Origin of the sequence: Roseivirga spongicola (assembly GCF_001592965.1) — a bacterium.
GTDB lineage: Bacteria > Bacteroidota > Bacteroidia > Cytophagales > Cyclobacteriaceae > Roseivirga > Roseivirga spongicola.
Window position 1 is genome coordinate 1 of the sequence record NZ_LRPC01000012.1, and the last position, 57671, is coordinate 57671.

At 40.7% G+C, this 57671-nt stretch carries 59 protein-coding genes (1 of these 59 running past the window's edge); 25 read left to right on the forward strand and 34 right to left on the reverse strand.

Annotation, left to right across the window (positions count from 1 at the left end):
* The first annotated feature begins 13 nt into the window (after positions 1-13).
* The 3 genes from AWW68_RS20440 (at position 14) to AWW68_RS07785 (ending at position 2458) form a co-directional block, all read left to right on the forward strand.
* Positions 14-169 (forward strand): hypothetical protein, encoded by a 156-nt coding sequence (locus tag AWW68_RS20440; RefSeq protein WP_157717721.1) that lies wholly within the window; start codon positions 14-16, stop codon positions 167-169.
* An 82-nt stretch (positions 170-251) separates the two neighbouring features.
* Positions 252-686: a hypothetical protein gene (locus AWW68_RS07780; RefSeq protein ID WP_068219026.1), complete on the forward strand. Its 435-nt coding sequence runs from the start codon at positions 252-254 to the stop codon at positions 684-686.
* A gap of 203 nt (positions 687-889) precedes the next feature.
* The gene (locus AWW68_RS07785) at positions 890-2458 is read left to right on the forward strand and encodes a 7TM diverse intracellular signaling domain-containing protein (RefSeq protein ID WP_068219029.1); all 1569 of its coding nucleotides are present in this window, start codon (positions 890-892) and stop codon (positions 2456-2458) included.
* A 2-nt stretch (positions 2459-2460) separates the two neighbouring features.
* Here AWW68_RS07785 and AWW68_RS07790 read toward each other — a convergent pair whose 3' ends face one another.
* From AWW68_RS07790 to AWW68_RS07800, 3 genes are read right to left on the reverse strand one after another with little or no spacing between them, the layout of a single operon-like run.
* Positions 2461-3108 carry a response regulator gene (locus tag AWW68_RS07790; protein WP_068219032.1) on the reverse strand — a complete coding sequence of 216 codons (648 nt, stop codon included), beginning with the start codon at positions 3106-3108 and terminating at the stop codon, positions 2461-2463.
* On the reverse strand, positions 3101-4858 hold the full coding sequence (locus AWW68_RS07795) for an ATP-binding protein (protein ID WP_068219035.1): 1758 nt from the start codon (positions 4856-4858) through the stop codon (positions 3101-3103). The genes AWW68_RS07790 and AWW68_RS07795 overlap by 8 nt, the downstream gene beginning before the upstream one ends.
* Before the next feature lie 2 nt (positions 4859-4860).
* On the reverse strand, positions 4861-5340 hold the full coding sequence (locus tag AWW68_RS07800; RefSeq protein WP_068219038.1) for a hypothetical protein: 480 nt from the start codon (positions 5338-5340) through the stop codon (positions 4861-4863).
* Positions 5341-5551: 211 nt separating this feature from the next.
* Here AWW68_RS07800 and AWW68_RS07805 point away from each other — a divergent pair, with 211 nt between their 5' ends.
* A complete protein-coding gene (locus AWW68_RS07805; RefSeq protein WP_068219041.1) occupies positions 5552-5764 on the forward strand; it encodes a response regulator transcription factor in 213 nt (70 codons plus the stop codon).
* A gap of 166 nt (positions 5765-5930) precedes the next feature.
* On the opposite strand, the gene AWW68_RS07810 is transcribed toward AWW68_RS07805, so the two are convergent.
* From AWW68_RS07810 to queA, 7 genes are all read right to left on the reverse strand, one after another.
* The gene (locus AWW68_RS07810) at positions 5931-6662 is read right to left on the reverse strand and encodes a 3-keto-disaccharide hydrolase (RefSeq protein WP_068219044.1); all 732 of its coding nucleotides are present in this window, start codon (positions 6660-6662) and stop codon (positions 5931-5933) included.
* A 5-nt stretch (positions 6663-6667) separates the two neighbouring features.
* Positions 6668-7720: a sugar phosphate isomerase/epimerase family protein gene (locus AWW68_RS07815; RefSeq protein ID WP_068219047.1), complete on the reverse strand. Its 1053-nt coding sequence runs from the start codon at positions 7718-7720 to the stop codon at positions 6668-6670.
* Position 7721: 1 nt separating this feature from the next.
* The gene (locus AWW68_RS07820) at positions 7722-8867 is read right to left on the reverse strand and encodes a Gfo/Idh/MocA family protein (protein ID WP_068219050.1); all 1146 of its coding nucleotides are present in this window, start codon (positions 8865-8867) and stop codon (positions 7722-7724) included.
* 33 nt (positions 8868-8900) lie between these two features.
* Positions 8901-10133, reverse strand: coding sequence for a nucleoside permease (locus AWW68_RS07825; protein ID WP_068219053.1), 1233 nt, complete (start codon positions 10131-10133; stop codon positions 8901-8903).
* 34 nt (positions 10134-10167) lie between these two features.
* Positions 10168-10956, reverse strand: a complete 789-nt coding sequence (locus tag AWW68_RS07830) for a 3-keto-disaccharide hydrolase (protein ID WP_068219055.1) — start codon at positions 10954-10956, stop codon at positions 10168-10170.
* A 54-nt stretch (positions 10957-11010) separates the two neighbouring features.
* Positions 11011-11673 (reverse strand): 2-C-methyl-D-erythritol 4-phosphate cytidylyltransferase, encoded by a 663-nt coding sequence (locus tag AWW68_RS07835; RefSeq protein WP_068219059.1) that lies wholly within the window; start codon positions 11671-11673, stop codon positions 11011-11013.
* 67 nt (positions 11674-11740) lie between these two features.
* Positions 11741-12787 carry a tRNA preQ1(34) S-adenosylmethionine ribosyltransferase-isomerase QueA gene (gene queA, locus AWW68_RS07840; RefSeq protein WP_068220752.1) on the reverse strand — a complete coding sequence of 349 codons (1047 nt, stop codon included), beginning with the start codon at positions 12785-12787 and terminating at the stop codon, positions 11741-11743.
* Positions 12788-13066: 279 nt separating this feature from the next.
* Between queA and AWW68_RS07845 the strand changes: the two genes are divergently transcribed.
* Positions 13067-14302 (forward strand): ABC transporter permease, encoded by a 1236-nt coding sequence (locus AWW68_RS07845; RefSeq protein WP_245660223.1) that lies wholly within the window; start codon positions 13067-13069, stop codon positions 14300-14302.
* 70 nt (positions 14303-14372) lie between these two features.
* Here AWW68_RS07845 and recA read toward each other — a convergent pair whose 3' ends face one another.
* A complete protein-coding gene (gene recA / locus AWW68_RS07850; protein ID WP_068219065.1) occupies positions 14373-15392 on the reverse strand; it encodes a recombinase RecA in 1020 nt (339 codons plus the stop codon).
* Between the two features lie 99 nt (positions 15393-15491).
* Here recA and AWW68_RS07855 point away from each other — a divergent pair, with 99 nt between their 5' ends.
* The 9 genes from AWW68_RS07855 to tsf all read left to right on the forward strand — a co-directional run bounded on the left by AWW68_RS07855 (position 15492) and on the right by tsf (position 22652).
* A complete protein-coding gene (locus tag AWW68_RS07855) occupies positions 15492-16532 on the forward strand; it encodes an aminopeptidase (protein WP_068219067.1) in 1041 nt (346 codons plus the stop codon).
* Positions 16533-16576: 44 nt separating this feature from the next.
* Positions 16577-17380, forward strand: a complete 804-nt coding sequence (locus AWW68_RS07860) for a DUF3108 domain-containing protein (protein ID WP_068219070.1) — start codon at positions 16577-16579, stop codon at positions 17378-17380.
* A 67-nt stretch (positions 17381-17447) separates the two neighbouring features.
* Positions 17448-18134 carry a response regulator transcription factor gene (locus AWW68_RS07865; protein ID WP_068219073.1) on the forward strand — a complete coding sequence of 229 codons (687 nt, stop codon included), beginning with the start codon at positions 17448-17450 and terminating at the stop codon, positions 18132-18134.
* Entirely contained in the window at positions 18135-19241 is a 1107-nt protein-coding gene (locus tag AWW68_RS07870; protein ID WP_068219075.1) for a sensor histidine kinase, read from the forward strand.
* The gene (locus tag AWW68_RS07875; RefSeq protein ID WP_317038751.1) at positions 19241-19951 is read left to right on the forward strand and encodes an RluA family pseudouridine synthase; all 711 of its coding nucleotides are present in this window, start codon (positions 19241-19243) and stop codon (positions 19949-19951) included. Before AWW68_RS07870 ends, AWW68_RS07875 begins: the two co-directional genes overlap by 1 nt.
* Positions 19952-20086: 135 nt before the next feature.
* Entirely contained in the window at positions 20087-20530 is a 444-nt protein-coding gene (rplM, locus tag AWW68_RS07880) for a 50S ribosomal protein L13 (RefSeq protein WP_068219081.1), read from the forward strand.
* Between the two features lie 10 nt (positions 20531-20540).
* Positions 20541-20927 carry a 30S ribosomal protein S9 gene (gene rpsI / locus AWW68_RS07885; RefSeq protein ID WP_068219084.1) on the forward strand — a complete coding sequence of 129 codons (387 nt, stop codon included), beginning with the start codon at positions 20541-20543 and terminating at the stop codon, positions 20925-20927.
* Positions 20928-20951: 24 nt separating this feature from the next.
* Positions 20952-21722 (forward strand): 30S ribosomal protein S2, encoded by a 771-nt coding sequence (gene rpsB, locus AWW68_RS07890; RefSeq protein ID WP_068219088.1) that lies wholly within the window; start codon positions 20952-20954, stop codon positions 21720-21722.
* A gap of 96 nt (positions 21723-21818) precedes the next feature.
* The gene (gene tsf / locus AWW68_RS07895) at positions 21819-22652 is read left to right on the forward strand and encodes a translation elongation factor Ts (protein ID WP_068219091.1); all 834 of its coding nucleotides are present in this window, start codon (positions 21819-21821) and stop codon (positions 22650-22652) included.
* Between the two features lie 125 nt (positions 22653-22777).
* Here tsf and AWW68_RS07900 read toward each other — a convergent pair whose 3' ends face one another.
* From AWW68_RS07900 to AWW68_RS20230, 5 genes are all read right to left on the reverse strand, one after another.
* A complete protein-coding gene (locus AWW68_RS07900; protein WP_068219095.1) occupies positions 22778-23257 on the reverse strand; it encodes a hypothetical protein in 480 nt (159 codons plus the stop codon).
* Entirely contained in the window at positions 23244-24389 is a 1146-nt protein-coding gene (locus tag AWW68_RS07905; protein WP_068219098.1) for a DUF4221 family protein, read from the reverse strand. The genes AWW68_RS07900 and AWW68_RS07905 overlap by 14 nt, the downstream gene beginning before the upstream one ends.
* 64 nt (positions 24390-24453) lie before the next feature.
* Entirely contained in the window at positions 24454-24660 is a 207-nt protein-coding gene (locus AWW68_RS20070) for a hypothetical protein (protein WP_157717570.1), read from the reverse strand.
* Positions 24661-25216: 556 nt separating this feature from the next.
* Positions 25217-26152, reverse strand: coding sequence for an MBL fold metallo-hydrolase (locus AWW68_RS07910; protein WP_068220755.1), 936 nt, complete (start codon positions 26150-26152; stop codon positions 25217-25219).
* A gap of 43 nt (positions 26153-26195) precedes the next feature.
* A complete protein-coding gene (locus AWW68_RS20230) occupies positions 26196-26369 on the reverse strand; it encodes a hypothetical protein (protein ID WP_185101236.1) in 174 nt (57 codons plus the stop codon).
* A 580-nt stretch (positions 26370-26949) separates the two neighbouring features.
* On the opposite strand from AWW68_RS20230, the gene AWW68_RS07915 reads away from it, so the two are divergent.
* The 5 genes from AWW68_RS07915 (at position 26950) to AWW68_RS07935 (ending at position 30975) form a co-directional block, all read left to right on the forward strand.
* Positions 26950-27489, forward strand: a complete 540-nt coding sequence (locus AWW68_RS07915; RefSeq protein ID WP_068219102.1) for an RNA polymerase sigma factor — start codon at positions 26950-26952, stop codon at positions 27487-27489.
* Between the two features lie 4 nt (positions 27490-27493).
* Positions 27494-28366 carry a DUF4097 family beta strand repeat-containing protein gene (locus AWW68_RS07920; RefSeq protein ID WP_068219105.1) on the forward strand — a complete coding sequence of 291 codons (873 nt, stop codon included), beginning with the start codon at positions 27494-27496 and terminating at the stop codon, positions 28364-28366.
* A 5-nt stretch (positions 28367-28371) separates the two neighbouring features.
* On the forward strand, positions 28372-29166 hold the full coding sequence (locus AWW68_RS07925; RefSeq protein WP_157717571.1) for a HEAT repeat domain-containing protein: 795 nt from the start codon (positions 28372-28374) through the stop codon (positions 29164-29166).
* A gap of 17 nt (positions 29167-29183) precedes the next feature.
* Entirely contained in the window at positions 29184-30218 is a 1035-nt protein-coding gene (locus tag AWW68_RS07930; RefSeq protein WP_157717572.1) for a DUF4097 family beta strand repeat-containing protein, read from the forward strand.
* Positions 30219-30357: 139 nt separating this feature from the next.
* On the forward strand, positions 30358-30975 hold the full coding sequence (locus AWW68_RS07935; RefSeq protein ID WP_068219114.1) for a LolA family protein: 618 nt from the start codon (positions 30358-30360) through the stop codon (positions 30973-30975).
* A gap of 59 nt (positions 30976-31034) precedes the next feature.
* Here AWW68_RS07935 and AWW68_RS07940 read toward each other — a convergent pair whose 3' ends face one another.
* The 15 genes from AWW68_RS07940 to AWW68_RS08010 all read right to left on the reverse strand — a co-directional run bounded on the left by AWW68_RS07940 (position 31035) and on the right by AWW68_RS08010 (position 49822).
* Complete coding sequence (locus tag AWW68_RS07940) at positions 31035-31970, reverse strand: carbon-nitrogen hydrolase family protein (RefSeq protein WP_068219117.1); 936 nt, start codon at positions 31968-31970, stop codon at positions 31035-31037.
* A gap of 4 nt (positions 31971-31974) precedes the next feature.
* Positions 31975-32742 (reverse strand): DUF6503 family protein, encoded by a 768-nt coding sequence (locus AWW68_RS07945; protein WP_084375623.1) that lies wholly within the window; start codon positions 32740-32742, stop codon positions 31975-31977.
* A gap of 322 nt (positions 32743-33064) precedes the next feature.
* Entirely contained in the window at positions 33065-33784 is a 720-nt protein-coding gene (locus tag AWW68_RS07950; protein ID WP_068219119.1) for a heavy-metal-associated domain-containing protein, read from the reverse strand.
* Between the two features lie 483 nt (positions 33785-34267).
* Entirely contained in the window at positions 34268-34831 is a 564-nt protein-coding gene (locus tag AWW68_RS07955; protein ID WP_068220762.1) for an AraC family transcriptional regulator, read from the reverse strand.
* Positions 34832-34897: 66 nt separating this feature from the next.
* Positions 34898-35359: a DUF3347 domain-containing protein gene (locus AWW68_RS07960; RefSeq protein ID WP_068219125.1), complete on the reverse strand. Its 462-nt coding sequence runs from the start codon at positions 35357-35359 to the stop codon at positions 34898-34900.
* A 19-nt stretch (positions 35360-35378) separates the two neighbouring features.
* Positions 35379-37139 (reverse strand): efflux RND transporter periplasmic adaptor subunit, encoded by a 1761-nt coding sequence (locus tag AWW68_RS07965; RefSeq protein ID WP_068219128.1) that lies wholly within the window; start codon positions 37137-37139, stop codon positions 35379-35381.
* Between the two features lie 2 nt (positions 37140-37141).
* On the reverse strand, positions 37142-38350 hold the full coding sequence (locus AWW68_RS07970; protein ID WP_068219131.1) for a hypothetical protein: 1209 nt from the start codon (positions 38348-38350) through the stop codon (positions 37142-37144).
* The gene (locus AWW68_RS07975) at positions 38347-39582 is read right to left on the reverse strand and encodes a TolC family protein (protein WP_068219134.1); all 1236 of its coding nucleotides are present in this window, start codon (positions 39580-39582) and stop codon (positions 38347-38349) included. The genes AWW68_RS07970 and AWW68_RS07975 overlap by 4 nt, the downstream gene beginning before the upstream one ends.
* A complete protein-coding gene (locus AWW68_RS07980; protein WP_084375624.1) occupies positions 39579-40310 on the reverse strand; it encodes an acetolactate decarboxylase in 732 nt (243 codons plus the stop codon). Before AWW68_RS07980 ends, AWW68_RS07975 begins: the two co-directional genes overlap by 4 nt.
* Positions 40307-44044: an efflux RND transporter permease subunit gene (locus AWW68_RS07985; RefSeq protein ID WP_068219141.1), complete on the reverse strand. Its 3738-nt coding sequence runs from the start codon at positions 44042-44044 to the stop codon at positions 40307-40309. The genes AWW68_RS07980 and AWW68_RS07985 overlap by 4 nt, the downstream gene beginning before the upstream one ends.
* Before the next feature lie 196 nt (positions 44045-44240).
* A complete protein-coding gene (locus tag AWW68_RS07990; protein WP_157717573.1) occupies positions 44241-44651 on the reverse strand; it encodes an HYC_CC_PP family protein in 411 nt (136 codons plus the stop codon).
* A gap of 143 nt (positions 44652-44794) precedes the next feature.
* A complete protein-coding gene (locus AWW68_RS07995) occupies positions 44795-46336 on the reverse strand; it encodes an IS1182 family transposase (protein WP_068219147.1) in 1542 nt (513 codons plus the stop codon).
* Between the two features lie 166 nt (positions 46337-46502).
* A complete protein-coding gene (locus AWW68_RS08000; RefSeq protein ID WP_157717574.1) occupies positions 46503-47612 on the reverse strand; it encodes a hypothetical protein in 1110 nt (369 codons plus the stop codon).
* Positions 47613-47634: 22 nt separating this feature from the next.
* Complete coding sequence (locus tag AWW68_RS08005; RefSeq protein ID WP_068219154.1) at positions 47635-48126, reverse strand: Cif family virulence factor; 492 nt, start codon at positions 48124-48126, stop codon at positions 47635-47637.
* Between the two features lie 46 nt (positions 48127-48172).
* Positions 48173-49822, reverse strand: coding sequence for a S41 family peptidase (locus AWW68_RS08010; RefSeq protein WP_068219159.1), 1650 nt, complete (start codon positions 49820-49822; stop codon positions 48173-48175).
* Positions 49823-49984: 162 nt separating this feature from the next.
* Between AWW68_RS08010 and AWW68_RS08015 the strand changes: the two genes are divergently transcribed.
* From AWW68_RS08015 to AWW68_RS08040, 6 genes are all read left to right on the forward strand, one after another.
* Positions 49985-50737, forward strand: a complete 753-nt coding sequence (locus AWW68_RS08015; protein WP_068219163.1) for a hemerythrin domain-containing protein — start codon at positions 49985-49987, stop codon at positions 50735-50737.
* Positions 50737-51153, forward strand: a complete 417-nt coding sequence (ruvX, locus tag AWW68_RS08020) for a Holliday junction resolvase RuvX (RefSeq protein WP_068219166.1) — start codon at positions 50737-50739, stop codon at positions 51151-51153. Before AWW68_RS08015 ends, ruvX begins: the two co-directional genes overlap by 1 nt.
* A complete protein-coding gene (gene def / locus AWW68_RS08025) occupies positions 51150-51710 on the forward strand; it encodes a peptide deformylase (protein ID WP_068219169.1) in 561 nt (186 codons plus the stop codon). Before ruvX ends, def begins: the two co-directional genes overlap by 4 nt.
* 35 nt (positions 51711-51745) lie before the next feature.
* On the forward strand, positions 51746-52129 hold the full coding sequence (locus AWW68_RS08030) for a Dabb family protein (protein WP_068219172.1): 384 nt from the start codon (positions 51746-51748) through the stop codon (positions 52127-52129).
* An 83-nt stretch (positions 52130-52212) separates the two neighbouring features.
* Complete coding sequence (locus AWW68_RS08035) at positions 52213-52755, forward strand: transposase (RefSeq protein ID WP_068219176.1); 543 nt, start codon at positions 52213-52215, stop codon at positions 52753-52755.
* 122 nt (positions 52756-52877) lie between these two features.
* Entirely contained in the window at positions 52878-54560 is a 1683-nt protein-coding gene (locus tag AWW68_RS08040) for an alanine/glycine:cation symporter family protein (RefSeq protein ID WP_068219179.1), read from the forward strand.
* Positions 54561-54592: 32 nt separating this feature from the next.
* Here AWW68_RS08040 and AWW68_RS08045 read toward each other — a convergent pair whose 3' ends face one another.
* The 3 genes from AWW68_RS08045 to AWW68_RS08055 form a co-directional block, all read right to left on the reverse strand.
* Complete coding sequence (locus tag AWW68_RS08045) at positions 54593-54874, reverse strand: DUF427 domain-containing protein (protein WP_221405980.1); 282 nt, start codon at positions 54872-54874, stop codon at positions 54593-54595.
* Between the two features lie 70 nt (positions 54875-54944).
* Positions 54945-56168: an NAD(P)-dependent malic enzyme gene (locus AWW68_RS08050; RefSeq protein WP_068219184.1), complete on the reverse strand. Its 1224-nt coding sequence runs from the start codon at positions 56166-56168 to the stop codon at positions 54945-54947.
* Between the two features lie 5 nt (positions 56169-56173).
* Positions 56174-57671: the 3' portion of a glutamate synthase-related protein gene (locus AWW68_RS08055; protein WP_068219187.1), read on the reverse strand. 116 nt of this gene lie beyond the right edge of the window; only the last 1498 of its 1614 coding nucleotides appear in the window; its start codon lies off the right edge, out of view — the gene reads right to left on this strand; it ends in the stop codon at positions 56174-56176.

Genomic DNA, 57671 nt, shown 5'->3' on the forward strand with positions numbered 1-57671 from the left:
GTTGAACATCCAGATGATCAGCCCAACGGGAGTGAGCAGACTAGAGAAAGAAGGTTATGACAAGTCGGAGCTGACTATCGATGTAACCAACTTTGAAAGTGGTCTGTACATTATCCAGTTCAGCAATGAGAGATCACTTGTGAGAAAGAAAGTACTCATTAGAAAGTAGTAACAGAAGTAAGTAGAATATACCAACCCCACGTCCTCCCAACTTTTGGGAGGGCAGGGTGAGGATAAAACATACAACCAAGATGAAAATAAAGAGCATATACACCCTCACACTAATAGCAGTAATGGCTTTGTTGTCGTTAGGCTGCGAGCAGAAAGATGACGGTACGGGGCCAAGCATTCAAGACCTTGCTTACGAGAAGCTGGCTGGTCAGTGGACGCTAGGTGAGTTTGGGAGCATCAAGCTAGAAGGAGCAGATGTTAGCCCCAACTATCCAGGCTTTGCCCTGTCTTTTGCAGATGGCACATACACCACCACCAATGCTGGCGACCTGTTCAGTGCCAGTGGCACATGGGAATGGGCTGATGAGTCAGCCGCAGTGGTAAACCTAGACGATGGCAAAGTTTTGAACATCCAACAGCTCACCTTTAGCAAGTTTGTGTTCAGCTTTACCAAGTCCGATGGGCCGGTAAGAGCTGGCATGGCCGGTAACTACGTGATCAGGGTAGAAAAATAAATTGTTGATCATATTTATGTTGTTGTTTGGGCCTGCAATAGAAATATTGCAGGCTCTTTTAATATTAAAGCATCCAAAAAAATGAATGAGGAGATTTGCCTTTGATTTGGCTTCAGAAAGTGCATATTAGTAACCTATAACTGTACTTGCCTGTGCTAAAAAATCGAGTTAGCGTCTCTTTCTGCCTGCTCTTGCTCTGTGTCATGTCCCTCAATGCCTTTCAGGTTAATGAGCAGATAGTGCAGTTTTCTGATATGGATAGAGCTTATAAAGTCAACGATTTTGTGAGCGTTTATCAAACTCCCGACACCATTTCGGCACAAGAAGCATGGCGAAGAATTCAAGCGGGCATCTTGGAAGAGGTTCCGTACCAAGGGAATCCGGGAATGACTAATTCAGATGTAGCCTATTGGTTGGTGTTTCAAGTCTATAATAGCCTAACGGACAACGCTCAATTTTACTTAGAGCTTTCATATCCGCAGTTAGATGCTGTGAGCCTCTCGGAAATTCATGGTGAAAGTGCTAAGCTGCTTTTTGCTACAGGAGATAAGTTCAAATTCAGTCAGAGGTCCGTAGACAATAGAAACTTTGTGTTTCCGATCAGCATTTCTTCTAAAGAGCAAAAGACCTTTCTATTAAATGCGGATAAGCGCAATTCTGCTGTTAGGTTTCCGCTACGATTATACAGTCAATCTCATTTTTTAGAAACAGCCAATAGAGAGCAGATTTACCTTTCTGTATACTATATATTCTTGGCTGTTTTGGTTATTTCTTCATTGATGGTAGGGCTTGGGCTTAGCAATAAGGTGTTTGTTTGGTATGCCGTTAGTGTGTTTTGTTATGGGTTGTGGCTGTTTACTTGGCAGGGATTCTCCTATCAATACATTACCTCTAATTGGCCTGAGTTCAACAGACATTTTCTTCCATTTTGTTCTCAGATAGCGATAATGTCTCTATTGATATTTGTGCAGAGCTTTTTTGAAACGAAAAATACGTTGCCTGCTTTCAATAGAATAATGAATGGTGTATTGCTGCTCTTTGTTTTAGGAACAGTTGTCTGGGTAATTATTCCTAATACTTATGTAGCCTTTGCGCCTAGGCTCTTTGCTTTGAGATACTTTTGCGTAGGGCTCATCTTAGTGTTTTCAGTTACTGCTGCCATAAAATACCGAAAGCAGGGAATGAATAGGTCGGTGATATTCGCCATTTCCTACGCTCTCTTTTTCATTACCATTGTTGGTAAAATACTCGATGAGTATGGTTTAATTACTGAGTTCAATTTTGTAGTAGATCCTATTCTCATAGGGAATTTAATGCAGGTTACAGGGCTTTCCGTTGCTATGATGATAATGCTCATAAAGGTGTTGAGAGAAAAGGAGCTACTTAAAACCACTAATATGGAGTTAGCTAGGTCTTTAGAGCAGACTAAGCGCGAAGCTTCAGAAGAGCCATTGGTACCTAAGTTTGAATACTTAACCTTAAAAAGTAAAGCCGTCATTAACTTGGCCGATATAGAATACATCTCATCAGATGGTGGCTATTGCGAGTTCCACATAAGAAATAAAGAGCATCCAGAAATTGATCGTAGATCGCTTACGTCATTAGAAGCAGATTTGCCTGAGTATTTTGTTAGAATCCACAGATCTACCATTATCAATTTAAACCATGCTCGACAGGTCAAGTCTAGTGCGGTGGTACTTACCTCTGGAGTTAAATTGGTGGTTTCCAGAACCTACAAAGAGGCGCTTTTAGAGGCGGCAGGGAAGAGCTAAACCTAAAGGTTGATCACTTCATTTTGAATAGCCCATTTGACTAAGCCGACCGAATTTTTTAGCTCGAGCTTTAACAGAATGTTTGACCTATGACTTTCTACGGTGTGTACGCTTATGGATAGTTCTTCGGCTATTTCTCCTGTGGTTTTTTCATCACAAATCAGCTGAATGATTTCCAGTTCGCGCTTGGTGAGCAAGTCTTTTTTAGCGAAGGAGCTAGAAGATTTCTGGTTGTCAAAGTCTAGGAAGTTCTGCATTAGCAACGGATCGAAGTAATTTCTGCCTTGCATTACATCTCTTATCGCTTCAAGTATTTTCTCTTTGTTGGAGTTTTTAAGCAAGAAACCGAAAGCCCCATTTTTAATCATCCGCTTGGCCAAGCGCGGGTTATCGTGCATACTCAAAGCGATTACCCTAATCTGTGGATAATGCTTGTTGAGATAGGTTGTACATTCCAAACCATCCATTTCTGGCATATTAATATCCATTAGCACTAGGTCTATGGTTTTAGTTTCAACAGCCTCAATAACTTGATTGCCATTGAGTGCTCCGCCCGCAAACGATAGATCGGAAACACCATTAATAATGGCTTCCATTCCATCTATTATTACCTGATGGTCGTCTGCTACCAGAATATTCGTTTTATTCATCGATAGGTATGTTTATGTTAAATTCTGCCCCATTGCCAGGAGCGCTCTGAATTTGGAGTTTTCCTCTTAGAATGTCTACCCTAGAGGCAATACTCTTCAGGCCTAAGCCTTCCTTAATTTCAGTTTTATCAAAGCCTTTTCCATCATCTTTATATTGAATGGATAGTGTAGAGTTGCTTAGTTTCACTGACAAGGCTATGGTTTGAGCATGAGCATATTTCATGCTATTGTTAATGAGCTCCTGAATAATGCGATAGATCAGCACTTCTTTTTCTTCATCAATAATGCCTTCTTCTACTGCAATTTCTTCTTTAACCTTTAGTTGGGTTGAAGCCTTTACATTGTCTAGCAGGTCTAAGATGGCTTCTGCTAGCCCAAGCTTTGTTAAGCTGGCTGGTACCATGTTGTGCGAAATTCGTCTCACTTCGGTACATGCGTTGTCAATTTGCTCCAATGATTTTCGATAGCCTTCTCGATCTTCTACTTTATCTTCAAAATTACTGAGCCTCAACTTTACACTTGTCAATAACACCCCGATACCATCATGAAGGTCTTTTGCTACACGCTTGCGTTCTTGTTCTTCGCCCATAACCATGGCCTGTAGGTTTTCTAGTTTCTTTTTTTGCAAGGTTTGAATAAAGATGAGGTAAGAAATGAGCAAGGCTATGACCAAGATTATCAGTCCGATACTAAACAGGCGAGCCTTTCGGCTAGCAAAGAACGCGGTTTGTTCAGCTTGGTCAAGCTGTTTATCTGTTCTGTAATCTTCGGTTATTTGAGCTACTCTGGTTCGTTCCTTTTCCATCAGAATTCCAATAACTTCAGAATATCTTTGATTACTGTAGGTTAATGCCTTTCTAAAATCTCCCACCAGTTCATAAGCCCTAGAAAGGCGGGTAAATGTGGTGGCGTAAACCTCATGTTCCATTTTATGTCCTCGACTTTTTTCTAGTCTATCAATTAACTCTACAGACTCTAGCAGAACGGCAATAGCAGCTGGGCCATTTTCTTGCTGAGTGTAAATACTACCGAGCAATGAATTTACTTGAATGGTGCCTAACGTGTCGCCTGCATTAGTATATAGGTGTTTAGAGGCTTTTGCATGATATACTGCGGAGTCTAAATAAGTGTCTAGGTTGCCGGGTACTTCGTCTATTAAAAAATTGTAGGCCGATCCGAGCCAAAAATGACACTTAGCTATATCTGTTGCTGACCTATTTCCTTCAAGTAGCGTCAATGCCTTTCTGTTGAAGTCTATGCAATCAGCTAGCTTTCCGAACCTGTAGCTATTAATGCCTAAGTTGATGTAAGATTTATATAGCTCTTCTTTTAGGTTGTACTCAATTCTGAGATTATAGGCGCTCTGAAAATAGATTTTCGAAGATTCCTTTTGGCGCATCAGGTCATACACCTCACCTATTTTGTCATTAAGTTCGGCCATTATCAGTGCATTCTCTTCTGTTGCTTTCAATAGCTTGAGGGCTTCGATTAAGAAGTTAATGGCGCGTTCTCGATTGTTTGAAGTATTGCTCTTTAAATGGGCATCACTGATTAGGCTGAGGTATTTTACTCTTTGGTAAGTACTTGTGCTGGATGTGTCTATTTTTTGAATGATAATGAAAGTACTATCAGTATCACCATTTGCCAATTGTTGGTTTGCAGCGAAAAATAGTGAGTCGAAAGTATATTCTTGAGAAGAGGCATTCTTCATTAAGAAGAACGCCAGTAAGATCATAAAGAGTTGCCTCATTCTTATTGAACAGGGGGAATATCGGTTTCACAATATTTATCGTCCCAAACAACCAAAGCAGACTCCGCATCTTTTTTGTTTGACTTTTCAAACACCTGCATAAGTAGCTTTTTTCCACTCAGGTTTTCATGGAAGAATATGGTATGCTTTACCATGAGCAGCTTTACCTTTCCAGACTGATTGTCAAAATCTCGCTTTATGAATTCTAAGTATACATTTCCATCGGCATCTGCATTGTTTATGGAGTATACCTCATGGTTTTTGGGTGAAAGTAAATGGTGTTCCATGTCCCATTTATTATGGAAGGCCATAAAGGTTGCTTTTACATATTTGCCAGGAATCGCTGCAACATCTTTAGGTAGTTCAGAACTGTCGAGTATTCCATTTATTCCAGTATGAAAATGGATATACGCTTTACTATTTACCAAGTCATTGACCTGGGCTAAGTCTTCAGCTTTCTTAATTGGTTTGCCAAGTTTCATGGTTACGTTATTTGTTGATGGTTGATTATACTTTAAAGATAGAAGTTTGTAAAAGATTTAAAATCAGCAGCTTCTGTGATGTGGGTAAATGGCAGAAAACCACTACCCGAATTAGGGTAGTGGAAAACTACTAATTCTTTCTTTCGGAACTTTCATTGAAAGAACTGATCTATAAAATGGCTCACTTTGGTTCTACTAAACCGATAGTATTATGAATGCCGTGCAGATTAATGAACAGTTTACTGACAGAGAATTCGAAATTATTAGCCTTATGGCTGAAGGGGCTAGCGCTAAAGAAATTGCAAATCACTTATTTGTTTCCATCAATACGGTTACTACCCACCGCAAAAATATTTTGGGCAAAACAACAGCGCCAAATACCACGGCCTTGGTGGCTAAGTGTATTCGGCTTGGATGGATATAACTGGAGTAGCATTAACGGAGACTCAAAGTCTGATAGAAGAGCATAAAAAAAGCTGTTTCAAAAGAGTGCATCCTCGTCATTCCCCATTTTGCGAAAACCACAATTCAGGGTTATGAATAACGGGTAACCTCTTGAAACAGCCTTTTTAGTTATTGTTAAGGCTTGTTTAGAGCTCTCTTATCCAGATATTTCTATACCTCACTGGGTTGCCATGGTCTTGTAGAGCAATTGGGCCAGGGCCGTGAGCAGGATTTTGTGGAAGACCAATGTATGGAGTAGTGCCAGATAATATGTGATGATTCTGTACTACCACACCGTTGTGTAAAACAGTAACTGTTCCACTGGCTACTTTAATGCCATCTTCATTGAAGCGAGGCGCCTTGTAAATAATGTCGTAAACGTTCCACTCGCCAGGGGCAACAGTGGCATTTACCAAAGGCATAGCCTGCTTATAAATGGCTGCAGCTTGACCATTGGAGTAAGTTTTAGACTCGTAGCTATCTAATACTTGCACTTCATAAATTCCCTGAAGAAATACGCCAGAATTACCTCGCCCTTGGCCTTCGCCCACAATTACAGTTGGTGCAGACCATTCAATATGTAGCTGGAAATCTTCAAACTCTTGTTTGGTTTGAATGTCTCCAGTGCGAGCTACAACTTCCATATAGCCGTTTTCTACTTTCCAAGCAGCGGGCTTTCCTTCATTTTTAGATTCCCAAGCATTTAGATTCTTACCATCGAAAAGAACAATGGCATCTGAAGGGGCAGCTCCATTTTTGCCAGGGGTAATTTTTCTAGGAACGGGGTCCCATACTTCGGTGGCTTTTGGGTCGGTAATTTGAGCCATCAACCCTGCTCCAAAGCAAATTAAAGTAAGTGTCAACGCAATCTTTTTCATATCAATCAATTATCTATTCCTAATAGTTTTTTGAATTCATCATCTGAAATACCAGCATCGGCAAAATCATCGAAGTTTTTCTGAGTTGCCTCTATAATGAACTGGCTAATATATTCTGCACCCTCTCTGGCTCCTTGCTCAGGAGATTTAATGCAGCATTCCCATTCTAAAACAGCCCAACCGTCATATCCATACTGTGTTAGTTTTGAGAAGATGCCCTGAAAATCTACTTGCCCATCGCCAATAGATCTGAACCTTCCCGGACGGTCTATCCAGTCCTGATAGCCACCGTATACACCCGATTTGCCATTCATGTTGAATTCGGCATCCTTTACATGGAACATGCGAATGAACTCATGGTAATGATCTATATAGGCCAGGTAGTCTAACTGCTGAAGTACAAAGTGAGATGGATCATAAAGTAGCTTTACTCTATTGTGTTTACCAGTAGCTTCATAGAACATCTCAAAAGTAGTTCCATCATGAAGGTCTTCACCAGCATGAACTTCGTAACAAACATCTACACCTTGTTCATCAAAATGATTAAGAATAGGTTGCCATCTATTCGCTAGCTCGGCAAACCCTTTTTCAATTAGGCCGGCTGGTCGCTGTGGCCAATTGTAGAAATATGGCCAAACTAATGCGCCAGAGAATGTAGCGTGTACATCTATACCCAAGTTTTTAGAAGCTACGGCAGCCTTTTTTACCTGATCTATAGCCCACTCATTTCTTTGTTTGGCATTCATTCCTTTTGGTGCAAAGCCTTTGAAAAGCTCTTCGTAAGCAGGGTGAACAGCTATGAGTTGCCCTTGTAAATGGGTGGATAGTTCACTTACCTCCAAGCCATACTCGGCTAATGTGCCCTTAAGCTCATCGCAGTAAGTTTTACTTTCTGCCGCTTTGTCTAAATCTATAAGGCGAGCATCCCAAGTTGGTATTTGCACTGCCTTATAGCCTAAATCGCTTGCCCATTTAGCAATATTAGGTAAGCTGTTGAACGGTGCCTGGTCATCTGCAAACTGTGCTAAGAATACAGCTGGTCCTTTTATTGTTTTCATCTTAATCTTCTATTTCTGTCCACACATTACCGTTTTTAGACGATGCTAAAACGGCTTCAATAAACTTCATTCCTCTCACCCCTTCGTGTACTGTAGGGAAAGCACCTTCTAAATACTCTTCGCCCCGAATGGCTTTGGCTGCTCCAGAATAAATATTTCCCATAGAGTCGAAAATGCCCTCTGGGTGCCCTGGAGCTATTTTGGTACTTATAGCGGAAAGTTCGCTGTTGTATTCATGCCCTGGCTTGAGCACCTGAACTGGCTTTCCTTCTTCCATAAAATAGAGGTAGTTAGGGTTTTCTTGTTCCCACTTTATACCTGCTTTGGTACCATAAACCGCTATGCAGAGATTATTTTCTTCGCTGGTGGCAATTTGGCTAGCTCTTACTAGGCCTTTCGCGCCATTATCGAACTGACACATAGCAGTTCCATCAATATCTAATGGATTGTCTTCGTAAAGTGTATTTAGGTCTGCTAATACTTTGGTGGTTTTTAGCCCAGTGGTGTACTCTACCATGTTAAAGGCATGAACGCCAATATCTCCCATACAACAGCTTTGCCCTGCTTTTTCTGGGTTTAACCGCCAAACGCCAGCTCTTTTTTCCTTGTCGTGAATAACAGGGTTAATCCAGCCTTGGTAGTATTGAGCATCAACCTTCTGAATTTTACCAAGTACCCCTTCGGCTATCATACTTTTCATTTGGCGTACCATTGGGTAGCCAGTGTAGGTGTGGGTTAGGGCAAAAGAAACACCATGCTTCTTGGTTAGAGATTCTAGCTCCATAGCTTCTGCAGCGGTATTGGTAATTGGTTTTTCACAGATTACGTGGAAACCGTTTTCAATTAGCTGTTTGGCCATTGGGTAGTGAAGAAAGTTTGGTGTTACCACCACTACTACTTCAATCCTTTCTTCGGCTGGTAAAGCCAGTTCTTTTTCTACAAAAGTATCTATATCAGCATATGTTCTGCTTAGGTCTAGCTCTAGCTTTTTTGCAAACTTCTGACCGTTTTCAAAGTTGGAATCGAATACTCCTCCAACTAAAGTATACTCTTCGCCAATATATGAGGCTATTCTATGAACAATACCGATGAAGGAGTTGAGTCCTCCACCCATCATGCCCATTCTAATTTTCCTTTGTGTAGACATAAATTTTGAAGTTTTATAATTTGGGTTCTACTCTTAGTCTTGTTTGTAAGCTACTTTCTCGTTTTTGAAGAAAATAGAGAAGAGGATGAATACTAACACAGAGAAGCCTGCAGGTAATAACCAAATGTTCTCCCAAGTGTGAGTTCCGTCTGCATTGGTGTACATTCCTGAAATTTGGCCAGCAGCCCAGAAACCGATTAACATACCCACACCGTAGGTAGCAAGAGTGATAAGCCCTTGGGCGGCACTTTGGAATTTGGCTCCAGCTTTAGAGTCAGTATATATCTGACCAGATACAAAGAAGAAGTCATAGCATATTCCATGAAGTGCAATACCTAATAGTAGCATCCAGGTGCCAGAATCTGCATTTCCGTAGGCAAATAGTACGTATCTAATTGCCCAAGCTAGCATTCCGAATAGTAAAGTCTTTTTTATGCCATAACGAGTTAAAAAGACCGGTAGTAATAGCATAAAGGCTATTTCTGATATTTGACCGATAGCTTGCTTTCCTGTGGCGTTAGTCATGCCAATCTCTAAAAGGAAAGGGTTGGTCATTTGATAGTAAAATGCTAGCGGAATACAGATAAGAACCGATGAAAAGAAGAATACAGCAAAGTTCTTATTGGCCAAAAGCTTAAGTGCGTCTAGTCCAAGAATATCAGAAACCTTAATTTTTTCACCCTTGTCAACTTGCGGTGGAGTTTTAGGTAGGGTAAAGCTGAATATACCAAGAACGGCAGAAGCTGCTGCTACCATTAAGAAGGTGTTTTTTAACATACCCGCCTGAGCTGCTTCTTGAGAGTCCCAAGAGAGCGCACTGATTACAAACCCAGCGATAACCCAACCAATGGTTCCGAATACTCTAATTTTAGAGAACTGTTTAGAAGGGTCAGTTAACTGTCTGAATGAAACAGAATTTACAAGGGCCAAAGTAGGCATGTAAAGAATCATGTATGCTAATACGTATGGGTAAAAGCTGGCAAAATCTGTGGCCTGATACATCATGTACATCAGTACTGCACCAGCAAGGTGTAATACGCCAAGAATACGTTCGGCATTAAAAAACCTATCGGCAATAAGGCCAATAATAAAAGGTGCTATAATGGCTCCCCAAGATTGTGTTGAAAAAGCCATGCTGGCTTGAGCATCGGTAGTTTGGAGGTTGTTGCCCAAATAAGAGCCTAGTGTTACAAACCAGCCACCCCAAATAAAAAATTGGAGAAACATCATAACGCTAAGTCTGATAGAGATTCCCGTTTGGTTCATAGTTATCAAGTTTATGTATTTGTCTGTAGTTGAATTAGTCTTTTAATTGTTTGATCATCACCTTTCTGAATTGCACAGGATGACTCTCACTTTGAAGTGCAAAATAACCGCCATTGAGCGGTTTGCCATCTTCCATAATATTGTCTTTTAGGTTACTTACCATTCCAATGCCCATTACAGGATTGCTATATTTCATTACGGTATCGCCTTCCACCACATGAGCGATTTCGCCATTGGCTCTCGCCACTATATCCATGGTAATCCATTGGTCTCCATCATAAGTTTTGGCAGTTGAGGTAATACAATGGTCAGTGATCTGAACTCCATCAATATCTACGTGGGTTCCAGGAGTACAAAGGCCGCCAGTAGGCCTAGGGTTGCCATCGCTTAGGCCTCCTAAAAACTGAGCTTCTAAAGAAATGGGGAAGTCTTGTTGTTCTCCCATGGTTTCTGGTGCCTGTGAGTGAAACATCACTCCACTATTTCTAGTGGCCCATGCGGCTCCACCTTCTACTTGTTCTCCAATAAATCGGTACTCTACTCTTAGAACATAATTAGAGAATGGCTTTTCATAAAAAAGATGTCCAAAACGGTTGTCGAACCTGTAGTACTTGTCATAAGAAACGGTAAGAAGACCGTCTTCTACTCTGAAAGTCTCCCCATAATTTTCACCAGCCGGATAGCCAGTTATTTTAGGTGTCCATCCTTCTAAGTCCTTGCCATTGAACAGGTTCTCCCATTCGTTTTTGTTTTGAGGGGTACAGCCTAAGACTAATAAGAGTACTGCCACACCAAGAAGGGTGGTTAATTTTGCGCGTTCCATAGTAAAATTTAGGAGCAATAAGTTAGCTAAAATCTTATTCTTAGCAAGCCTAGTTTATGCCTTCAGTAGAGTTTCGGCAACAAGTAAATCTTCTGGAGTAGTTATTTTTATGTTTTTATAGTCGCCCTCTATTAAGTTAATACTGTGGCCTGCTTGTTCTAAAACTGAAGCATCGTCTGTAAAGCTGGGAGTGTATTCTTGTTCAAACGCCCTTTTAATGAGTTGAATTTTAAAGGCTTGAGGGGTTTGAATTAGCCTGAAGTTAGTCCTGTCTTCTTGTCGGTTAGCGTGTGGAGTAATGGATCTAATAGAATCTTTGAGTTGAATTGACGCAATGGCGTTCCCTGCCCGTTCCGCTTGTTCAAAAGACTCAGAAATTATTTGACGTTTTATTAATGGTCTAACACCATCATGAATGGCTACTAATCCATCGTCTGCCTTTATACTAGAAAGACCATTTTTTACAGAATGAAAGCGCTGTTCGCCACCAGCTATAATGTTATGAGGAATTTTGAATTGATGTTCATCAACTAACTCCTTCCAGTAAGGAATCTGACTCTCTGGAAGCACGAGGATAATTTGAATATCATCAAAATGGAATGCCTCAAGCGTGTGCATAAGAATAGGCTTCCCTGCCAGCTTTATAAACTGCTTCGGTAGTTCGCTTTTCATGCGGGTTCCGCTTCCTCCTGCTACTACGATGGCGTATTTCTGCATAGCACAATATTAAACAAAAAAGCCTTCCTGAATCAGGAAGGCTTTTCTTTAGCACTGCTTTATTATCTTAGATAATTAGCATGGCATCACCATAGCTGAAGAATCTATATTTCTCTTTGATAGCCTCTTTGTAGGCTTTCATTACATTCTCGTAACCACCAAAAGCGGCTGCCTGCATCAATAATGTAGACTCAGGTAAGTGGAAGTTAGTCACTAAGGCATTACAGATTTTGAACTCGTAAGGAGGGAAGATAAACTTATCTGTCCATGCTGAGTTCGCTTTTAACCTGCCTCCCGCTGAAACCGAAGATTCTAATGCTCTCATTGAAGTTGTTCCAATAGAAACCACTCTTTTCTTCTCATCTAGCGCTCTGTTTACTAGCTGAGCAGTTGGTTCTCCAATGCTGTAGTTTTCAGAGTCCATTTTGTGCTTAGTTAGGTCTTCAACATCTACCGGACGGAAGGTGCCTAAGCCAATATGAAGCGTAATTGGAGTAACATCAATGCCTTTAATTTCCAATCTCTTTAAAACCTGCATGGTAAAATGGAGGCCAGCTACTGGTGCAGCCACTGCTCCTACATGCTTAGCATAAATTGTTTGGAAACGCTCTCTATCCTCTGGCTCTGTGTCTCTTGGGATAGTTCTTGGGAGCGGAGTCTCGCCTAAAGTATCGATGGTTTTGTAGAATTCTTCATCGGTACCATCGAACAGGAATCTGATGGTTCTACCTCTAGATGTAGTGTTGTCGATAACCTCAGCTACCAACTCACCTTCTCCGAAGTAGAGCTTATTACCTACACGGATTTTTCTAGCAGGATCTACCAACACATCCCAAAGGTGCATTTCCTGGTTGAGTTCTCTCAAAAGGAATACCTCAATTTGGGCGCCTGTCTTCTCTTTTTGGCCATAAAGCCTAGCAGGGAAAACTTTAGTGTCGTTGTTAACCATCACATCACCTTCATCGAAATAGTCCACAATGTCTTTAAAGACCTTGTGTTCAATTTCTCCAGTGTCGCGGTGCAACACCAACATTCTTGACTCGTCTCTGTTTTCGGCTGGATATTTGGCAATTCGGTCTTGAGGTAACTCAAACTTGAATGCCGATAATTTCATTTTCTCGATACTCAATTCTCCTGTCTTTTGAAATAGCTGGCAAAGATAAAAAATAAATAATGAGCGACATAAGGTAAGTTGAGCAAATGAATAATTCAAGTAAAGAATTAAAGAAGTAGTGCTTCTCCACTCAACCACCTTAACTTCCTTTCGCTCCATGAATTCACTTTTTTAACCATTAAAGGTTTGAGCATGTTTACTTTTTCCGATTCTTTACGTTGCAATAGTAACCACTAAAAGCTAGGTCGATTTATGCGCTTTGGTATCTTTTTGAAATTAATGGGCGAAAGTATTCGCTTTGCAATTCAGGTCTTAACTACAAACCTCCTCAGAACAACGCTCTCTTTGTTAGGTGTAACCATTGGTATTATGCTGATTATTTCGGTATTCACCATGGTGGATTCATTGGAGAAAAATATTCGCGATAGCCTCGATTTTCTTGGCTCAAACGTGGTTACTGTAGATAAATTCCCGTTCGGAACAGGGCCAGACCCTAATTATCCGTGGTGGAAATACTTCAGAAGACCCAATAATAGCTACTCTGAATTTGAGTTTTTGCAGGCTAATTTAAAGAATGCTGCCGCTATTACTATTGTAGGGCAAGCTTCTACAACCGCCAGATATGGTAGTAGTAGTTTGGGAGGAACAGACCTTTGGGGAATGACCTACCAGTATAAAGATGTATATGAGGTAGATATTGCTCAAGGTAGATATTTCACTCAGCAAGAAATAGAAGGGGGGAGAAATGTGGCGATCATCGGTGATGAAATTGCCCAAACACTTTTTCCTAATGAAAGTGCTATAGGGAAAGATATTAAGGTTCGGGGCTTTAAGGTTCGGGTAATTGGAATAATGACCAAAGAAGGCGAGAGCTTTATAGGTACACCAAGTAGTGACGACCGAATATATATTCCTTATAAGATGTTTAACAAAATGTACTACATCGGTTCAAGATGGGGTATAAACCCTTCTCTAGCTGTGAAAGGCTTTGAAGACGATATAGGAATGGTGGAACTTCAAAATGAGATGGAAGGGCTGCTTAGAAAAGTTCGTGGACTTCGTCCTAAAGAAGAATCTAATTTTGCGCTAAACAGGCCAGAAGCTATTGCTGAAGCATTGGGTGGTATTTTTGATGTGCTAGGTCTTGCTGGTTGGGTAATCGGAGGTTTTGCCATTTTGGTAGGAGGCTTCGGAATTATGAACATCATGTTTGTGTCTGTACAAGAAAGAACCAAGCTTATAGGAATTCAAAAGTCGCTTGGGGCTAAAAATTATTTCATTCTATTCCAATTCTTGTTCGAATCTGTTTTTCTATGCTTGTTCGGAGGAGCCATTGGGGTATTCATTGTCTTCCTACTTACATTCATTCCGTTCGGCACCTTAGAAGTTACATTGAGTGTTAAGAATATTTTATTGGGTGTAGTGGTGTCTAGTATAATTGGGGTGGTTTCTGGAATTATCCCTTCTGCAAAAGCAGCTAGACTAGACCCGGTAGAAGCTATGAGAGCTGGTTAAGAATTTGATTGTTTAAAATAAGAAAGGCTACTCATCGAGTAGCCTTTTCTGTTTCTATTTTAGAGTAATATTATTCCTCTCCTTCGGCAGGAACTTCGCCACTGATGTGAGCCTTAATTTTACCCTCAAGCTCTTCTGATAATTCAGGGTTGTCTTCAATGAGCGATTTTACTGCATCGCGCCCTTGGCCAAGCTTTTCGTTGCCATAAGAGAACCATGAACCAGCTTTCTTAATAATGCCTAATTCAACCCCAATGTCTAGAATTTCACCTGACTTTGAGATTCCCTGACCATACATAATGTCAAACTCAACCACTTTGAATGGAGGCGCTACTTTGTTTTTCACAACCTTTACTCTAGTGCGGTTACCCATAATGTTGTCTGCACTCTCTTTAATCTGACCGATTCGTCTAATATCTAAACGAACAGAAGCATAGAATTTAAGGGCGTTACCACCAGTTGTGGTTTCTGGGTTTCCAAACATTACGCCAATCTTCTCTCTTAACTGGTTAATGAAAATACACGCACAACCCGTCTTATTAATGGTACCTGTTAGTTTTCTTAATGCTTGTGACATTAAGCGAGCTTGAAGCCCCATTTTGCTGTCGCCCATTTCTCCTTCAAGTTCACCTTTAGGAACCAAGGCGGCTACTGAGTCAATAACAATAATGTCTAATGCACCAGAACGAATTAAGTGTTCTGCAATTTCTAAGGCTTGTTCTCCATTGTCTGGCTGAGAGATCAATAGGTTTTCAGTATCTATTCCTAATTTCTCTGCATATGTTTTGTCAAAGGCATGCTCTGCATCAATAAAAGCGGCTAAGCCTCCTTTTTTCTGTGCTTCGGCAATGCAATGCATGGTTAGTGTGGTTTTACCAGAAGATTCTGGCCCGTAGATTTCAATCACTCTTCCGCGAGGAATACCACCAATGCCCAAGGCAATGTCTAGCCCTAGTGAACCGGTTGGTATAGAAGGGAGGTCAACAACTTTTTCATCACTTAGCTTCATTACAGTGCCCTTGCCGTAAGATTTTTCCAACTTGTCTATAGTGAGCTGAAGTGCTTTTAGTTTTTCTTTATTATCACTCATGTTAATTGGGTAAGACTTGAAAGATGTGCGTTTAGAGTGTGAAGATAGCAGTAAAGCCTGCAATACACAACCATATAATCTTTGTAATTTCGCTGCCCTATGAAGGTCAAGAAAATCTTAAAATGGGTAGGCTTAAGTCTATTGCTGATAATCATAGTTTTAGGAGTTTGGCAGCGAGAACTTGTTGCTTATGGGTGGCTTCAACTCAAAGGGCAGCTTAACGTAGTGAATAATGCTATTCCATTAGAAGAGTTTATGGAGTTGCCAACTACCACTGAAGAGCAAAAGAAAAAGGTAGAGATAGTACTAGAGGCTAAGCAATTTGCTTTTGAGGAATTGGGGATTAATTATTCCGAAAACTATTCTAAGATATTTGATCAGCAGGGAAAGCCATCTATGTATGTAGTAACTGCTTGCGATCCGTATTATTTCAGACCCAGAATGTGGAAGTTTCCTGTGGTGGGTAGTGTGCCTTATAAAGGGTTCTTTGAATTAGAGAAAGCTAGGGAAGAAGCAAATAGAATAAAGACTGAAGAAGCAATAGAGGTAGATATCAGAACAGCCGGTGGATGGTCGACATTAGGTTGGTTTCAAGACCCTGTGCTTAGCAATATGCTCAATAGGTCTGAAGGAGATTTGGCTAGTTTAATTATTCATGAGCTAACCCATGGAACCCTCTTTGTGAAAGATTCTGTCACTTTCAATGAAAACCTCGCATCTTTTATAGGAGATAAAGGAGCAGTAATGTTCTTGGAGAAAAAATATGGTAAAGGTTCTGCTCAAGTGACGGACTATCAGCAGAGTCTTAAAGATGAAGTTACTTTTAAAAACTACATGCTAGGTGCGGCACAGCACCTAGATTCTGTTTATAAGGCAATGGTAGACTTATCGATAGATGAAAAGGAACAATTGAAATCTGATGCGTTACTAAGAATAAGAAACAATTATGATACGTTATCGTTTGGTTCTGAGGTATATCAGGGTTACTTTAAAGAACGTACGCCTAAAAACACTTTCTTCATGTCCATGCTTCGGTACAACAGTCAGCAAGAAGAATTGGAAAGACAATTGCAAGACGACTTTGGAGGAGATTTACTGGCTTATTTGACTTACTTAAAAAAACGCTTTCCTTCGCTATAACTTTTTTTGGTATGGCCTTTGTCAAGTGAAGGGTAAAAGAAGAAATGAAAAAGACACTACTTGCCATATTTCTACTAACTGCTTTCGGTTTGAAGGCACAGAAATATGAACTTTCAAAAGAAATTCCCTTTCAACCAGGAGAGAAAATTGAGTTGAAAGCTACTGTCGGTTTCATAAGAGCTGCAGAAGCAACCTTTTCTGTTAGCGATGTAATTTATACTATTAATAATAAGCCTACTTGGAAGATAGATATCAATGCTAAAACGGTAGGTGTTTTCGAGTTTTTCTCTTCAGTCAGAGATAATTGGGGTACTTATTATGATACCACCAGTTTAGTGCCTCAGCAGTTTTATAGATACATAAAAGAAGGAAGGTTTCGTAAAAATGAGATTCTTTACTTCGATCATGATAAAGATTCAGTAACTGTAGCTAAGCTTCATAAAGAAACCATGAAGCTGGAGAGTCAAAAAGATCACGCTATTCCTGAAAACGTTCAGGATATGGTAAGTGGCTATTATTATCTGCGTTCCATTGATTTCGATAAGATTAAGGAGGGAGAATTGATTGTGATCAATACTTTCTTTGACGACAAGCAAAAGCCTTTTGCGGTAAAATTCATGGGTAGAGAGGTGCTCAAGACCAAACTGGGAGATGTGAATGCCCTCGTACTTGTGCCAATGATGAAAAAGGATAGCCTGTTTGAAGAAGATAACACCCTTAAAATTTGGTTATCTGACGACCTAAATAAAATTCCATTGAAGGTTCAGGCTAAAATCTATGTTGGTTATCTCAATGTAGAACTGAAAAATGTCGAGAATTTGCGACATCCACTCTCAATCATAGAGTAAACTATCAAATACATGTTGCCTAAAAGCTTTCAAAAACTATATCTTTGAGCAATTAATAAGACAACTCATGGCGAATAAGCAGAGCCCCAAGGTCTTGGTGGTAGATGATGATCCGGATATTCTGGAGCTTTTAAAGTACAACCTCAAGAAGGAAGGATACGATGTTGAAACTGCTGAAGACGGAATGAAAGGAGTTTCAATTGCTAAAAGATTTACTCCAGAGCTCATTTTGTTAGATATAATGATGCCTCAGCAAGATGGTGTAGAGACTTGTCGTCAAATTAGGGAGATTCCTGAAATGGCAGATGCTCATATCATTTTCCTAACTGCAAGGGCTGAAGAATATTCAGAGGTAGCCGCTTTTGAAGCTGGAGCAGATGACTACATCACAAAGCCTATTAAGCCTAGAGCTTTAATGAGTAGAATTAGTGCCCTTTTTAGAAAAGAAAGTAAGAATAAATCTAAGCCGCAGGTAGTGGCCGGAGATCTTACTATAGATAGGTCTAGTTATACCGTTTCAGCAAATGGTAACCAGTTTACCTTGCCCAAGAAAGAGTTCGAACTCCTTTACTTTTTGGCTCAGAACCCTAATAAGGTTTATAGCAGAGACGAATTGCTTCAAAATATTTGGGGTACAGACGTTTATGTATTAGCCAGAACAGTTGATGTTCACATTAGAAAAGTGCGTGAAAAAATAGGAGATGGCTACATCTCTACAGTGAAGGGCGTAGGCTACAAGTTCGAAGTCAACTAAATGTATTTTAAGTCGAGAGTTGTAGCACTGGTGCTGGCTGCCTTAGTGGCCATAGTTACCACTGCATTCTTATCTCTCTTGCCAGATTCTACGCCAACTGTAATGCTGGTGGCTGGCTTGCTCTCTTTTGCAGTTACCTACTTGTTGGTTTATGTGACCTTCGAGTTTTTGGTTATGAAGGAGATAGGTGAAATCTACAATGTGCTCAATAAGATGCGCAAAAAAGATTTCTCCTTTATAGAAGAATATGATAATGGTAACTCAAACCACCCCCTAAAGCGGATTAATCAAGAGATATATAAGTACGGAATTAATCGTCATCGAGAGATTGAGGACCTTAAAAAACTCGAGGCTTTTAGAAGAGAGTTTTTAGCAGATGTGAGTCACGAGTTGAAGACTCCCGTGTTTGCCGCACAAGGTTTTGTCCATACTCTATTGGACGGAGCTATAGATGATAAAAAGATTCGTAAGAAATTCTTGAAGCGTGCAGCCAAGAGTTTGGATAATCTCGACTCACTTATTCAAGACTTGCTAACCCTTTCTCAAATTGAAACTGGTGAAATTAAGATGCATTTCGAGCATTTTAATATTGTTTCAATAGCCGAAGAGGTAATAGATCAGATGGAAAGTAAAGCAGAAGATAAGAACCTTACCGTAAGGTTCGATTCTGCTTATGAAACACCCATCTTCGTTCATGCCGATGCAGACAGAATTTATCGAGTGTTAACCAACTTGGTGTCAAACGCTATTAAGTACACGCTAGAAGGCGGTGTTCAAATAGGCTTTGAGGTAAAAAGTGAAAAAGTGCTCGTATATGTGAAGGATACTGGGGTGGGTATTCCACCAGAGCATCTTACTAGAATCTTCGAACGATTCTTTAGAGTGGAGAAGTCTAGGTCTAAGGAAATGGGCGGTACGGGACTTGGCCTAGCAATTGTAAAGCATATTCTAGAAGCGCATAACACCAAAGTCAGTGTAATCAGTACGGTAGGAAAAGGTTCAACCTTCAGCTTTAAGTTGCCAATAGGTCAAAGCGCTGAAGAAATGGAGGAGGAGTTAGAAGAAGAAAGGCTTGAGCTAGAGTCTTTAGGGGAGGATAATAGATAATGAAGCTAGATTTTAAATCGCTAGTCTTATTTGAAGACGATAATTTTTTGGTAGCCAACAAGCCTCCGTACATTTCATCGCTAGACGATCGGAACAATGATGTGAATCTTCAGATGCTGGCCAAGCGATATGACGAATCACTTTCTGCCTGTCATAGATTAGATAAAGAAACTTCTGGTTGTTTGTTGTTCGCTAAAAATGCCGAGGCTTACCGACATGCCTCCATTCAGTTCGAAAAACGAACCGTAGACAAGGTTTACCACGCATTTGTGAATGGTATTCATGAATTCAGAAACCTAAAGGTTGAGCTACCTATACTCTCTTTAAATAAAGGTAGTGTAGTGATAGACTTTAAAGGAAAGCCTGCAACTACCATTTTCAATACATTGGAGGTTTATAAAAGGCACTCTTTAATAGAGTGTAGACCAGAAACGGGTAGAATGCACCAGATAAGAATTCATCTAAGTAAAAAAGAGGCACCTATTATAAACGACCCTTTGTATGGAGGGGCTCCTTTGTTCTTGTCTGAGATTAAAAAGAAGTTCAATTTGGGTAAGTATGAAGAGGAGCAACCACTTATTAAACGATTTGCCTTACATGCCTTTGCCTTAAGTTTTCGCTCCTTAAATAACGAAGAGGTAACTGTTCAAGCAGGCTATCCGAAAGATTTAAGGGTTATAGAAAAGCAATTAAAAGCTAATAGGTACTAGATTGGGCTCCAATCCCTCTGGTTTTCAATTAATTTGCAAGCCTATGTTGGAATTGAAAAATCAAACTTCTATCTTTGTGTCCCTTTTTACGGGAAGGTCTGAATAAAGTATTTAAAGTCAATAAATTATACTGAAGTGGATACACTAAGTTATAAGACAGTATCGGCAAACAAAGCGACAGTAGACAAGCAGTGGGTGTTGGTCGATGCCGAGTCTAAAACATTGGGAAGATTGGCCAGCGAAGTGGCTAAAATCATCAGAGGTAAGAACAAGCCTAGTTTTACTCCACATGTAGATTGTGGTGATAATGTAATTGTTATCAATGCCGATAAAGTAAGACTTACAGGTAAAAAGTGGACTGACAGAGTATACCTAAGTTATACTGGTTACCCTGGCGGTCAGAAGAGAACTACTCCAAGAGAATTGAAAGCAAAATCTTCTACTCTTCTAGTGGAAAGAGCTGTAAGGGGTATGTTGCCTAAGAACAGATTGGGAAGAAGTATTTTCCACAACCTGCATGTTTATGAAGGAACAGAGCATCCTCATGAAGCTCAAAAACCAAAAGTTGTAGAATTATAAGAAGCCTTCAATGGAAGTAATTAATACTATAGGAAGAAGAAAAACATCAGTTGCAAGATTGTACATGCAACCTGGTAAAGGTGAAATCTCTATCAACGGAAGAAACCTTGGTGAATACTTCGGTTCTGATGTGATGGAAATTGTTGTTAAGCAGCCATTGGTTAAAGTTAACCAAGAGTCTAACTTTGATCTTAGAATCAATGTAGATGGTGGTGGACCAAAAGGTCAGGCTGAGGCTATTAGAATGGCTATCTCAAGAGCACTTTGCGAAGCTGATGCAGAATTCAGACCTGCTTTGAAGAGCGAAGGTTTCTTAACTCGTGACCCTAGAATGGTTGAGCGTAAGAAATACGGTAAGAGAAAAGCAAGAAGATCATTCCAGTTCTCGAAACGTTAATTCGAATTAATTTCAAAATATATAATGTTTAATTTAACTCATAAAGACTTACTTGATGCTGGTGTTCACTTCGGACACTTAACGAGAAAGTGGGATCCAAGAATGGCTCCGTACATCTTCATGGAGAAGAACGGAATCCATATCATCGATCTTAATCAAACCCTTAGCAGCCTCGAAGAAGCGTCAAACGCTGTTAAGAACATCGTACGTTCTGGTAGAAAAGTTATGTTCGTAGCTACTAAGAAACAGGCAAGAGCGCTTGTTTCTGAAGAGGCTAAGAGATTGAACATGCCTTTCGTGACGGAAAGATGGTTAGGTGGTATGTTAACCAACTTCGCGACCATTAGAAAGTCATTAAAGAAGCTTCAGGGAATTGATAAGCTCATGAAAGATGAGGCTTACAAAGCTTTGGCTAAGAAAGAAAGATTAATGAAAACCCGTGAAAAAGCTAAATTAGAGAAGCTTTTAGGTGGTATCACTGATCTTACTAGACTTCCTGCAGCACTTTTCGTTATCGATGTAAAAAGAGAGCACATTGCAGTAGCTGAGGCGCACAAACTAGGTATCCCGGTTTTTGCACTTTGCGACACTAACTCTAACCCTAACGATGTAGACTTCCCAATTCCTGGTAATGATGATGCGTTCAAGTCGATCGAAATCATTACTCAAGCATTCGGTAAGGCTATCGAAGAAGGTCTTGCTCAAAGAAAGGTAGATAAAGAAGAGAGAGAAAGAGAGAAGGCCGAGCAAGAGAAGAAAGATGTTGATGCTCAACCAGAAAATCAAGACGCATAATTAATTGACAAAAACTTGATATAAATTGAACATTGAATTCGCTTCGATGTTCAATTTTTGTTTTAACCAAATTAGGAATCATAAATAACTCATAAAATGGCTATTACAGCAACAGACGTTAACAAACTAAGACAAATGACCGGTGCCGGTATGATGGATTGTAAAAAGGCATTGGTTGAAGCAGATGGCGATTTCGATAAAGCCATTGAAATCCTTCGTAAGAAAGGTCAGAAGCTTTCAGAGAAAAGAGCTGACAGAGAGACAAAAGAAGGTAGCGTGTTTGTAAGAACTAGTGAAGACAAAACTTCTGCTATCATCATTTCATTCACTTGTGAGACTGACTTCGTAGCTAAAAACGATGACTTCCAATCTTTAGGTAATGAAATTGCTGATGCTGCAATGGCTAACAAACCTGCCGACCTAGCTGCTTTGAACGAGTTGAGCCTTGGCGAACTTACTGTTCAAGCAAAAGTAACTGAGTACATCGGTAAAATTGGTGAGAAGCTAGCGGTTAATCACTATGAAACTCTTACTTCTGAGCAAGTTGCTTCATACATTCACTCTAACGGTAAATTAGGTGTTCTTGTGGCATTGACTGGCACAGATGGTAATGATGTTGCTGAAGCTGGTAAAGATGTTGGAATGCAGATCGCTGCTATGAACCCTGTAGCTGTTGATAAAGACGGTGTAGACCAAGCAACTATTGAGAAAGAAGTAGAGATCGGTAAAGAGCAAGCGAGAGCTGAAGGTAAGCCAGAGCAAATCATTGAGAAAATTGCAATGGGTAAGTTGAACAAGTTCTTCCAAGAGAATACTTTGTTGAGCCAGCCTTTCGTAAAAGATTCTAAGCAATCTGTTCAGCAATACTTAGATTCAGTAAACAAAGGAATGACCGTTACTGAATTCAAAAGAGTAGCTATCGGAGACTAGTTTTCTGATTAAATATAGTGCTTAAAAAGCAGTCCCGAGTGATCAGGGCTGCTTTTTTGGCTTTCAGGTAATAGCCCTTTATAGCTGGAATCGTTGTGAAGAAAATAAACTAGGGGAATTGGTCTCTATCTCAAGTCTTTCAATCTTATAGCCAGAGTATCTAGAGCTTGCTCATTGTATGGAGATACTTCTTCTATTTGGACTGCTTTCTTGTCTTTTAAATATACTATGCTAGGATAAATACTTGCCAAAGTAGAAGAATAAAATATATTATCCGTATCAACAAAAACATTTTCTCGTTCCACCAAATCTCTACCTAATTTTAGTTTTAATCCCTTTATTGAGGAAACTGCTGTAAATATAATGTCTAATTGATTTGTTCTGTCAATATTAGTCATTACAAAATTCTCTGAATTAGTTATGCAGCCTTCGCAGCCAGCATTAGGTATAATAAGTATAGCCGTCTCTAAATAGAATTCATGATTTAGATTTCCAGATTTGATAATTGAATTAACTTCTTCAAGCTTAGGGTTTGAATTTTTTGAGCAAGCGATTACGAGTATAGAAATGAATAGGATGATTATCTTTGACTTATTTTTTAACATAGAGATACTTTTTAAAGACTAGGATATCCTCATTATTTTTTTCGTAAAGGTTATCTTTAAGATATATTCCATCAACAGTTGCAAATGCTTCGTCATTTAACATGATATCTTTTACTTCTCCTATTTTTTGGAACGAAGAATCTAACAGTATTACACCTGTAAAGGTGTTGTCATTGGACTTGTTTTTCGATTTACGAGGTTGCTGCATATTTGCTTCTACAGAATTTTCTGTAATCTTAAGGCCGAACGTAATAGTGCGTAGGTATATTTTTTGATATTCATCATATAGGATGTTACGAAACCAGTTGTTACCTACTTGATATTTATAATTATTGAAATCAGTGAAAGATCCCTTGAATTTCGGGGGGGCTTCAGCATTATTAGAACCAGCATAATATTTTTTGATTTCATTGGTCTTAAGATCAATAACACTAATGTGACTATCAAAGGGGACAGAGCTTACATATTTGTTTTCATGCTTATTTAATGTGCCGAATATTGTTTCATTTTTACCTAAGTATTCTTTGAAGTCATCTTCCCATTTCATAAGTAGACGTTTTTCTTTTGTACGAAGGTTGTATTCGAGTAATGGTTTATTGTTGTTTTTCGTTGTAAAATTATTATTTCTTACTGGAATATAGATTGAATTAGTTAATTCATTATAGTTAAAAGAGTTGCTGAAAGTCTGTATTGAAGGATCTGAGTCGTCATAAGACAATAGAAGTTGACTTCTGACAACTTGACCATTGTTGGTAATGACATGAAGTTTATTGGTCAATCTACTAAAAGTGATTATTGAATCTATTCCATCAGTAGTCAGTCTGCTTACCTGCCCAATTCCCGTAGGACCTTCCTTAAAAAGTTTTATGGTTTTTAACTTAGTTCCATTTGCTAATGAAAAGAAATGGAGTTCATATTTGTAATCATCGAATACATAAATGCTATTGGATTTTTTGTCATATCCCACTTTGCTACCGAATCTCTTGGTCGTTGTGTTCAAAGGAAATATTATTCGTTCTTTTAACTCTAAAGTGAGTTTATCTTCAAAAATCACATCTTCTGGTCTTGAGTTGCATCCAGGTAATAAAATATATAAAATTAAAAGGAGGTAGGTGTTGAGTTTATTAGACATTATGACTGATTTTGTGAATTATAAGGTCAGGTACTATAGATTTATAATACCTGACTAATAATATTTACTCTGCTTTACGCGGCATCTTGCATTCTCTTGCCGTAGGATCTAGGGTTCCTTCCTCTTGGCATTTCAAAGATAGCAAGGTTTCACCTTCTTCGTTGGTAGAATAGTCCTTAACGCACCAGTCCTTTGTACCCTCTTTTAAAGTGCAGGTAGCGTTTGAAATCATAGGTGTAAGTACTCCGCACAACATTAGAACGATTGCCATTGATATCGCTTTGATTCTCTTTTTCACGTTTTGAATAATTATTAGTTAACCTACTCACTTTTGTTCAGGCATTTTCGGCATCCTCCTGTTTTTTTGAGCGGCAATACAAAGGCAGTTGTATACAGGACTGAGAGATGTATTGTGTGTGCTCATTCTTCGTTTTGCTTAGCAGCCAGATGAAGTTCTTTTTCTTAAGAATAGTATGAAGTAAGTTATCGAAAACATAAAAGTCAATAAAAAAGTAAAAAACATAATAAAATTAATTCAATGATATTTGAATGCCTAGAAATGGTAGTAAGAAGTGAACTGCTCTGTTAGTTACTAAACATGATTTATTTGGGGGGTAGATGTTGAGTTTTAAAAACAGGTAAGCAATCTGTTCAACAATACTTAGATTCAGTAAACAAAGGAATGACTGTTACTGAATTCAAAAGAGTAGCTATCGGATAATTTTATCCTTCAAGCCCATCAGGCCAAAGGTCAGATGGTATAAAATCAAAAAAAAAGCGACTTCGCAAGAGGTCGCTTTTTTTGTCTGCTAGAATTAATACTGATCTTACTTTTCCTGGAATCCGAAGATTTGCCCTTGCTGCGCCACATTGAAACCAGCCTGGCTTACTTCTTCATATTCTGGACTATTCATGTCCAGAATAGGGTTGGTATGATTGGCATGAATAAAATGAACCTTGGCTTTATCTGTTTTTGATAGCTCACTAAAGAGTTCCATACTTTCTTTAGTGAAAGGATGAGGAATAAGACTCATATCTCTGCCTTCTAGTTCACCGTCTTGGTAGAAGCTGGCATCAATGAGGATGATGTCATTGTTTTTAACTACTTCTCTAATGTCCACGTCCCACTTATTCCATTTGTCAATATCTGGGATGAAAACAACGGACTTTTGGTTGATCTGAATTTTGAACCCGACAGTTTCACTATACTCATCTCTGTGTGGAACAGTAAAGGGCATAACGGAAATATCTTTAGAAAGCTCAACCAAAGTTGAGTCTTGCATGGGTTTAATGCTGATATTATTCAGGCTTACTAATTGATTCCATGGGCCATTTTCTTCCAAGAAAGTCTTCATTTTAGGCATGGCGTGTACAGGAACGCCTGCAGTTCCCATCACTTCTCTGCCCAAATGCATGAGGCCGGTGTAATGACCAATATGGGCATGAGTAAGAAATATGCCGTCTAATGGATAGTCATTCGTTTCTGAGATTTCATCTAGCATTTGTAGCTGTTCTTTGAAATCTGGTGTAGCATCGAACAAGTATCGCTTTTTATTGATTGGGTCTATTAGGCCTAAAGATACCGTGTACAGTGGTTTTCTCTGTCCTAAATTTATGGCTTTCCATTCTTCTTGATAGCCAGCTTGTGGATAGCCAGCGTCTTGTGCTACACCCAATACCATAATAAAGGGAGTTTTCGGGGCAGTGTTTTCTACTTGACTTACCTCGGAGCAGCCTAAAAAAATGAATAAAAAAAGAGCCATAAGAGGCTCTAGTTTTTTTGTTGAAGATGATGCTGTTGTCATATTAGCTACCACAACCTACACAATCAAAATGAGAATCCATAGGTTTAACACCATTCAATTTCATTTTAAGGTTGTGAATTTGGTCTTTAATGTCCATATCATTGAACATGTCTCCAGTAAGCTGAGAAGATAGTTCATCTATCTGCTTTTGTAATTGTTCTGCAGTTTGTTCCATTGCTGGGTATTTGTTTAGGGTACGATGATGAATTTAAAGCTTCTCAACGTCAAATCAAATAACTCTAGTTCATTAACGATGGCTTAAAATTTAAAATGTTGAAAATTAATTGTCGGCCTTGAGTAGTTTTTAGCTAGAGTTCATTGATTCATAAATTTGTCTAAACTAGTCTTAAGGTCTCTCTAAGACTTCAGGTAGAAGGTCGAAGCGAGACGCTTTGACCAGAGTCGGTTTTGGAGATTGGTGCTTGAAAATTGGAATTTAACCCTTGCCCCTTTAGGGGCTCTACATCGGTAGCTTAATGATTAGCAGAATTCATTTTGTGCCTTGAGGTACAAAACATTATTTCACCTAGCCTTCTGGTGACAAGGTGTTCTGTGTGTTTCAAGATTCTGTTTCGGTAACAGCGCGGCAGGCCCGCCAGAGCAGGCCTAGGCGCAAGGGTTTGTGCGGCTGGGCGTCCCCAGAAAATAAAGATTGAATAAAATCTTAAATTGTGTGTAACCATTTCCAAATGGTCGGGTTTCCCCCACTGAATTCTTAAGACGAAGCATTGGATTCAATCTCAGACAACACATTAATGCTAAAGGTTAAGGCCGGCCAACTGGATCAGTTGGGGCTATTGTTTGAACGATACAATAGGCCGTTGTATGGGTTCTTCTTTAAGCTCACCTGCGACCAGGAAGTTAGCGAAGACCTTGTGCAGAATGTGTTTGTGAGGATCATCAAATACCGTCACACTTATAAAGGTGACGGTAAGTTTTCTACCTGGATGTACCACATGGCCAGAAACCTTTTTGCGGATCATTATCGAAAGGAAAAGCGAAGGGGTTATAAAGAAGATGTGGAGACTGCGGACAGGTATTACCAGAATGAAGAAAATGCAGAGCGTTCTAAGATTGCCAGTGAGGAACTGGACATGCTTCAGCTAGCGCTGAATAAACTGCCGGAGGATAAGAAGGAGATTCTTGTGCTCAGCAAGTATCAGGGCATGAAGTACAAAGACATAGCAGATTTGCTCGATTTAACTGAAAGTGCCGTGAAGGTGCGAATCTTTCGCGCGCTGAAGGAGCTAAAAGTGTGCTATGAGAAACTTGAATACGAGGTCGTAAAACCATAAGGAAATGAAAAGGAAATTATTACTCATGTCGGTTGCACTAATGCTTGCCTCAGTGGCATGGGCACAGAGCAAATCGGAAACAATAACCAGGAGCCTGGAGGTCAAAAACAAGAATATTGAATTCTGGTTCTGCGTGTGCAACATTAACGGCAGTGTTGATGTGGAGGCTTATGATGGCAACACGGTGGAAGTAACATTGGAGAAGCGTGTGAATGGTAAAAACCAGGCCGATGTGGATTTGGGAATGCAAGAGTTACAGCTCAAGAGTGAGCAGGGCGATGATTTTGCCAAACTATATGTAAGCATGTCTGGTCAACGCATGACCGAAAAGGCCGATCCGCTTCAGTGTGGCTGGGATTGGAATGGCAATGACAACAGGCGTGACTACTGGTACACTATGGATTATAAGATAAAGGTGCCCAAAGGCATTAGTGTAAAACTCTCTACTGTGAACAAGGGAGATGTCTTTGCCAAGGGCGTAACAGGAAATATTTATGCTTCTAATGTGAATGGAGATGTAACCTTGGAGGGAGTTCAAGGTGATACTAAAGCAAATACGGTAAATGGCAAAGTGGAGGTTTCTTATGTGAAGATGCCTAAGGAGTTTGCCAGTTTCAAAACTGTGAATGGAGATATTGAAATTTTTGTACCATCGGGCGGAAACGGAGTGTTCAACTTCCAGAGTCAGTGGGGCGAAATTTACAGTGACCTTGAGTTTAGCGAGAAGTTGGCACCTAAGGTGACCAAGACTTCAGCAGGAAATGGAACGAAGTATAAAGTATCTAACTCCAACAGCTACCAGTATGGCAGCTCGGGTGGAGCAAGCTTTGAGTTTGAGACACTCAATGGAGATGTATATCTAAGAAAGCAAAAATGATGGAGATGGACGATAAGTACATGTCTTTGATTACCGAATATATTGATGGAACACTCACAGAGGTTCGAAGAGAAGAATTCGAGACTTACGTAAAAGATGGGTTCATTGATATGAAAGAGTTGGAAGAGCTGGCCAGCATGCAAGAGCAGATGTTGCAGGCTCCTGAGCCAGAGCCTTCGGAAGCCTTAAGAACTAACTTCTACCAAATGCTTGCAGAAGAGAATCGTAAGCTGAAGAAACGCAGCAGTCGTGACCTGTTCGGTGAGTTTGTTCAAGCCCTGTTCTCAACAAACAAAGGCAGGCTAGCTTTCGGCTTCAGTGTATTGATGCTCGGTCTTTTTATGGGAAATGTTTTCTCTAGGTCTGCATACACTGGTCAGGTAGAAAGCCTTAGCAACCAGATGGCAGACATGAAAGAGGTAATGATGATGACCATGCTCGAAGGTGAGTCTGTAAGCCAGAGGCTTAAGGGGGTTCAGATGAGCAGTGGGTTGGTGAGCGAAAATAAGGATGTAACCGATGCTCTTTTGCTGACCCTGAATAATGATGAGAACACCAATGTGAGATTGGCCGCTTTGGCTTCATTGGCAGAATATGCCGAAGATCCTGCTATAAGGGAGGGCTTGGTGAGCAGTATAACACAACAAAAATCGCCATTGGTTATGGTGGCAATGGCAGAGCTGATGGTCGAATTACAGGAGTCGCAAGCCAAAAAGGAATTTGAGCCTATTCTAAATGCTGAAAATACACCAGATGATGTGAAATCAGCGCTTCGTCAGAATTTAGATAAAATCATGTAACAGAAAAGATGAAAGAAATGAGAATTACAAGATCACTATTGTGTGGAGTGCTAGTGTTCGCTTTAGTAGCGCCTACAATGGCACAGAACGAAGAGGTGAAGGTAGATCAGAAGTTGAAAGTGAAAGCTGACCCAAATGTACAAGTAGAAGTAGATCCGGTCATTGATCTAAATTTTGATACAAACATTGAGGTGGGGTCCGATTTTGAAGCGAACATTCAGGCTTTTGCTGAAAGTACCGTTGAGCGCGTGTTGGATGGTTTTGGAATGGCCAACTTAGAAAAGGACAAGCAAAAAAATAAAGCTGAATACCAAGAAACTACTCAAGAGGTAGAGATTCCACTTTCTAAGCCAGGCGAAAGAGGTGTGCTTGATGTAGATACTAAGAATGGTAAGATAAAAATCACTGCTTATGACGGGCCTACTGTTAAGGTTAAAATGACTAAGTATGAGAAGAAGGTAAAGAAAGATGAGTCTGCCGGAGGATTGCGATTGGTGAGTAGTGGTGGTTTTAATTTTGAAGCAAGCGAAAACAATAACCTTGTAAAAGTTGAAAACGAAGGCTGGAACGACCGTGTAGATTTTGAAATTCAGGTGCCTAGAAACTTCAATATTAAGGCGGAGGCCTATAATAATGGAAGCATTGAAATAGATGGGGTTAATGGCGAACTTAACATAGAAAGTTATAATGGCCCCATTACCTTGAATAATATTTCTGGTTCGGCAAGTGCATCGACCTATAACGGGTCTATAGTTGCGGTTTTCACAAAAGTTTCGGCCGATGTAGCCATGGCTTTTAGCACTTACAATGGAGATGTAGATGTTAGTGTGCCGAACGGAACCAAGTTCTCTCCTAAGATGAAGACTAATAGGGAGATTTATACTGACTTTGAATCATTCAGCATAAAAGAGTCTAAGCCTGTCACCAAAAAACCTGCTAAAGGTGGTTTTAATGTGAAATATGAAAACTGGGTAGAGGCCGATTTGAACGGTGGAGGAGCAGAAGTAATGATGAAAACTACTAATGGCAATATTTTTATTCGAAAGAAATAACTGTTAGTCAAATACATTTTTAATCCTGTGAATAGCAATTCAAAGGATTTTTCTATTTTTGATATACTCAACCGGTGGAACTCAATAGCCAGTCAGCTCAATTTGCCCCAACTTTGAAAATTAAGAGCTTTAAAAAATTATGAAGACACTGATGAAATCCGTTACACTGACCCTCTTGCTATTGATTGGAGCCAATCTTATGGCTCAAGATGCTACCAGCAAAGTGCAAGAACTTTATAATAAGTACAGCAACATTCCTAAGTATAGAGTAAACGTTGTCTATGAGGCTGTAAATGACAACATGGGCTTCAAAAATGTACAAGAGGGAATTTTAGCAGTAGATGGTGAAAAATACATATTGAAGTATGGACCAAATGAAACTTGGTTAGATGATGGTAAAACCGAGTATATTGGTACCAAAGAGCCAGACCATTCTCAGATAATGTACTTCTGTTCTGGGCAGAATACCGAGGCAATTATTGACTTTGGTGAAGCTATGACCTTCTTTGGTTCTGGTCACTCTGGTTCTGTGGATGGTTCAATGTTGAAATTAAAGCCATCTTCAAGTGCTGCCTATAAAGAAATTCATGTAGAATTTAGTGGTAGCGACATTATGTCTATCACAGCTTTAGACGATTTCGGAACTGCACATAAATACACCTTCTCTAACTTCTCTACTAACACTTCGGGGACTAGCTTTACCATTAACCCTGGAGAGTACTATGAAAAGATAGATGAAAGAAGAGGATGTAATTAAGAATTTGAATTTGCCAAGCAACTAAACCAATGGGCCGAGATCGTAGATTTCGGCTTTTTTTATTTTCTAGTTTGATTAATGCTCAAATCGAACACATCATTTCTCTGATAGTGACCAGTTACATCCAGAGCCATCTTTTCCTCAATACAGCGGGTTAAGTCCACTTCTTTCACAAAAACACCCTCCTTGTCCCAAATCGGCTCCATTATATAGTGCCCGTCAGGGCCAACAATACAGCTGCCACCGTTCAGCAACATGTGCTCGGGTTTGTCTTGGAGTTCTGTCGGTAGGTTCAGTTCTTTTGGGATGTCTTTTACTCTCATAATCTGACCTACTCCAACAGCGTAACAGCGCCCCTCAAAAGCGTATGATCTAGTGGCTATTTGCAGCATCTCATGAACCTTCGGCCAAACAGCCACATGAATGTGCTCTCCTGAGTTGTGCATGGTTTGGCGAGTTAAAGGCATCCAATGCTCCCAACAGATTAAACCGCCAACTCTACCAGTGCTAGTTTCTACCGCCTGAAGTCCTTTTCCATCACCTTGGCCATAAATAAGCTTCTCGGTGTAGGTTGGCATTAGCTTGCGGTGGTGGTTTGCTAGCTCACCCTTTTGGTTCCAGGTAAGCAAACTGTTATAGATAGTACCGTTACCAAGTCCAGAATTTACTTTTTCATTGATGCCCATAACAATGGAAAGGTTGAATTCTTTAGCCCAATGGCCTATTTGGGCAACCTCTGGTCCAGTAATATCTAAACTGTTTTCATAAGTTCTGGCGAACACCTCCTTGGTGGGTTTAAAATCCCACTTCGCGTATTCATCGCAGTAGTCAATCCAAGCTGGATAGCCAGTAAACCAAGTTTCTCCAAATGTGGCTAACTGAGCACCTTGTTCCGCAGCTTCTTTTAGCAGTGACTCTACTTTAGCAAGTGAATCGGCAACGTTTAGATAGGAAGGTGCGGATTGTACAACCGCAATTCTTGGTTTCTTATTCATTTGATCACTTTATACTAATTGCTACACCTTCGTTAATTATTCGAGAGAGTTCTTCTAGCTCTCCATTCTCATAAAGTTCGCTGATGTTATTGATGTCCATAGATTCATCTTCAGGCTTGAAGTTGATGTAATCTTGAATCAACACATCATTAACTCTTCTCGGATTAATAGCCTCTCTAAAGCGCATGCCGCCACCATCGGTGTGGTAAAGGTAGGCTAGGTAGTCCATGCTGTAGTCTTCGGTGTCGAACCAGTAGAGAAATACATCATCAAAATCCTCTCCACCGCCAGATTGCTTGAAGGTTACCCGGATTTCATGATAGTCTTTTCCTTTGATGCTGGTAGTTCCTTGGTACTCTTTAATTACCGCTTCATCATTCAGCCCAAATGGCAATCGAAAGAAATAAATTACTGAATTCACTGAGCGTGAATAAGCGGCTCTCTTTTCTTCTTCTAATTCAACTGAGTCTCCATTGATATATCGAGTTAAACCCTCGTTAGTTAGAACATCATATACTTCTTGGTCAATAGAATCTGTTTGTGTTCTGGTGTATTTGTAAAGGCCGTTCTGGAGGCTGTATGTATAGCTCATATCACGAAAAGTCAGGGAGAATTCAGCGTGATCAAGCTGTTCCATGCCATGATGGGAAATAGATTTGTCTACTATGTCTTGAGCCTCTGATTTCGGTGGGGTTTGCTTGTCTTCTTTTTGTGGGGAGCTACATGAGATTAAAAGAACGAATAATAAGAAAAGTACAACTCGGTTTTGCATAGTTCAATTTATCAGAATTACAGCCGAAGTTAACGATAAGTTCAATGTGAATTCAGCTTCTGGGGTCTAATTGAAAGATAACCGACACTTTTGGAATAGGCATAAAAAAACCATCCCGATCTCTCGGGATGGCCAATAAACACACACAATACCAGAGGATTGGAACCTCCAGGTCTCTTTAATTTCTTTTGATGCTTCGAAGTAATACTAAAAAAATGTTACCTGCAAGCGATTTGGTATATAAACTATAAAGTAGATGTTTTGGTTTCAAAGATTCTAAAAATAATTCAAAATACTTTGGAAAAAAGATTGTGATGCTGATTTAGAGTAGCATCACAGCGGCCATTGCCACCATGGTAACATCTTCAATTATGGTTACTTTACTCATGGGTAAATTGAAAACATCACCTAGGCAGGCACATTTTATTTTCTTCTTATCTAGGTTGCTTTTGATAACTCCAATGGAACTTGCCCCTAAAACTATAACAGTAATGAGGTTTGTAGTTGTTGGGTAAATGTTGATTAGATATGCGATTCCGAGGGCCAATTCTACAAATGGATAAATCTTTCCCCAATGGCTCCATTTTTTAGCTATGATGTCATACATCTTGTAACTGTTAGAAAAGCCTTGAATGTTTAGCAGTTTGAAGAATGAGAACACAATAAAGAATCCAGCCATAAAGTGTCTCATCCATAGCCTTCCATTAAATGAATCAAATGGATACTGTGTCAGAGTACTAATAAGAATAATGAAGAAGGCGATTAGGAGTAGAGGCTTGTAGGTTGAGAAAAAGCTTTTTTGTTCTTCTTCAGGTTTGATGGATGAAATGGGCTCTTGCCTAACAATCTGATATTTCGAATCTCTTCCAATAGCATCCTGAATCTCAGTTTCAGAATAAAGAGCATCTGAGTCGATTATGGTTTTGCCATTGGTCAAGTCAATTTCAACAGATTTGACTCCTTTTAATTTTTGGATGTTTCGGGTGACTTTGGCTTTACAGCCTTCGCAAGTCATGCCGGTAATGGTTATTTGCTTTTTCATTGATGGATAATTTTTAAGCAAATGTCTCCTGTTACAGAGAGGGCTGCGTTACACTATTTCAGTCATAGCGTATGATATTTCGGAGTCTAAGTAACCAGAGTTCAATATAGGAAAGGACGTCATGCCGGAAAAATTGGCCTTAAATTCAGACTAAGCCTATTTTATCCGGCATCTCACCGACAGTATCCTTTAGATTCTGGGTGTTTTTCTTCGATGCTAAAAGAACTTATAAAGAAAAATTCCGGAATGACGGTTTGGGGTGTGTTATAAGGGTTTTCGAAAATTTTACATCGAACTCTGGTTAAGTAAGGTGAGTTCTACTTAGAGATAAAGAATTGATTACGGAGAGTGACTATAAAGTTCATAGTGGACTTTGTTTGATTTAACCCTAACTCTAAAGGGAAATGAAAGTCGTTTGAACAGCCCTTTGGGGAATCAAAGGGCCTGTTTGATCACTTTATGGCCACCTAAACCGAACTCAATTTAAACTCTATCTATTGTTCTTCTTTGGCCGAGATCTCGGAACTTAGATGGGGTAAGTCCTGTCACTTTTTTGAACTGAGCAGAGAGGTACTGGCCGCTGTTGTATTCCAGCAAATCGGCAATTTCTGCCAGGCTCATTTGGTCGTAAACCAAGAGCTCTTTCGCCTTTTCAATTTTCTGTAGGGTAATGTATTGGCCAATGGTCTTTCCTTCAATACTGGAAAAGAGGTCGTTGAGATATGAATAATCGAGCTGTAGTTCTCTGGTAAGGAAGGACGAAAAATTCTCATTACTTCCTTTTCTTCCGCTCTGGTGGTGGATTTCTCGAATGATTGCTGTTTTGATGAGCTCCACTTTTTGACTTTTGTCATCATCGAGCAAATCGAACCCCTTCTGTTTTAGTTCCGATCTGAGTTCGGTAAGTGCTTGGTTGCTTAGGTCGTCTTCCAGCTCAATAGACCCCAAATCTACCCTGCGGACTTTCAGATTGCCCGTTTCATTCAAAATCTGTTCAACCACCATTACACAGCGATTGCAAACCATGTGTTTAACAGAGAGTTTCATTGGTCTCTTTTTTCTGGGAGTATATAAGGCATGCCGTAGCTCAACCTCCGACATGCCTTTTATAGTTTATTGAATCACTTCTTCTACACTTCCGCAGTGAAGCATTAAGTCTCCAAAGTATGGATTGTTCACTTCTTCTTCAGCAGCTAACCAGTAAGCTCCTTGGTTATTGAAAGCCATTGGGCAGTACTGCTTGTAAAGTGGGGTTTCATTATTGTTGGCTTTCACTACTTCATACATTTCCATTGAAAGCGTTTCAAAAGCCTGACGCTGAATTTTTACATCAGAAGTATTGGCAATGGTTTCTAATGAGCTGTCCAGTTTCTGATTTGAATTGCTTTTTAAGAAAGCTTTGGCTGCTTTGCTCGCTTCTGCCGCATCGGTTTTCACCAGAGCATCTTTAATGGCCAGATAAGATTCTACCGGATTTGCAGATTCTGTTGCTGTTTCCTGTTTCGTTTCTTTTGCGCCAGATCCGCAAGAAGTAAGTATTAGAGTTAGTCCTAAAAGTGCTATTAGCTTTTTCATTGTACAGGTATTATATCGATTAATTGTTTTCTATGGTGTATTCTACATTTCCACAGTGGAGCATCATGTCTCCGAAATATGGATTGATAATTTCTTCGTCCATTGATACCCAGGTGGCTCCTTTGTCATCATTAGCCATTGGGCAATACTGAACGTAAAGCATGTTTTCTCCTGAGTTGCCAAATGAGTCGAGCGCATTGATCAGTGCCTTAGAGAGGTTGATAAACTGAAGTCGCTGCTCGTCTCTATCGTCAGAGTTGTTGATTTTTTCTAGGCTTTCTTCCATGGGAGTCAGCAGTGCCATCCAGTGGATATGAGCATCACCCTGAACCAAACTCATGTCTACCTTGGAAAGTGACGCTTTCACCTTTTCTGCCTGGTCTCTGATTGGTCGTGCATTGCCTTCTACCATGGCATCTTTGAGAGGAATGTAGGCTTTGGCCACAGCGTTAAGCTGATTTTGGAAAGCCTTTGAAGTGCTAGATTTGAAATCATTAACCTGAGGAATTTCAACCTCTTTGAATCCCGTTTCGGGTGACTTACTATTTGAAGATGGGGTCATCATGCTGATTTTACCCTTGAGCTGAGACTCAGCATCTAGTGTAAAGGCTCCGTTGGTTACCACTTCTTCTCCTGCAGATAGGCCTGATAGCACTTGGTAATTATTTCCTATAGCTTCTCCGAGTTCTACCTCGCGGAGCTCAAAGCTATTTTCATCGTCTGACTTTACGTAAGTGACTGATCTTTTGCCTGTCCATAGTACGGCAGACCTCGGTATGACTAGATCTGCATTTTGAGAGGTGCTCAATTGGGCCTTAATGAACATGTCTGGCTTGAGTGTTTCGTTGCGGTTTCTTACATCGGTCCTTACCTCAATAATTCTGCTGTTAGCTTCAACTGAAGGTGAAATAAAGCTAACGGTAGACTCATAAACCGTTGGACTGCCATTCGGTTTGAATTGAATCTTATCTCCAATTTTCACCTTGCTCAGATCCTTTTCATACACTTCAAATACTGCCCAAACCGTAGATAAATCGGCTATCTGGTAAAGGGTTTGCCCTTGCATAAGGTGGGCACCATTATTAGCGAGCTTTTTGGTAATTACTCCATTGTAATTTGAGAGCAGATCGAAGTTTTGCATCACTTCTCCAGACTCCTCAATCTGTTTGATCTGTTCATCAGTGACTTTCCAGTACTTGAGCTTTCTGCGTGCAGCTTCAAGCAAAGTTGGGTTAGTGTTCGAAAGCTTTTTGGCTTCAAGTAACTCGTTTTGGGCAGCCACTAATTCTGGAGAATAAATAGAGGCTACTCTTTCACCTTTTCTTACATATTCGCCCTCAAAGTCTTTGTAGAGCTTTTCTATTCTTCCTGGGAAATGGGTGGTTTGAGATTGAACTAAACGTTGGTCAGCTTTTATCCGGCCATTTAGAACCAAAGTGGCATCTGCATTGAGGCTTCCCACAGTTTGAGTTTGAATATTGGCCAGCGCTATTGCCGAATTAGACATTTTCAAAACCCTCGGATTGTCGTCTTGGGCGGCATCTGCTACAGGAATCAAATCCATGCCACAGAAAGGGCAGGAGCCAGGCTCTTCTTGCCGAACTTGTGGGTGCATAGAACAGGTCCATAGGCCTGCTTCGTTATGCTCACGACTGTGTTCAGCAGAAAGAGATTCTGCCTGATTTTTAGCGCTGTTTCCGCCAAAGAGAATCGCGCCAAGGGCTAGTCCTATCACTAGTGTTCCCAGCACGGTGTATATCGTTTTTTTATCCAGTTGCATGACTAGAAATTAATTTTTGCTGTTTTTATCATCGATTGATCACCGGCCTGAGTCCAGGCCATGTAGACATCATCACCATTGCTGGTGATTACCGGAAAACCACTGGCTCTTTCGGCTGTGGTTTCTGCCACTGTCATTTTGTTAATCAGTGCGCCTGAGTTGTCGTATTCCGCTAGCATAATGGAGGCTTTTTCATCAGCATTGTCCATCCAGCTTACCAGTACATGTCCGTTGTTTAGAGTAGTGGTTCCAACCCTTCCACTCGTATTCACTTGGCTTACCATCACAGGTTCACCAAAATTGGCACCACCATCTTTTGAGAAAGCTAGTTTCACTTCTGGCGTTCCGCCTTTAGCCATAAACCATGCTACGGCTACATTATTCCCCTTGGCTGTAACCGAAGGGCCATTCACTGGGCAGGCAGGCATTTCCCACAACTCTACCATTAATGGTTTGGGTTGAGTCCATTCACCATCTACCAATCTCACTACCGACATATCCCTGATTTCGTTTTTAGATCGGTCTCTGTAAATAACCACTATGCCCTCGTCTGTCTGAGCTGCTGTGGTTTGGCAACAATCACAAACCCTGTCGTCTAACTCCCATTCTTCCAAAGCATTTCCATTCTTATCGAAAATAGCTGCTCTCAAAGACATTGGTCCACCACCATGGCCGCCATGACTTTCTTCTCCTTCCACTTTGGTGTTTCTGCCATCTAACCAAGTCATAAATGTTCTCTGGTCAGAAAGGGGAAGCATGGTGACGAAGCCATGTTCTGCGGCAATTCCATCTGTATGTGGAATAAATGAGTCGCTCCACTCACTACCGTTATTGGCAGACATCGCTACTCGCACATCATAGTCGAAAGTGCCTTTGTCGCTTTTCTGCAACCAATGGGCTGCCATGTGGCTATTGTTCTCAATTACCGATGGAAAATCCGCCCAGTTGACAAACCAATTGTCGCCTTCTGCTATCAATTTCGGTGCTCCCCATTGCTCGTTCTCCAACTTGGTAAAGTAGAGCTTGGCTACCTTTTCAGGAGTTCTTTCAACATAAGAAAGGAAGGTTTCTCCCTTGCTGTTGGTGAATAGTCTTGGTAGGCTGCTTGGGTTATCAGTTTGTAAGACAATTTCCTGAACCGGTTGAGGGGGCTGATCTTTGCATGATGCTAAGAGCGCCATGGACAAAACAATTGTTAGTAGTTTTTTCATGGTTTGATAGTTAAAAAGTTTCCGGTTAAATATCTCTTTTGAAGCCAGGCCTGATGCTGCTTGGTCATGGCTTTTACCTGAGCTATTTGAAGTTGTAAGAGCTGCTGCTGTGTCATTAGCAGTTCTTCAAAATTGCTGCTGTTGTTGCTGTACTCACTGGTGAGCACGTTAAGAAGGGAACGCGTGTTTCGAATTTCCCTCTCATAAAGTTCTAATTCCCTACTTGAAGTGCTTTCTAAGTACTCCGCTTTTACCCATTGATTCTTGATGTCGTTTTGAATTCTCTCATTTTGAAGGGATAGACTTTCTTTAACAAGCTCAGTCTCTTTGATAAGCGACCTGTTCTTTTTACCGAAAACGGGTAGGCTCAACGATACCATAGGCATGAGTGCATCTTTACCGTTATCTGCCATCGTCATATCCTTGCGCTCACTGATCAGAACATAGTCTAGGCCTACACCAATGTTGGGTCTACGTTTCAATTCTACCAGTTTCAATTGAGTATCTGCTCCAGCAATGTCCTTCTGATTGGCCTTGATTTTCGGGTTATTCGCCAATGCAGAATCAAGACTGGAAGTGATAGTGTGCTCGGGCAATGGATTGCTAATATCTACCTCGCTGTCTACAGAGCGGTTCAAATAAGTGTTGAAGTCGCTCACCAAGGGCTTTCTCTTTAGTTCAAGCAGCTCCAGGTTGGTAGCGGCATCCTCAATTTTAATCTGAATCCGAATCAGATCGGCCAATGAAGTTAGGTTAGATTCGTACTTGGTTTTGGCTATTGGTTCGTAAGTTTTGAGCAGTCTAAGGTTTTCCCTCTTTAGCTCAATCTCTTGTTCCAGTTCGGATAGCATCAACCAGGTTTCCGAAACCTTGAGGAATAGGCTGTTTCTGGCCTCTTCGAATTCAGCAAATCTGGCTTCAGCCATTTTTACCGCCAAGTCTTCTCGTGCGGAGTTGGTGCCCATCCATGGGAACATTTGGTTCAGCGAAATTCTCAATCTTTGCGCCCCCACTCTGGTCTCAACCGGAGAAACAAAGACTCCAAAGCTGACTGTTGGATCTGGCAAAGCACCTTGCTGATCTACTCTTTCCAGAGCTGCCAGGTACTGGGTGAACTTGGCTTTTAGTGCAGGATTGTTTTCAGCAGCCAACTGCCAATAATCTTCCAGCGACTGTGCCGAAAGACCCATTGCCGTAAAGCTTAGAATGAAAAGTATTACATATTTCTTCATGGCTGTGCTGCTTTAGGTAAATAAATCTTCCAGTTCCCATCAATTTGAAGGTCGTCTACATGTCCCATGAGTGATCCATCTGCTGTTATGAAGTGCAGATGTAGGAAACTCCCATGATGGGTGAAAACGCCCTGATGGTTCTTCGAATAGAAGCCAATAATTTCCACCTTCTGACTTTCCAAAACTCCTGTTCTTCCTGACTCTTTGTAGGCCTGATGGTTCTGTTCTTCGGCCAGTGAGGCATTAATAATATGCCAGTTTAGGATTTTAGGATTGGCTTCAATTTTAAAAGGGATTACATCGTTGGCATTTAGGTTGGATGTCTCAGCCTGATCTTCAATCACTGACTCTAGCGATTTCAGATCAACCGTTTCATTCATTTCCACTTCCTGCCAATCCTCTACTTCAGTAGTGACTAAAAGTGCTGCCCCAAAAGCATTTGAGTTTTGAACCAGAATGCTATCAGGATTAGCAACTGATGTAATCACTTCACCTTGAGTGATGAGTATTTCGCCTTGCAAGCCTTCCATGGCCCCAAGGCCATAACTGTTCTTGCCTAACTGCAAATCATTCAGGTTTACCCTGGCCTGCAACTGATTTTGCTGCATAATCTCTATTAGCTTTCCATAAACTTGATAGGAGATTTTTACCGACTTCTGTTCGCCTTGACAACCAAGGAGAAGGAAGAAAGCCATAAGCGTTATATGTCTTTTATTGATCGATTTCATTCTTCTTGATATTTCAACTGTATCTCTTTGTAGGAGGCGTAAAGCACAGGAACTACAAAAAGTGTGATCAAAGCAATGAGCATTCCCCCGAAAGAAGGAATAGCCATAGGTACCATCACATCGGAGCCACGGCCGGTGCTGGTCAAAATAGGTAACAAAGCCAGTAGTGTAGTGGCTGTAGTCATTAAACATGGGCGAACTCTCTTCTTGCCTGCTTCGATTACTGCCTCTCTGATTTGTGTTTTATCATTTGGTTGGTTTTCTCTGAAAGACTGACCCAGATAAGTTGCCATCAAAACACCATCATCCGTAGCTATTCCAAATAGCGCGATAAAACCTACCCAAACAGCCACACTAAGGTTGATTGGGTGTATTTGAAATAAATCTCGCAGGTTAGTTCCGAATAGGTTGAAATTCAGGAAGCCGTCCTGGCCATATAGCCAAAGCATAAGGAAGCCGCCACCAAAAGCAACTGCTACACCACTAAACACCATTAGTGAAACAGGAACTGATTTGAACTGGAAGTACAAAATCAAGAAGATGATGATCAGCACAATCGGAATTACAATGCTCAGCCTCGCTTCCGCCCTGATTTGATTCTGATAGCTTCCGGCAAATTCATAGGAAATTCCCGCAGGTAATTTCAGCTCACCAGTCGAGATTTTTTCATCGATGAGCCTTTGCACATCTTGTACTACCTGCACTTCTGCTTGCCCGGCTTGCTTATCGAAAATCACATAGCCCACTAGGAAAGTGTCTTCGCTTTTGATCATTTGAGGCCCACGGGTGTATTCAATTTCAGCAACCTCACTCAAAGGGATGTTTCTGTTTCCAGCTATTGGAATAAGGATGTTGTTTAAAGCCTCCGGATTATCCCTCAACTCTCTCGGGTACCTCACACGGATGGGATAGCGCTCTCTGCCTTCAATAGTTGTGGAGAGTTTCATGCCTCCCACCGCTACTTGCAAATAGTCCTGAACCTGAGAAATGCTCAACCCATAACGAGCCAGGTTGTCTCTTTTCAGATTGATGAGCAGGTAAGGTTTACCAACTATTCGCTCTGCGAAAACCGCCTGTGCTTTTACCGAAGGCACCTGTCTTAGAATGTCTTCCAACTCCAGTCCAAAGGCTTCAATAGTAGCTAAATCAGAACCTTTCACCTTAATGCCCATTGGCGCACGCATACCGGTTTGGAGCATCACCAAGCGGGTTTCGATAGGCTGAAGTTTAGGTGCTGAGGTTACACCCGGAAGGGTAGTGGCCTTTACGATTTCCTGCCAAATATCATCTGGCGACTGAATTTCGTCCCTCCATTGTCTGAAGAATGAACCGTTTTTATCTGGAACCAGGTCGCCATTTGAATCTCTGATGAATTCTCCATCTTTCACTTTGAATCTGAGCCTGCGGCCATTTTCATCTGTTTTATATTCACTTTTGTAGTTGATCACATTCTCGTACATGGAAATAGGAGCAGGGTCGAGCGCACTTTCAGTTCTTCCAAATTTGCCCACTACAGATTCAATTTCAGGAATGCCGGTAACAGCCATGTCGAGCATTTTGAGCACCTCTTTGTTTTGCTCAATGCCAGCATGAGGCATAGAGGTTGGCATCAAGAGGAAGGCTCCTTCGTCCAATGCTGGCATAAACTCCTTGCCAATTCCAGGCAGGCTGTGGTTTAGTTTTGAGTAGAGTTTTGTAGTTCTTGTTTCTTCTCCAAAAGCCTTAGGGATAAAGCCAAATACCTTGTCGAAACCTAGCCAAATGGTTATCCCGAAGAGAACAATGAAAGAAGGAATAATCAAGAAGAGCTTTCGGTTGTTTAGCGTCCAGTTCAGCAAAGTAGGATAGACATTGATAAAGAGGCTAAATACGCCCAAGGTGAAGCCGATGATGATAGCGACAAAGAGAAAATTCAACAATGAACCTCCTTGTACCCCTAAAGGCATCCATTCTTCAGCCAAAAGAATGTTAACAGCCAAAAGCGCGATGACTAGTGTAGAATGCTTTAAATAGGAACTCGTTTTCGGTACATAGATTTGAACGAGGTTGCAAATGCCTATACCAATGAGCACAAATGCGGCAAGTGCCTGTCCATTAAATAAGGCAATCGACCCGACAAGCATCGTTATGGCATTCAGGATGATTCTGAAGTTTTTGTTTTTCGGTCTGAAACCAAAGAACCAGTAAGCCAAGGTTGGTAGAATCAACAGCGCTACCAAAATGGAGGCAATCAACGCGAAAGTTTTGGTAAATGCCAATGGGCGGAAGAGCTTCCCTTCTGCAGCTTCCAAGGTAAATACCGGAATGAAACTGACCACCGTTGTCATCACTGCTGTAATGATGGCAGGTGCTACTTCTTTGCTGGCTTCGAAAATCAAATCGACCAGCTTTTGGTCTTTTTTCATCTCCAGATGTCGGCTTACGTTCTCGGTGAGCACAATCCCCACATCTACCATGGTTCCGATGGCAATGGCAATTCCCGAAAGGGCTACAATGTTGGCGTCTACTCCAAAATACCGCATGGCAATAAAGCACATGAGTACAGCTATGGGCAAGAGTGAGGAAATGAGAATGGAAGCCCTCAGGTTCATCAGCATGACAATCACTACCACCACCGTGATGATGATTTCAAGAGTCAGTGCTTCCTCTAAAGTGCCAATGGTTTCCTGAATTAGCTGGGTTCTATCATAGAAAGGAACTATGGTGAGCTTCGATTCAGTGCCATCGGACAAAGTTTTTGAAGGCAGGCCAGCAGCAATCTTCTCAATCTTCTCCTTTACATTCTGAATCACCTCCATGGGGTTCGATCCGTATCTGGCTACCACCACACCGCCAACCGCTTCTGCTCCTGATTTATCTAAAGCTCCTCTGCGTGAAGCGGAGCCAAGCGAAACAAAGGCTACATCCTTCACCCTAATTGGCGTGTTGTTGACGGTTTGGACAACTGCATTCTCCAAGTCTTCCAGACTCTTTACATAACCCAAACCACGAACTAGGTACTCAGCCTGGTTGATTTCCATGGTTTTGGCACCAATGTCTCGGTTGCTTTCTCGAACGGCCTTGGTAATTTCCATCAGCGTGACTCCAAAACCCTTCATGGCTTCCGGGTCGATATCTATTTGATATTCCTTCACGAAGCCACCAACTGAAGCCACTTCAGAAACACCAGGTGCCGAACTCAGTGCATACTTCACTGTGTAATCCTGCACAGAGCGAATCTCCTGAGGATCCCAACCGCCAACAGGGTTGCCGTTTTTATCCCGTCCTTCGATGGTGTACCAGAATATCTGGCCAAGAGCCGTTGCATCAGGGCCAAGGGAGGGTTGAACGCCATCGGGAAGTAGGTTCTGAGGCAAGGCACTGAGTTTTTCAAGAATTCGGCTTCTGCTCCAGTAAAACTCTATGCCATCTTCGAAAATGATGTAGATGGAGGAGGCTCCAAACATGCTGGAGCTTCGAATAGTTTTCACGCCCGGAAGCCCCAATAGAGTGGAGGTAAGCGGGTACGTGATTTGGTCTTCTATGTCTTGGGGTGAGCGACCTGCCCACTCTGTAAATACTATTTGCTGATTCTCTCCAATGTCTGGAATGGCATCTACGGGCACAGGGTCTTTTGGCAAATTTACCTGCCAATCGAATGGTGCCGTTACCAGCCCCCAACCTATGAGAATGACCAAAAGCAAGAAGGTCACCAGTCGGTTGTAGAGAAAGAACTTAATAAGGTTATTGATCATTTTTGTGGTTTTACAATCCTGTAATGAATGTGAAGGTACTCGATTAGGAGTACTGAAGGTGCTTGTAAAACTGTCATTGCGATCCCGATTCCCCGATATTTTGGGGCGGGAGAAGCAATCTGTCAAGGTTAATTGGGAGATTCCTTCGTCATGAGCTCTATCGAGTTCATTCCTCGGAATGACGTGCTTCTACACCTTAAGACTGTAAACCAGAAGGGATTTTGAGATTGTGGAAGAAAATGTAGAGTTCGGGTCGATGAATATCAGGTGGGCCAGTATTCTTTAGTTCAACCTCATCGTCCTGATCGATTATCAAAGTCACCAATTCTGAAAATGGCGCTTCGTATAAAAGATGGTAATTAGTGAATGGAGCGTCTTGAAATGCGGTCATCTGTTGCTCATCATCAACCACCTTTAGGCTCCATTGGTCATCACAACAATGATCCATGTCTGTGTGCATCTCCATACTCATGCCGCACTGCCTTTCCACTTTTTTGAAAAGTGCAGACTCCTTAACTCTACCCATGCAAAGGTGCTCTCCGAACAGAACCCCACTACTTGTGATGAAGTAAACGGCTACGAATAATATGGTTAGCGTTCTTTTCAAGAGTTAAGTTTCTCGAAAGTAAGGAGTGAATAAAAAGAGGCCGTCTCAGAATTAACTGAGTCGGTCTTTTTTATTTTTAGTGGATTGTGGGTTTAGATTGACGGTTTTTATGATTGCCTGTCTTAAGAGATGTGTCTTTTAGGTTAAGCGGCTCTGAGGTTGCCCATTTTGGAGATGTTGTGGGCGATTGATATGAGGAGTGTCTCTATTTCCACTTTTTCCAATCCCCTTAACATAAAGCGTTTGAAGCCCTTGTTGTGCTTGATTATGCCGAAGGTTGCTTCTACGTCTGCCGGCCTGTTGGCCCTGTGCCTCAGCCCCTCATCGCTGTGCAGGTTTCTGCGCACCTTTTCCTTCAGTTTTCTCAAGCCGTGGTTAAGCTGTACTGTGCGGTTCCCTTCGGCCTTGTGGCACCGGGGCCTCAAAGGGCAACCATTGCAGTTTTTGGCCTTGTATAGGCTAAGGTGCTGTTGGTAACCTGTCTTGGTAAGCCTGGTCTGTTCTCCTGTCTTGTCCATGGGTTGCCCCATGGGGCAATAGAGCTTGTCGGACTGTTCATCGTAATGCAGGTTGTCTGCCCTGAATGGGTCTTCCTTCCACTTTTTGGTCTGTTCCTTATGGAAGTAGTTGTACTTCACGTAAGGCTCGATCTGTTCTTCTTGTAGGTAACTGTAGTTTTCTTCGCTGCCGTAACCGGCATCTGCACAGAGGGACTTTGGTGTGGTTTTATACAGCTGTTTGAACTGCTCTAGGTGGGGCTTCAGGGTCTGGGTGTCTGTGGTGGTCTGGTGGAGGGTGGTGTTGACGATGAACTGAGAGGAGGTGCTGATCTGCCAGTTGTAGGCCGGTTTTAGCTGGCCGTTGAGCATGTGGTCGTCCTTCATCCTCATAAAGGTGGCCTCATGGTCGGTCTTTGAGTAACTGTTCCTGTTTTGGAGTATGGCCTGCTTCTGCTCATACTCCCGGAGCTTTCCCGGCCAGTTCTTTTTGGCGTAGTTGAGCTTCTGCTTTACCTTTTTGCTTACCCGTTTGCCAGAAAGTGCCCTGTCTATCTTGGCCACCGTCTGTTCTACCTTGTTGGCGTCTATGGCCTTAAAGTCCATCTCTGGGGTGGTCGAAAGCTCTTCTTCTGCCAGTCTTTGGGTGTATTCCCACAGTTCTTCCAGTTGTCTGCCAATGCGCTCTTTGCTGGTGTTTATGGCCTTGCCCCATACAAAACTGTAGCGGTTGGCATTGGCCTCTATCTTGGTGCCATCGGTGTAGAGTTCCTTGATGCCCACCATGCCCTCTTCCACCAGCAACTGCACTACTTGGGCGAAAATCACCTTCAGGTCGTCCTTCAACCGATCGCTACGGAACCGGGCAAGGGTGTTGTGGTCTGGCTTGCTCATGCCGCTGATCCACATGAAGTGGATGTTCTCTGCCAAAGAGGCCTCCAGCTTGCGGGATGAGTAAACATTGCTCAAATAACCATACACCAGTACTTTCAAAAGCATCTTGGGATGGTAGGAAGAACTCCCGCCACCTTTGTACTTCCGCTCCAGCACCTCTGTGTTCACCCTATCGATCACAGAGTTTACCAACCGTACAGGGTGGTGGGCGCTGATCAGTTCCTCAAGACTGGGGGGCAAAAGCATCAACTGACCTTGGTGGTAATCCTTGAAGACTTTCCGCTTGTTTGTCATACCTTAAAATAACACTCAAAGGCCTTATCCTAAAGAATTCAAGCAACTAATATCAAGAACATGAAAAAAGGGTGCCCTTTTGAGACACCCTCAGATAATTCTTAACTATTAAAGTGATGTTAAGTCTGTATTCATATCAACCTCCTTAATTATAAAACGTTTTAAATTAAACTTTGTTTACACTATTAAATATAGATTCAATATCTATGCCATCTAGCTCTTCATCCTTAATTGCTAGAGAATAAAGATTAGGGTCTAATTTAAAAGCTTCTCTAAGATTAGCATTAATGTCTTCCACAAACTTATTAATTATTTTGTTATTATCTACTTTCTCTTCTTGGATGTCTTTCAGCATTCGGTGATAATTGCAAGCTAAATTGTAATAAATAGCAGGCCATCCAGGTCTTTGAGTTTTTATAGATTGTAGTATTTCATTGGATCTTCTATGATCTTTTAAATGTTTACTGTAGATGAAAGCTTCGTTTAATTTTGGTAAATATAATTCATTATCATCTGTTGAGCCATCAAGTTTAGATAGTCTAAAAATTCTATTCCATAAATTAGCCGATTTAGTATATTCTTTGATTCTAAATAGTAGTCGTGCGAGTCGCTTTAGTAATTCAATATCTGTAATGTCATTACCAAAATCATGAACATAGTTAAGTACTGTTTTTCTGTCCTTTTCGTTTAAAATATCCTGTTCTTCAAACTCAGTCAGTCTTTCAGAATTGATGCCCTCACTAACGTGCGATTTAAGTATGTCATTTAGATCATTTAATCTTTTCTCACTATTTGCAACAAGGGTAATAATGTCTGTTACAGTCACTAAGTAGCCAGTCATAAAACCTAAACTGAGGAAAAGGGTAATTAAGCAATAAATTATTGTTACACCATGAGGGTTTATTTCTAAGGATTCAGAAATTTTTAATACTAAATGCTGAAAGAATTCGATAATCTCATTGAACTGAACCAAAGAGATACCCACTATAATCTTAGTAAGCCAATCAGAAATCTGTTTAAATGAAGTATTTCTTTCTAATGGAGAATTGGATTCATTTTCTTTATAGGAAGGGAAGCCAAATACAAACCCTAGAAGGCAACCTACTAGAGAGCTGGCAAACACCAACATTATAAATGTTGCAGCAATATTCAATCCTTGACTTGTAGTATCAGAAGTAAAGGAGAATATTACAATTGCAGTTAAAGCTATGATCACTACTCCTGCAACAAAGATTAGATATCCAAAAAGTTGATGTGTGTTTATCTGCTTATTCATTTGATGAATAATTTGCATAAACCTAATTAAGAATTTTTCCTTTTTGAAATTCTTTTTCTCCTAAAGTTCCTCCATTGCTATTGTCTGAATCGATGTAGATTTTCCAGACGCCTGATACTTTTTTTAGCGTTACATGAAATTTGCCGTAGTATGATTGAGAACCAGAATCGGTATAGCGGGTCAGCTTGTAGATTCCTGTTTCGTAAGCCCAATTGGCCTTCTGGATTCTGGAATAAAAGCTGAACTCGATTTTCTGCTTCACCTTAGCCAGATTCCAGCGATTGAAGTTTTCTAGGTTGGCATCTTTGTATTCCTGCCCAATCATCATACTTCCGCTTTCTTCAGGAATGCGAAGTACATCATTCGTATGAATTTCATTAAACAAACTAGCATCCAAGTCTTGATAGGCTTGCATAAAATTGAACCAGACATCTTTATTGATAGCTTCAGTTTGGCTCTGAGAGAACAGATTGACTGATATAATGAGCAGCAGGCTCGAAAAAACAACCTTCATATTTTAATGACCTTTACTTAGCAACGCCAAATTCCCAGGCTTCTTATTACATGCGTTGTAAAAGAACAGTATTAGACTTCTCTTTCAGTTTATCTGGATTCATAAAAATGTTAACGGCCTCTCTGTAAACCTCATTGCTGTTGTTGTAGACCTTATAGAAGGCATCGTCATTATCAAAAACTTCTCGTGCTATTCTACCTTTTAGTAGATTTTTGAGTAGTTCTTTAGATTTAGTGTACTGCTTTCTGTTAAAGCGAGCTCCATTTTTTTCGCCCATTGCAATAACCTCTTGAAGCATAGCGTCTGTAATCTCAAAATCGTTAATAAACTCATCTACGCTCATGTTCTTCATTTCAGGATTGTTGTCCCTAAAATCGAGTGTATACTCTCTAATGGTGTTGTTTGCTACCAGTCTATTAATGTATGCACTATTATCAGTTGTGTCTAAGGCTACAAAGTAATCTGGCATAATTCCACCTCCACCGTAGACCGTTCTACCTGAGGCTGTTTTATAGGCTAAATCTTCATCGAAATGGACAGAGTCTTGGGAGAATAATTCCCCAGAAACGAATCTATCGTAATAGTCATTATTGTAAACTTCTTCGCCATCTTCATAAGGCTTTTGAATAGACCTACCACTTGGTGTGTAGTATCTAGCGATGGTCATTCGAACTTCAGAACCATCTTTTAGATCGAATGGGTATTGAACCAAGCCTTTTCCGAAAGACCTTCTGCCCACTACCAATGCTCTGTCGTTATCTTGGAGTGCTCCAGCTACTATTTCTGAAGCTGAGGCTGAGCCTTCATTAATTAAGACCATTACAGCTCCTTCTTCGAATATACCACCCTCTTCGGCTCTATCTTCCCTGTCATACTTTTTGCTTTGTCCTTTTTGGCTTACAATTACGGCTCCTTCTTTTAAGAATTCATCGGCAATGCCAATGGCAGCACTCATGTAACCACCGCCATTGTTCTGTAAGTCTAAGATTAATTGGCTCATACCTCTCTCTTTAAGATTGCTTAAAGCCTCCTTAAATTCACGGTATGTGGTTTCAGCGAACCTATTGATTTTGATGTAGCCTATATTGTCATCAATCATATAGCTCGCATCTAATGAGGTTTGAGGAATGGCTCCGCGCTTCAAATCGTATTCAATAATATCTTCCTGATTTTTGCGAACAACTCCAACGGTTACTTCCGAACCTCTCGGTCCTCTAAGCATATCGTAAACCATTCTGTTGTTGAGGCCAATGCCTGCTATATTTTCACCGTCTACCGATACAATTTTGTCACCTGCCTGAATTCCGGCAGTTTCGGAAGGGCCGCCAGTCAGTGGAGTTACCACGTATAGCGTGTCTCTTAATAAGTTGAATTCAACTCCAATGCCATCGTAGGTGGCTCTAAGCTGAGACTCCATCAATTCAGCATCTCTTGGTGGTATATAAACTGTATGCGGGTCTAGCTTATCCAACATAACTTCGATAGACTCCTCTAAAAGGGAAGCAGTGTTTACGGTGTCTACATAATCGTTTTCTATGTAATCCAATAGCTGAGTAAACTTCTGAATAGACGCCTGGTACTTTTTGTCTGTTTTGGGTTCGGCAAAATTAGAGCCAATTAAAACGCCTGCAATCAGTGCAATGGCTAAAAGAATAGGTAGTCTTATATGATATGATGAATTCTTGTATTCGCTCACTTTTTTAAAATTTATCCGCAAAAATATGTAAACCCTTCAAAAACATGGGTAAATGTCATGGTATGAATCTAACGGTATGTTTTCATTTGTGTTCACTGAAAAATCTAAGTTGAACATTTACTCTCTTAGTCAAAATTAGTAGATTCGTTAAACCCCAATAAAATGGAAAACCTTCTTAAAAGAACCATCAATGATTTAGTTACCGAGAACCATGTTAGGGCTTCAGTGCTCTATTATTTTGGGGTGAAGTTCTATGATTACAAAACAGAGACTCTGGCAGAAGTCTGTTCCAATCATGGCTTAAAAGCAGCTTCTGTAATTAAGGCGTTGGAACTAATAAATGATGATAAGGAAACTACTCAGAGACAACTTCAGTCTTTGCCTGTTGAGCTTATGGTAGAATACCTAAAGCATGCACACTACTTGTTTGTGAAAAAACGCATTCCTTACATTGCCCAGCTTATTGATGGTGTTACAGAGGTTGATTTCAGGTACAAAACACTTTCTGCCGACTTGAAGTCGATTTTTCCGCTGTTTGTTCAAGACTTTATAGAGCATATTTATGAGGAAGAAGATACCTTCTTTTCTTATGTTAGTCAGCTGTCTAGGTTCTTGAAAGACGATGTTCCTAGTTCAGAAGTATTTTACTTAATGGAGAAAAACTCAGTTCGTGAGTTTGCTTTAGATCATGAGGTGCATGATAATGAGATGGAGGGTTTTAGAAAATTCACCAATAACTACACTTATTGCGATGAGGCCGATTTACACATTAAGGTGCTCTATTCTGAATTGGAAAGACTAGAAAAAGACCTCATCTTGCACGCCAAAATTGAAAACGAAATTCTTTTTCCTAAAGCACTTCAGTTGGAGCGCTTGGTGAAATTGAAATTTCACGACTTGTCTAAAAGCAATTAATGGGTAGAATTATTGCCATAGATTATGGCTCAAAAAGAGTGGGGCTGGCTGTTACAGACCCACTTCAGATTATTGCATCTCCGCTAGATACGGTACACTCCAAAGACGTAATTCAGTTTTTAAAAAACTATGATCAGTCAGAAGGTATTGAGTCTTTTGTGCTTGGTATGCCTAAAAACCTTGATGGGAAGGATACAAATGCTACCCAACAGGTAAGGCAATTTCACAACCTTTTGAAAAAGCAGTTTCCAGAAAAAGCCGTTTATTTGCATGACGAAAGATTTACCTCCAAAATGGCAATGGATGCAATGATTGCCGGAGGAATGAAAAAGAAGGATAGAAGAGAAAAAGGCAATATAGATAAGATTAGTGCATCCATAATTCTTCAATCTTATCTGGAAAGCAGAGGCTTATGATTTACCCAATTTTAGCATACGGAGATAACATTCTAAGAAAAGAGGCGGAAGACTTTCCTCAAGACTCCAAAGATTTGACACAACTGGTAGAGAACATGTTCGAAACTATGTACAGTGCCAATGGAGTGGGATTAGCAGCTCCTCAAATCGGGTTGTCTAATAGGATTTTCGTTATCGACTCTACTCAAATGGGAGATGAAGAAGATCAGGCAAAAGGGGTGAAGCGTGCCTTTATCAATCCAGAGATACTAGATGAATACGGAAACGAATGGGCTTTCGAAGAAGGCTGTTTAAGTATTCCAGATGTACATGCAGATATTCTCAGACCAGAGAAGTTAACCATTCATTATTATGATGAGCTCTGGAATGAACATGAAGAAGAGTTCGATGCATTAACAGCCCGTGTGATTCAGCACGAATATGATCACTTAGACGGTGTGCTTTTTACCGATTACATTAAAGGGTTGAAAAAGCAAATGCTTAGATCAAAGCTGGTTAATATTTCTAAAGGGAATATTGATGTCAGATACCGAATGAAATTTCCAATCAAGAAATAGCTGTCATTTCCATATCTTGACTAAAAGTTCCAGATATGAAATGGCTATCCCTGTTATTCCTAGCATTCGTTCTTTTAGGTTGTCAGACTGGAAATTCTGAAGATATAGATCAGTCAGAGCGTCCATTTATTCATTCCGTATACTTTTGGTTCAAGGAAGGGGTGACAGAGGAGCAGAAAGAGCAATTTTTTGCTGATACCGAGAAGCTGCGAGATATTGAAGTCGTTCAAGTACTTTACACCGGTGTGCCAGCTGAAACCACTCGTCCAATAGTGGGAAGAAGTTATGATTTCGCGGTAATTGTTCATTTCAAAGATATTGCAGCGCACGATGTTTATCAGCAACACCCCATTCATTTAGCACTGCTAGAAAATGGAGCTTCTCTCTGGGATAAGGTGATGATTACAGATGTGAATTGACCTTAGCGTCAGTACCGTAGGTCAGACGCGTAATCCTATGATTAGATAGCTAATGTGGTTATATTCAGTATTCAATAATCACCATGAAGATTTTAGAGGATTTTAGCTACCACGTTTATAACCAATCAAATAATGGAGTGAAGCTATTTTTAGATGATGAGGACTATATTTATTTTCTAAATAGAGCAAAGGTTTGGATTGCTGAGAAAGCCGATATTCTTGCCTATTGCATTATGCCAAATCATTTTCACTTTTTAATTCATGCTAATGCAAAGTCTTCAGAGATTGTAAAGGTTGGTAGTTTAAACCTTAATGGTGTTTCTAATGGCTTTAGACTTTTACAAAGTCAATATGCTCAATATTTCAATCGTAAATATGGGAAGTCAGGTTCGGTTTTTCGTCCCAAGATTAACTGGAAACCTTTAAATAGCTCCTCTGGAGAATATGTGACTAACTGCTTTAATTACATACACAACAATCCATTAGAAGCTTCTTTGTCAGCTAATCTAGAAGGATGGAAATATTCTTCGTATTTAGAATATTGCGGATTGAAGAAACAGCTGTTAGTTGATAAGCAGTTAGCGAAACAGTATGTAAAAGCTGATTGGGAAGACTTTGATTTGTGAAAATCCCGTCTGACCTTCGGTGCTGACGGGGTTAAACGACCACTCCTTAAGCATCTTTTGCCTTTGTTCAGAATGGATAATTTCTATTTTTGCAGCATCCATAAAACTAAACAACCTACTTTATGCAGCAACTCAACGATTTTCTTAAGGTAATCGATAGCTATATTGGTAGCTCTTGGTGGTTTCCTTTTGCACTTTTAGGAACAGGGCTATTCTTTACTATTTACCTTAAGTTTCCACAAATCAGATATTTCCGCTTTGCCTTTAATGTGGTAAGGGGAAAATACGATAAAGCTGGAGACGAAGGAGATACCTCTCACTTTCAGGCTTTAACTACCGCTCTTTCTGGTACAGTTGGTACTGGTAATATTGCTGGTGTAGCCTTAGCATTGCACCTTGGTGGCCCTGCTGCATTATTTTGGATGGTTATTACGGCCGCTATAGGTATGTGTACAAAGTTTGTTGAGGTAACGCTTTCGCACAAATACAGAGAAAAAGCTGCTGATGGTACTATGGCTGGTGGCCCAATGTACTACATGAAGAATAAGCTGAACATGAAATGGTTGGCAGTGATTTTTGCTGTAGCAACAGTACTTTCATCGTTCGGAACAGGAAATATGCCTCAGATTAATAGTATTGCTGGGGCGGTAAAGTCTACTTTTCAGATTGAGCCGTGGATTACAGGAGCTGTTCTTTCTGTAATTCTGGCTTTTGTTATTATCGGTGGTATTAAGAGAATTGCTTCTGTAACTGAGAAGCTTGTCCCTGCAATGGCTGTAATTTATTTCCTTGGCTGTTTCTCCGTGATCTTCGCCAATTTAGATAATGTAATTCCTTCTATTGTATCGGTGTTTTCTAGCTTGTTCACCACTACAGCGGCAACAGGTGGTTTTCTTGGTGCTACAGTAATGTACGCCTTCAACACAGGTGTTGGTAGAGGTTTGTTCTCAAACGAAGCTGGTCAAGGTTCTGCACCAATTGCTCATGCATCGGCTAAAGCTCATGAGCCTGTTTCAGAGGGTATGGTGGCCATTCTTGAGCCATTCATTGATACTATAGTTATCTGTTCAATCACAGGTCTGACTCTTCTGTCTTCTGGTGCATGGCAAGACAAGCACTACAATGACTTTGCAGTAACTGACATGTCTATTTTGGTAGGAACTGAGTATACCGATGATAACAAGGATGATAGAAAAGCCCTTAAAGAGCATTTATCTGGAGAGAACCCTCTCCCTGTTTTTGACGGAATGCTTCAGGTTGAAAATGGTCAGATTGTTAGTGATGTTACCGTTATTCATGCTCGTTCTGTGGCTGAAGAAGTGGTAGTAAACGAATCTTTCGGAGGAGACCCACTAACTGGAGAGGTTGAAATTAGGAATGGAATTTTGCAAGATGCAAGCATCTCATTCTACGGGAAATCTCTGGTACATAGTTCACCTCTAACAGCTATAGCCTTTACCAAAGGTTGGTTAGGTAATGCCGGTCAATATATAGTTTCAATTGGCTTATTGCTTTTCGCTTTTAGTACGGCAATCTCTTGGTCTTACTATGGAGATAGAGCCATGACCTTCTTGGCAGGATCCGGCTCAGTGAAGTATTACCGAATTGTATATGTAGCAGGGTTCTTCATTGCAGCGATTGCAGATACTACAATTATTTGGACTATTGCTGCTATTGCTATTGCCCTAATGACTCTGCCTAACTTGGTAGGAATTATCATGCTTCGAAAGGACATGAAGAACACGATAAACGATTTCTGGTCTGGCTTTAAGAAGGAGTATCCTGACGAAAGAACTCCAGAATAAGATATAGAAAAGCCCTCGTTTGAGGGCTTTTTTTATGCTTCTACACTAACACCTCTCCAAAAGGCTACATAGCCTTTAATTGGTTTGGCTGCTTCTTTCGTTTCGGGATAATACCAAGCGGCATCTTTGTTTTCATTGCCGTCTACATCGATGGTATAGTAACTAGCCTGACCCTTCCATGGGCACGAGGTGTGAGTGTTGCTCTCCTTAAAGAACTCCTTTTTGATTGAATTTGGCGGAAAGTAATGATTGCCTTCAATTACAATGGTTTCATCACTTTCTGCCAATACTTGATTGTTCCAAATCGCTTTCATAATTATACCTTTGAAAGCCTAACAAATGGGGTGAATCAATGTTCAGTCAAAGGGTCGTTTTCAAGACCATTTAGTCATTCATTTCTGCTTCGGCCTCAGCTATTTGTTTTTCAAGCTCTCGCTCAGAATGAGCCGCTTTTTCAACAGCTTGAGCCACTACTTCAGCCAATGATGTATCTAGCGCTGAAGGAATAACTTCATCTGCTGTTGGATTTTCAAGAGAGTTGGCAATAGCATAAGCTGCCGCTAGTTTCATTTCGGTACTAATTGTACTAGCACGTGCCTTTAGAGCACCTTTGAAGATTCCTGGGAATGCCAATACATTATTGATTTGATTAAAGAAATCACTTCTGCCGGTACCAACAATAGCGGCCCCTGCTTCTAATGCATCTGCAGGCATAATTTCAGGAGTTGGGTTTGCCATGGCGAAAATGATAGGGTTCTCGGCCATGTTTTTAATATCCTCTTTGTTGAGAATGTTTCCTTTGCTCACTCCAATAAACACATCGGCACCTTTTATAACCTCATGAATATCTCCTTCCACGTCATCAAAGTTAGAGTACTTCAACAGCTCGGTCTTGGCCTTATTTAAATCGTTACGGAAACGGTGAATAGCACCTTTAGAATCACAAACGATGAGTGTTTTTACAGACTGGCAAAGAGGGGAGTCTATATGGAAACACCTTAGAAGTTTAGCAATAGCAATTCCAGCAGCGCCCGCTCCATTTATTACTACTTTCAGATCTGTAAGTTTCTTACCCGTAACCTTGCAAGCGTTAATCATGGCTGCAAGGGTTACAATGGCGGTTCCGTGTTGATCGTCATGAAAAACAGGAATGCCAATATCTTGAAGCGCTTCCTCTATTTCAAAGCTCTCAGGTGCAGCAATATCCTCTAGATTAATACCTCCGAATGAAGGTGCAATTCTCCTGATTGTCTCAATGATGTGGCGAGTATTTTTGCTGTCAATACAAATTGGAACGGCATTAATGCCTGCAAACTTTTTGAAGAGCATGGCTTTCCCTTCCATAACAGGAAGAGAAGCTAATGGCCCAATATCTCCAAGGCCTAGCACTGCCGTGCCATTGGTAACAACGGCAATAGTGTTGCCTTTTATAGTTAAGTCGTATGCCCTCTCAGGGTTCTTCTCAATTTCCAAACATGGTTGAGCAACACCTGGAGAGTATACTAATGATAATTTCTCTTTTGAGTCTACAGGAATCTTATTGACCATCTCAATCTTACCCTGCATTTCCTCATGTAATTCAACTGATTTCTTATATACCTCTTCCATTCTTTCTACGCTTTCGGTCCTGCGAAATTTATGGCCGCTAATTTATGCATATCCCAGCTGAATGTGCTGAGGTTATTGGGGTTAAATTTGCTAATGTGGTCATAACCACAAGCTCGTGCTATCACTTTAATTAGCTCATTAGTAGCTGAAAAGTAGTTGGAGAGTTGCTTGGCAGAAGACTGAATGACCAGTCTGCTTCTTAGTTTCTCTTTTTGCGTTGCAATACCTACTGGGCAGAAGTTGGTGTGGCATGCTCTCATTCCTAAACATCCAATAGCTTGTAAGGCGGCATTAGATACTGCGATGGCGTCTGCGCCTAGCATCAAGGCTTTGGCATAGTCTTCCGCCACTCTTAAGCCTCCAGTGATGATGAGACTAACGCCTTTGGCTTCTCGTTGGTCTAAATGCTTTCTTGCTCTCGCTAAAGCAGGAATAGTTGGCACATTGATATTATCTCTAAGGATTGCTGGTGCTGCGCCAGTGGCTCCTCCTCTTCCGTCTAGAATGATGTAGTCTACTCCTACTTCTAAGGCAAAGTCAATGTCTTCTTCTATTCTTGAGGCTGCCATTTTGAATCCAATAGGTATACCTCCTGAGGCTTTCCTTACCTTTTCGGCAACTGCTTTGAAATCTTCGATAGACCTTAGCTCAGTGAAAGTAGCAGGAGATATTGCTGATTCGCCTTCATCCAAACCCCTGACTTCTGCGATTTTTCCATTCACTTTATTGCCTGGTAAGTGGCCTCCAGTTCCAGTTTTTGCTCCTTGACCAGCTTTGAAGTGAAAGGCTTGGGCTTTGACCACTTTTTCATACGAGAACCCGAACTTTCCCGAAGCCAATTCATAGAAATACCTGGAGTTAGCTTCTTGCTCTTCAGGTAACATTCCTCCCTCACCAGAACAAATTCCTGTTCCGGCCATTTCTGCTCCTTTTGCCAGAGCGATTTTAGCTTCTTCTGATATAGCACCAAATGATATGTCTGAAACAAAGAGTGGTAGGTCTAATTTTAGTGGCTTTTTAGCATTGGGGCCTATGATGGTTTCTGTTGCTACTGCATCATCATCCATCAAAGGTTTTGAACCCAATTGGGCTGGCAAAAACTGTATGTCTTCCCATTTGGGTAATGTATTTCTATCTACGCCCATAGACACTGTAGCCCCATGTTTCCCTACATTGTCAAGGCCGTTTTTGGCAAGTTCTTTTATATGGTCTTTGTGGGGTTCAGTATCTTCTGGGTTAGTGTCGGCATATATGCCCAAGTAGGCTTCTCTGTCGAATTGAGCGGGGTTGTCAACTTCATAAGCTTCAACATCTGCTTGGTCTATGAAAACTTGGTCGTCTTTTATTTCCGATTCGAATTTGTGTAGAAACTCTGAGTTGTCGTACTCACTAACTCCTGTGTCGATTCTATAATCCCAATTATGCAGTCCACAAATAAGGTTGTGACCATCCACGAAACCATCGGCTAGCAAAGCTCCTCTGTGTAAACAGCGTCCGTAAAGA

Coding starts and splice junctions, on each gene's coding strand:
- AWW68_RS20440 (WP_157717721.1), top strand. CDS start 14: ATGATCAGCCCAACGGGAGTGAGCAGACTAGAGAAAGAAGGTTATGAC.
- AWW68_RS08050 (WP_068219184.1), bottom strand. CDS start 56,168: ATGGAAGAGGTATATAAGAAATCAGTTGAATTACATGAGGAAATGCAG.
- AWW68_RS08035 (WP_068219176.1), top strand. CDS start 52,213: ATGAAGATTTTAGAGGATTTTAGCTACCACGTTTATAACCAATCAAAT.
- AWW68_RS07920 (WP_068219105.1), top strand. CDS start 27,494: ATGAAAAGGAAATTATTACTCATGTCGGTTGCACTAATGCTTGCCTCA.
- AWW68_RS07795 (WP_068219035.1), bottom strand. CDS start 4,858: ATGAGGCAACTCTTTATGATCTTACTGGCGTTCTTCTTAATGAAGAAT.
- AWW68_RS07965 (WP_068219128.1), bottom strand. CDS start 37,139: ATGCAACTGGATAAAAAAACGATATACACCGTGCTGGGAACACTAGTG.
- AWW68_RS07855 (WP_068219067.1), top strand. CDS start 15,492: ATGAAGGTCAAGAAAATCTTAAAATGGGTAGGCTTAAGTCTATTGCTG.
- AWW68_RS07900 (WP_068219095.1), bottom strand. CDS start 23,257: ATGTTAAAAAATAAGTCAAAGATAATCATCCTATTCATTTCTATACTC.
- AWW68_RS20070 (WP_157717570.1), bottom strand. CDS start 24,660: ATGGCAATCGTTCTAATGTTGTGCGGAGTACTTACACCTATGATTTCA.
- rpsI (WP_068219084.1), top strand. CDS start 20,541: ATGGAAGTAATTAATACTATAGGAAGAAGAAAAACATCAGTTGCAAGA.
- AWW68_RS07985 (WP_068219141.1), bottom strand. CDS start 44,044: ATGATCAATAACCTTATTAAGTTCTTTCTCTACAACCGACTGGTGACC.
- AWW68_RS07935 (WP_068219114.1), top strand. CDS start 30,358: ATGAAGACACTGATGAAATCCGTTACACTGACCCTCTTGCTATTGATT.
- AWW68_RS08045 (WP_221405980.1), bottom strand. CDS start 54,874: ATGAAAGCGATTTGGAACAATCAAGTATTGGCAGAAAGTGATGAAACC.
- AWW68_RS07835 (WP_068219059.1), bottom strand. CDS start 11,673: ATGCAGAAATACGCCATCGTAGTAGCAGGAGGAAGCGGAACCCGCATG.
- AWW68_RS07790 (WP_068219032.1), bottom strand. CDS start 3,108: ATGAATAAAACGAATATTCTGGTAGCAGACGACCATCAGGTAATAATA.
- AWW68_RS07970 (WP_068219131.1), bottom strand. CDS start 38,350: ATGAAAAAACTACTAACAATTGTTTTGTCCATGGCGCTCTTAGCATCA.
- AWW68_RS07975 (WP_068219134.1), bottom strand. CDS start 39,582: ATGAAGAAATATGTAATACTTTTCATTCTAAGCTTTACGGCAATGGGT.
- AWW68_RS07950 (WP_068219119.1), bottom strand. CDS start 33,784: ATGAAAAAGCAAATAACCATTACCGGCATGACTTGCGAAGGCTGTAAA.
- AWW68_RS07945 (WP_084375623.1), bottom strand. CDS start 32,742: ATGCAAAACCGAGTTGTACTTTTCTTATTATTCGTTCTTTTAATCTCA.
- AWW68_RS07785 (WP_068219029.1), top strand. CDS start 890: ATGTCCCTCAATGCCTTTCAGGTTAATGAGCAGATAGTGCAGTTTTCT.
- def (WP_068219169.1), top strand. CDS start 51,150: ATGATTTACCCAATTTTAGCATACGGAGATAACATTCTAAGAAAAGAG.
- AWW68_RS08030 (WP_068219172.1), top strand. CDS start 51,746: ATGAAATGGCTATCCCTGTTATTCCTAGCATTCGTTCTTTTAGGTTGT.
- AWW68_RS07915 (WP_068219102.1), top strand. CDS start 26,950: ATGCTAAAGGTTAAGGCCGGCCAACTGGATCAGTTGGGGCTATTGTTT.
- ruvX (WP_068219166.1), top strand. CDS start 50,737: ATGGGTAGAATTATTGCCATAGATTATGGCTCAAAAAGAGTGGGGCTG.
- AWW68_RS07780 (WP_068219026.1), top strand. CDS start 252: ATGAAAATAAAGAGCATATACACCCTCACACTAATAGCAGTAATGGCT.
- AWW68_RS07820 (WP_068219050.1), bottom strand. CDS start 8,867: ATGTCTACACAAAGGAAAATTAGAATGGGCATGATGGGTGGAGGACTC.
- AWW68_RS07870 (WP_068219075.1), top strand. CDS start 18,135: ATGTATTTTAAGTCGAGAGTTGTAGCACTGGTGCTGGCTGCCTTAGTG.
- AWW68_RS08015 (WP_068219163.1), top strand. CDS start 49,985: ATGGAAAACCTTCTTAAAAGAACCATCAATGATTTAGTTACCGAGAAC.
- recA (WP_068219065.1), bottom strand. CDS start 15,392: ATGAGTGATAATAAAGAAAAACTAAAAGCACTTCAGCTCACTATAGAC.
- AWW68_RS07940 (WP_068219117.1), bottom strand. CDS start 31,970: ATGAATAAGAAACCAAGAATTGCGGTTGTACAATCCGCACCTTCCTAT.
- AWW68_RS07810 (WP_068219044.1), bottom strand. CDS start 6,662: ATGAAAAAGATTGCGTTGACACTTACTTTAATTTGCTTTGGAGCAGGG.
- AWW68_RS08040 (WP_068219179.1), top strand. CDS start 52,878: ATGCAGCAACTCAACGATTTTCTTAAGGTAATCGATAGCTATATTGGT.
- AWW68_RS08005 (WP_068219154.1), bottom strand. CDS start 48,126: ATGAAGGTTGTTTTTTCGAGCCTGCTGCTCATTATATCAGTCAATCTG.
- AWW68_RS07910 (WP_068220755.1), bottom strand. CDS start 26,152: ATGGCTCTTTTTTTATTCATTTTTTTAGGCTGCTCCGAGGTAAGTCAA.
- AWW68_RS07955 (WP_068220762.1), bottom strand. CDS start 34,831: ATGAAACTCTCTGTTAAACACATGGTTTGCAATCGCTGTGTAATGGTG.
- AWW68_RS07815 (WP_068219047.1), bottom strand. CDS start 7,720: ATGAAAACAATAAAAGGACCAGCTGTATTCTTAGCACAGTTTGCAGAT.
- AWW68_RS07875 (WP_317038751.1), top strand. CDS start 19,241: ATGAAGCTAGATTTTAAATCGCTAGTCTTATTTGAAGACGATAATTTT.
- AWW68_RS07845 (WP_245660223.1), top strand. CDS start 13,067: ATGGGCGAAAGTATTCGCTTTGCAATTCAGGTCTTAACTACAAACCTC.
- AWW68_RS07980 (WP_084375624.1), bottom strand. CDS start 40,310: ATGAAATCGATCAATAAAAGACATATAACGCTTATGGCTTTCTTCCTT.
- AWW68_RS07805 (WP_068219041.1), top strand. CDS start 5,552: ATGAATGCCGTGCAGATTAATGAACAGTTTACTGACAGAGAATTCGAA.
- rpsB (WP_068219088.1), top strand. CDS start 20,952: ATGTTTAATTTAACTCATAAAGACTTACTTGATGCTGGTGTTCACTTC.
- tsf (WP_068219091.1), top strand. CDS start 21,819: ATGGCTATTACAGCAACAGACGTTAACAAACTAAGACAAATGACCGGT.
- AWW68_RS07860 (WP_068219070.1), top strand. CDS start 16,577: ATGAAAAAGACACTACTTGCCATATTTCTACTAACTGCTTTCGGTTTG.
- AWW68_RS07925 (WP_157717571.1), top strand. CDS start 28,372: ATGGACGATAAGTACATGTCTTTGATTACCGAATATATTGATGGAACA.
- AWW68_RS07830 (WP_068219055.1), bottom strand. CDS start 10,956: ATGGAACGCGCAAAATTAACCACCCTTCTTGGTGTGGCAGTACTCTTA.
- queA (WP_068220752.1), bottom strand. CDS start 12,787: ATGAAATTATCGGCATTCAAGTTTGAGTTACCTCAAGACCGAATTGCC.
- AWW68_RS07995 (WP_068219147.1), bottom strand. CDS start 46,336: ATGACAAACAAGCGGAAAGTCTTCAAGGATTACCACCAAGGTCAGTTG.
- AWW68_RS08000 (WP_157717574.1), bottom strand. CDS start 47,612: ATGAATAAGCAGATAAACACACATCAACTTTTTGGATATCTAATCTTT.
- AWW68_RS07800 (WP_068219038.1), bottom strand. CDS start 5,340: ATGAAACTTGGCAAACCAATTAAGAAAGCTGAAGACTTAGCCCAGGTC.
- AWW68_RS07905 (WP_068219098.1), bottom strand. CDS start 24,389: ATGTCTAATAAACTCAACACCTACCTCCTTTTAATTTTATATATTTTA.
- AWW68_RS07930 (WP_157717572.1), top strand. CDS start 29,184: ATGAGAATTACAAGATCACTATTGTGTGGAGTGCTAGTGTTCGCTTTA.
- AWW68_RS07825 (WP_068219053.1), bottom strand. CDS start 10,133: ATGAACCAAACGGGAATCTCTATCAGACTTAGCGTTATGATGTTTCTC.
- AWW68_RS20230 (WP_185101236.1), bottom strand. CDS start 26,369: ATGGAACAAACTGCAGAACAATTACAAAAGCAGATAGATGAACTATCT.
- AWW68_RS07960 (WP_068219125.1), bottom strand. CDS start 35,359: ATGAAAAAGCTAATAGCACTTTTAGGACTAACTCTAATACTTACTTCT.
- AWW68_RS07865 (WP_068219073.1), top strand. CDS start 17,448: ATGGCGAATAAGCAGAGCCCCAAGGTCTTGGTGGTAGATGATGATCCG.